The organism is Bacillus cereus group sp. N14 (assembly GCF_016483555.1).
Taxonomy (GTDB): domain Bacteria; phylum Bacillota; class Bacilli; order Bacillales; family Bacillaceae_G; genus Bacillus_A; species Bacillus_A wiedmannii.
In genome coordinates, this window is record NZ_JAEHBQ010000015.1 from 1 (window position 1) to 57,671 (window position 57,671).

The following is a 57,671-nucleotide window of genomic DNA, read 5'->3' on the forward strand; positions in this document are numbered from 1 at the left end:
GCAGAGGAAGTAGCGAGAGAAAATGTATTCTATATTGCTAATAATTTTACGGAGTTTTTAAATAAGTTACATGATTAGAAGAAGTTAAATCGTAAAAAGGAAATAGTAAAGAAGATAGTGGGATGAAAAATACATATAAGCAGTGGGCGATAAAAAGCATTAAAGGATAAAATAGATGAGAAATGGTTGTTGGCAGGGAAAATGTGTATTTTATATAGAGTAAAAGGCGGAGTATAATGAAAATATGGAAAATTATTAGTAATTCACAGTATGATCAATTAGAGTGTGAGAATGAAGAAGGACAAGAAATTTTTAATAACTATTTTCAAGGTCAATCAGTAATTAATACGTGGAATCCATTGCAAATGAAACTTTTAAATGAGGGGGAACCATCAGATTTATTAAGTGAAATACCACTTGTTTTTACAAAAAAAGCGATAGAAGTAGTATTTGATTTAATTAAAAGGAAAGTTGAAATTCTTCCACTTGTTCATGAACGATATGAATGTTATGCAATACATGTATTAAATGTATTAGATTGTATTGATTATGAGAATGCGGACCCTGATGATTTCGGTGGATTTGATAAATTTGCTTTTATTACAGAGAAAATTAGGGGGGAGCATATTTTTTGTGCATTGAATACAAAGCATAAATATGGGGATTTTCCAATTGTATCTGTACAAACATTCGTATCAGATGAATTTAAAGATTGTGTTGTGGAAAGTGAACTAAAGGGGTTTAATTTTCAGTTAGTATGGGAATCCGATGAGAAAAATCATGAACAAAAAATAGAAACTAACCCAGTGATACGTCCAACCTCAATAGAAGATTTTAAATCACATATTCAGCAGCATTATGGACTGATTACGAATCATATAGAAGCAAATACAAAAAGGATTACCGATGTAGAATTATATGATGTTGGACCAAATAAAATAGTTGATTACCATACAGTAGTAACATATCGGAATAGCTATTTCCGTATGCCAGCTCCATCAAGTGTAGATAGTGGTTATTCAGAATTTGTCATGCATCTACCGAAGGATTGGGATGTTTCATTAACCGCTTTGGCGAGTTCGAAATACAGTTGGCCTTTGCGTCTTTTACAAGAATTTGGAGAAACGACAAGGGAATATGGATTAGAGCAATGGCTTATATTTCCGAATCAATTAGATGAAGGTAAGGAAGATTGCAATGCGTCAATTCATCCATATAGTAAAGAGACGGAATTTTCTGGTGTTATGATTGTGCCACCAATTCCACAGTGTTCAGGGGCATTAAAAATGGAATTTCGTGAAGATGGTAAAGGAATAGAGGGTGACTGGCCGGTTTATTTTCATACCCTATTACCGTTATATAAAGAAGAAATCCAATGTTATTTCGAAGCAGGATTAGATACGTTATTACAAAAATTACTAAAAAATGGTGTTGAAGCAGCATTTGACTTTAATCGAGAGAATACGTGTAAATAAGGCAGGATCAATTGAAGAGATTTGTAGTGAAAAAGTAATAAGAATCGCTATATAACTTTATTATTAGTATGAAGGTGGGATATGAAATCCAATTATTTTTCATTTATTAATAATTCAGTAGGAAATGAAATCTTATTAGGTGTTAGTGGGAAGGGTAAAACATGGAAATAAAAAAAGCGTTAGATCGGTATTTTAAAGCACTTATGAATGTATGGGAGAAAAAATATGGAACGTATCCTAAAGTACCGTGGGATGCAGAAGTGGATCCTTTATTATATTTAAGTAATCCAGATGAAGAAGGATATGTATATTGGAAACCTCTTGAGAAAAATAAGATAGATAATTTTATAGAAATTGAGAAAGAACTGAGTGTAAATATTCACGATGCGATAAAAGAATACTTTAATTCTTATTGGTTCTTAGACATACAAGGCTTTTACGGTACAAAATTAGTTGTCCTTGAACCTGTGGAACCGAATAAATTTATAGTAGAATTTATTCAAATAATGAAACGGTATGAGGAGAGTGAAGGGAGAGAATTTAGGTATATACAGATAGGATTTGTCTCTCCGGAAGATAGGGCTATCATTTTTGACAATGAAACAGGAGAAGTATTAATAGAAAACTTTGAAACAGAAGAAAAAGAGTTTCTTTCTAATTCCCTAGTTGAGTTGATAAGTAATTTAAAAATGGAGCAGAGATAATAATATGATATGCAGGAGGATAAAATGATCTCACCACAAGATTTTTTAGTGAATTGGAATGAAGAAATATACGGTTTAATTCATTATAATGAAAAAATCATTCACTCGTTTTCATTCTCGAAAGAAACGAAAGACTTCTTAATTAAAGCAGGTTTTCCCGAATCTGCTCCTCCATTTCTTACATTTGAATCTGCGGATAACGGTGGCGGGATAAGGTTGAGCGAGATACAAAATGAATTAGGTACGATGTATGATAAGTTTATATACTTTGGATTTACTGGTAGTGGAAATCCAATCTGTATTGATGAATCTAAATCACAACTCGTATATATAGATTATGACAATGAAAATAAAGTCGTTCTTATAAATAGTACGATAGAGAAGTTTGCAGAATCTTTACTTGTCTATGTGGAATTTATAAAAGAAGTAAAGGCTGCCAATGGAATAAAGGCTTATATTGAAAAAAATATACCTAAAGGTTTGGTGGAGTGGATTTCTAATGCACTTCGAAAAATTGATGCAGTTGCTTTAACGGAAGGATGTTTTTGGAAAGAAGAAATAGGGAGTTTTAGTGAATAAGTGTAGATAATAATAGATGGTATTTTTATAGTTGTAAAAAGTTATTCTAAAAGGGGTATGTTGGGTGAATCATAGACGCAAGAAAAAGAAGCCGAAACAAATAAGAAAAGAAGCTGTTCGGATAAAACCGATAGTAGAAGAAGAAAAACCACTAAAGAAGAGTAGCAACAAGTTGGTCGATATTCTCCTAGGTATTCTTCTTTTTCCAATTCTTATATGGGCTGTCTTGGAAGGTTGTACAACACAATTAAGCAAAGGGAAGACTTTCCTTATTATCGTTTTCTTTCTCTTAATTGCAGTAGGGTTATCTATGATAGGAAACAAATAAGGGGGAGTTTAGATGTTTAAGAAGAAGGAGAAAAAAAACATTTACGTTAGACTTGTAAACACACAAGGGGAAATCATTCGAGAGTTTGATTGTACAGAAAAAGACTTGCGGAAAGTAAAAGAAAATGGTGCTGAAATTCGTGTGGTTGGAGATAACTCATATGAGATGGTAGCAACCGATGAACAACTAGAAAAATTAGCAAGAGCTGAAGCAGAAATCGAAGCGGAAATTAAGGCATGGGAAGACGCTTTAAATGAGAGTTTGGATGAACGCGAAGAAAGAGAAGCGAGACAGAAGGAATTGAAAGAAAAGAATAAATGGAGTACAAAGAAGAAAGTGACCGTATTTGGGCTGATATTCTTTGTATTTATTGGATTACCTATTATCGAAGGGTATCAAAATAGTAAATTAGTTGAAGAAGGTACATCATTACATGCAGAAATAGTAGGTAGGCATGTAGAGGAGGAATTCATATTTACACACCCAACATTAGTAGTTGAGGTAGACGGTAAAAAGCATAATGTATGGGTAAGTGAAGAGACATATAACGGAGCAGAGTGGTTAGGTAGACTAAAAGTCATCAAAACAAAAGATGGTAAAGTGGAGAAAGATCCTAGATATGAAGGCGAAGACTTAATCACGAGTTATTAAGGGACTATATACGATTCCTATAGGAGTAGAAGGAAATGGTTCACTCAGTAAATTTTGAAGGTGGAGATGAATTACTTTTAAATGGAGAATTAAAGGAGAGTTGGCCAACGTTTTATGTGTTTTTGAAAGAGTATTTCAAGTGTTAAGTGTTGATGGAAGTTAACAATAGGTAGGGATACCTTAGTAATAAGTGTGAGAGGAATGACGGGTAAATGAGAGTGAACGATTCAGTTTTTGGAGAGATTGAATATACTTATGCTTGGGCTAAGTGTATGCCTATAACTTTTATAGGTAATGTAACTGAGATTGATTTGATGATAGATGGTGAAGAAGATGGGATGTTTGATGAAGGGCAGTATGTAGCGTATCAATCATTAATAAAAAATTGGGAAGAGGTACAAATAAGTTTATTACAGTCTATATTAGACTATTACAAACAAAGGCGATGTGAATTAGGATATGGTATTGGAGTGCGAGAAAATTATCCATTAGTTGAAACAACTGATCAAATACTAGAGATGATCAGTTTAGATGGTATTGTTGTTCCGTATGCAGATATTACGGAAGGACGAGAGGTTGGAATTACATTTAATTGTATGTGGGATATAGAAAATGGTGTAGGAGTTCGTTTATTAAATGAAAAGATAATGGAAGTAGGTTATCAGGATATTATTTTTTAATATAAGTTAAAAGTAAATGCGGGGATTATATAACCTAAATGAAAAAGGTGTCAATCTTTCTCGAATTGACACCCAGATATGAATTTGTTTAACATCTTACATACTTACGTTTGAAACCAAGTCTTCCTCTATCAAGTTCTTTCTGAATACTCTCTGTAGCATGTAGCAAACTGCTTTTTTTATTATCACGTTTGACTTCAACTATACCAACTTCTTTTGCAGTTTGGACTGCTTTTTCATGTAGTGGTACATATGAAATTGCCACTGTGTTTAGGAAATTATTCATAGCAGATTTTGTTCGTTCTGGAGAATGATGAATTGTATCTTTCACCATTTCAAGCATATCGGAAATTTTACTTTCGGAAAACTCATTGTCTTTGCGATTTCCTAAAAGCCAACAGTAGCAACTCCAGCCTGCAGACATTTTAAGCTCGTCCCCACTTGCAATCCATTGATCAGCAACGTCTTGTGCAATATTTGACTCCGATAAAGTTACTGCTACAACATAATCAGATAGCATATAAAAATATGCGCCATCCATCCAACGATTAAAATCCGATTCACTCATAGCTTTTGGGTCGGCAATAATGCCTGCAAAGTACATAGCATCGTAGTTGCCTGTGGCATAAAGTTCTTCAGCTAATTCTTGATTTAATTTTATTTTTTTAGCGATTGGTTTCATGGCACCTGTAGCTACGCCAAAAACTGGCTCGTGGGCGCCGTTAGATATGTATATTTTTTTCGTTCGTTCCTTACTTAGAGCTTCAAGTTCTTGCATAACTGTTTTAAAATCCATAGCTGTGCACTTCCTTCCTTCATGTAAGAGCCTTTTTCAGTCTTTCATATTTCTTATGTTAATACTAATTGTATTCAAGAGGTATGTCCACTTTCTAAAGGTATCGAAACCAGTTAGTAATTGTGAAGGTTTTAATTTTGTAACCGCAACAAGCTATCTATAATGGTAAGAAGGTCGCTGTAAGGTAAGGAAGAATGAAAGTATGTATAGTTTTTTCAATAAATATTTGGTATGATGGTGAATGGGAAAAATATACAAGTTGTTAGTGGCTCATAAAAGGGGGATTGAATTGAAAAGAACGCTTGAATTCGTACTAGGTTTAATTGGTGGCATTATAGGAATTATTATTTCCATACTATTAATAGTTGTAGCGTTTAATATTATGGAAGGTTTTGATTATGAACTTTTAGCTTATTATTCTATTATTTTAACGGTTCAAATAGGGTTGCTTATTTTATCATGTTTAGTAAACAAGGTTAATAATAAAGTTTATGGAGTTTGTATGATTGTGATTCCTATAGTTATGTTATTTATGTCATTATTCTTTTTACTTATTCCAACAATATTACAAATTATGTCTGGTTCATTTGCATTTAGAACACTAAAGTTAGAATCGAATGTAGGATAAATATAATTGTTTACGTCTGAATATTCGGTTTCTTTAATGTTTTCGTTTGCAGTTCAAATTAACATAAGGTACAAAGTGGTGCGCTTTAGGAGGAGAAATAGATGATTATTTGGTCTGGTTGGGGTTTTTTAGTCGCAATTATTGTAATTATTAATACTCTTTTGGGTAAGGTTATCTTTGGATCTATAACGGGGGACGCTACATATTTTCAAGACCATAGTTGGCCAATGGCGGTAATGTTTATTATATCAGGGGTTATGTCTTGGTATTTAGGAAAATATATTAATAAGCCAAATGGGAAAGTTTATATAGATGCCGAAACTGGTGAAAAAGTTATGTTTAACAAAAAGCACTCACTATTTTTTATAAAAATGGAATATTGGGGACCGATTTTAGGAGTTATTGCGATTGTAACTTTAATTACAAGATAAAAAAAGAGGATGGATATAGTAAGAGTAACTTATTCAAGTAAAAGGAGAAATCAGTCATGAATGCAAAGAAATTACTAGGGGTAGCAGTTCCGGTCATGTTGTTATTTGGTTGTGGAGTGTCTGAGAAAACGAACACTTCTAAACAGGAGAAAACGGAAGAGTCTAAAGTAAAAGAATCGAAGTCTAATAGTAAGAAAGAAAAGGTTTCAAAGGAAGACTATCCTAATAAAGTGTATAAATTAGGGGTAGAGTTTGATAAGTTGTTTGCGGAGCATAACAATATTACAAGAGAGGTTTTTGACGGTAAGAAAAAGAAATCAGATGTAGTAGATAGTGTGAAAGAATTAAATAAAATGTTAGATAAATTCGAGTCGATAGATCCCCCTGCAGAGTATGTAAATCAACAAAAGGATTTTGAAAAAGCAATTGGTTATTTTAGAGAGTCTTTTTCTTTAATAAATGAAGTATTCACCCGAAAAGAAAAAAGAGAAAAAGGCGATAAAACTGATAAAGAGTTAATCGAGAAATCCGAAAAGTTAGTGAAAGAAGGAGATATCTACTGGCTTAAGGCATTCAAAGATCTTGAAGGGGATATTAAAATCGGTGATGGTACAGTATCTGTGAAAGATTTGAAAGAGTTAGATAAGAAAGCTGGAATTAATACGGATAATGTTATGAAGAATGTGAAAGATGGTACGGAATTAATCGGTAATTGGGGATTCAAAGGAACAGACGGTTTCATTATGTCACTCATTCTAAAAGGTGATAAGACATTTGAAACGTATGGTAAAGGTGAGTATCCAAATAAAAAGAATTATATTGAAGGAACTTGGGAATATGATAAGGAAGCTTTTACAATCTATTTACATCTCAATAAACGTTTAGTAGACGGTGTAGAAGATACAATTCAAAAAAAGAAAATAGCATATAAAGTTCAAGATTATGATGGAGAAAACTTGCGATTATTTAATGAGACTTCATTCAATACAATTCAGTATGTGAAGCAAAGATAAAGTTATGTAGGACTAGGTTTAAATGGCCTGGTCCTTAATTAAAGTGTGGGAATGCAACGAATATTTTATCGTTGGCTTTGCCTATTTTATATCATGTTATGTTTTAATAAATTGATAAACGGAATTTAAATGTAAGTATGGGGAGTTGCTTATAAATGATAAAGAAATTTACTAGAGTAGTACTAACTACGGTGATGCCAATTAGTCTTATCATGGGTTGTGGGAACGCTGAAAAAACTAAAGCACAAGAGACGAAAGCGGTACAATCTGAGAAAAAGGATTATATGGATTACTCATATGGTAGCAAAGGTATATTAGTAAGCAGTAAAGCGAAAGAACGTCAACAATACGAGGTTGGGTTTATAGATGACAACAAGTTAGTAGGGATTGATGAAAATATTGCGGACTGTATTATTTTAGATAATAAAGATGAAGCAGGTCTCGTTTGGAAACAAATAGAGCGTGGGTCTATTATAGAAGTGCAATATGGTAAGGATCGCAACGATATCGTAGGGGTGCAATTAGTAAGAGATCGTGATACATACGAAATTAGTGATAAGTTTGATCGAAATACGATAAATGAGATTGTCGAAAACGTTAAAGGGAATTCGTAATAGATGTATTTCGATAGTATAGGATTCCTTATCATGAAATTGTGAATCAACGGCATTTTTTATATGAAAATGCCGTTGATTTGTGTTAAAAAGTAAATGCTATCTTATAGTCTTGTAGAAAAACACGTATTAATCATAAGTGAATTATTCTTCGTTCAGCTGTGATGATCGCCGTAAGGTTATTATCCAAAATAAAAGAGCGCAAGCACTAACAGATACACCTAATATACATACTCCATCCCAACCATATTTTGCATACATATTTGTTGAAAGAATGGCACCTGTTGCACTACCGATGGAATAAAAAATCATGTAACTGGCAGTGAGTCGACTTCTTGCTTCGGGACGCACTGTGAACAGTATACTTTGATTGGTGACATGTACAGCTTGCACAGCTAAATCTAGAAGGATAATGCCGAAAACTAGTAACAATAGAGAGTGGTTAATAGATTTAATTAGGAGCCATGAAAGTACTAATAATAATAAGGCTATGCCAGTTGTTCTTTGGCCTAAACCATTATCAGCTAATTGTCCAGCTTTAGTAGCAGCTAATGCACCCGCCACTCCAGCAAGACCGAACGCACCAATAGCTGTATGTGAAAGATTATGTGGTGTAGCACTTAGGGGCAATACTAAAGAAGTCCATAAAATACTGAATGAAGTAAAAATAAGCAATGCTAATATTCCGCGAATGCGTAAAAGTCGTTCTTCTATAAATAATAAGAAAACAGAGTATATTAATTTTCGGTAAGATAGAGTTGTCACTTTTTTATGTTCAAGAGTAGGTAAATTTCGGTGTAACAAAAAAGTTACGCAGAGTAAAAGGATAGCAGAGGTGAGATAAACGGATCGCCATCCAGCTAAATCTGTTAATGTGCCTGCAAATGTACGAGCAAGGAGTATACCTATTACAACGCCACTTGTAACGAAACCTACTATGCGTCCACGTTCTGCTGGATTAGCTAAAATTGATGCATATGCGACAAGTGTTTGCGTAACAGTTGCAAGAATTCCTACTAAGGCCATACCTATAAAAAGTACGATGGTTGAGGGGGCGACTCCAATTATAATTAAAGCGATAACGGATAAAAGCATTTGGACAATTATTATTTTCTTTTGGTTTAATAATTCACCAAGTGGAACGAATAAAAGTAATCCAAGTGCATAACAAACTTGAGTAATAGTAATTACAATACCGATAGTTGAATGACTAATCTTAAATTCATTTGATAAAGAATCAAGAAGTGGATGAGCGAAATATATATTTGCCACAGCCATTCCGCAAGCTATTGCGAATAATAGAGTCATATAACGAGACATTGTTGCATGAACAGGTGAATGTATATGAGTGTGAGTATGTTTTCGAATGGTCATCATTTTTTCTTTACTATTCATAAAATCAGCTCCTTTTTGTATTGTTAAAAATAACGTACCGAACGGTATGTTATTTTATAAGTAAAATATAATCTTGAAGAAACATATATGTCAAGTTTATTTTGAATTTAATGTGATTTTTTGACACATCGTTTATAATTTAATACGATATATACTATACTGATTGGTACACAAATGGTGATGTGTAATCTTAATAACTAGATGTAGAAAGGAGAATGTTTTAAATGGCACGACTACGCGAATTTGATGAAGAAAAAGCTTTGGATGCTGCTATGCAACTTTTTTGGGAGAAGGGATACGCAGCTACCTCATTAAGCGATTTAACTGCTAAAATGGAAATACAAAAGCCGAGTTTATATTCAGCCTTTGGTGATAAAGAGGGGTTATTTGAAGCGGCATTAAGGAGATACACAAATTTACATGCGGCTAATATACGAACAAAACTTCAAAACGAACAATCTGTAAAAGAAGCAATTCGGACGTTTTTTGAAAATATAGTGGAAGAGGAATATAAAAAAGAGTTCAGTAAAGGTTGTTTTTGTATTAACACAATGGTTGAACTTGCTCCTCATAATGAAAAATTTGAAGTACTGACTAGAGAGCATCAAATGTATCTTGCAGTTATTTTTCAAGAATTAATTACGAAAGGAATTCGATCAGGAGAACTGCAAAATGATTTGAACGCTAAAGCAGTAGCGCAAACATTAGTCACGTCCTTAATTGGATTAACAGTGTTAATGAAATCACGTCCAGAACGTTCCGTTATAGATAATTCGATATCGATAATAGTATCGTTAGTAAAATGATCTTTGGGTGAGGTGTTAATCAGCAAATTAGATAATAAGAAAGTCGATTCCTTATTAACATAAGAAATCGACTTGTTATAATTACTTATTTTGTAAGTTGTCTTTCCAAAAATTATAGCTATTATCAATAACTTCTTTTAATTTGAAATAGTTTTCCCAAGTATCTTGCACATGGTAGAGAGTTTCTTCATCTATAAAAACGTCTGAGTAATCAATTATATACTTCCATTCCTCATCATTATTAAAGTAATACATGGCGAATTGGTTGCCCTCATCATTTAACATGTCGTCTGCCAAAACGCCATCCCAATTCATATAAATTTCTGTGCCAGTCATTTGTCTAAGTTTAAACTGGTTAATTTCGTCTTGAGACTCTTCTTCAAATTCTTCACTACATAAATGATGTTCAATTATCCATCCTAAAAACATACCAGTATGTACAAAAGCTTGATCGATTGGTAAGTCCTCAGGAAAATTACCTTCATAATGGTACTTCGCTTTATCATAAACCATCGTATGTAACAATCAGTTCATCCCCTTTAACGTATTATCTCATAAATTCGTACTATTTGTTTTAATATTTTAACTATTTTTCAAGTCATTAGATGATTCGAGTTTGAATATATCATTGAGATTGTGAAGGTTATTTACTTAAACTGACGGGCAATAATGATCAATTAAAAAGAAAGGTAAAGTTAGCGAAAAGAACAAGGGTTGAAGAACGTATGGATTCATTCATTGTAATCCATTATAAGGTTTTACGTGGCGTGTTATTTGAGAAGTAAGAATGATTTCATCAAAAAAATCCATTGGAGTTCCAATGGATTTATACATTACAATTTTATCGAGACCTCATTCAACATCATAACAAATTATAAATAAACAGTCTATATTTTGGGTTGGATTTTTTATATAGTTTGGTTGACAGCAAAACTATATAAAAGGGGTGTTATTCATTGGGAAACACTTGTCACCTTGATCAATCTGATTTACAGGAGTATATGCAAAAGGTATTTGGTACCAGTTATTTGGTTTCTAATGTAACGAAAATGCATGGCGGTGCACAAAAGGTAGTCTATAAGATTGACTGCAGCAATGGATTTTCCAGCGTTCTGTATGTGTGGGATCTTACCATGAATTATTTTCAAGAAGAAATAGCAAACGGAGATATACATGAACAATCCTATAGTAGTGATTTATTTGAATTAAATAACAAGTATTTAATTCAACAGGGAATTCAAACCCCCATTCTATATGATCTGAATAAGGAAAGAAACCGTTATTCTTATGATTATGCTCTCGTTGAATATGTAAATGGACAAAAGGCAGAAGTGTATTTTCAAAATTCCGATTCATATGTAAAAGATAAAGTGTTTCAGCGGTTAGGAGATATGCTGACAGGCATGCATGCCAATGAGAGAAATACTCATGGGAAAGTGAATCAAAGTGGAATCAACACGAAAAAATGTCATCACTTGCAAACGAAGCATGCAAAAAAAGATTTAGATTATGCATCCCAACATATTGACAGCATCAAGGCAAGTCATAGCAAGCTACTCGATACATTGTACGAGCTTGAATCAAAAATTGAGCCAAGAAATCGATATGGATTTATACATGGGGAACTAGGCCCTGATCATGTATTAATTAATGACAAACTAGAACCTTATTTGATTGATATCGAAGGAGCAAAGTTCTTTGATATTGAGCATGAGCACAGTTTTTTACAGTTTCGATTTGGGGATTATTATCGATATTTAAAGAATGATACTCTTGATCCCAACAGGATGTTATTTTATCGGTTACATCATCATATATCCTTAACTTCAGGCGGCTTGAGATTGCTTCACAGAGGGTTTCCGAATCAACAGTTTGCAAAAGATCTAACCGATTACCATTCTCATTGTACACTGCGTTTTATTGAAGGGTGATGTCTTTAAGTTAAATATTATCTTTCCTTATAACGACAAAACTACCATGATAGTAGTTATGAAAAATTATAAAGATTCTTCTTGTTGAAGAAAATCAGTAAAAGGTATCCTCATCTATTTTTGAGAGTAGTAGTGTGTATGAGGGGAAGTGCTTTTGACGGCAATTGCAATTGGTTATAAAATAATGTCTGTTAAGGAATTTTATAGAAACTATCATTCACCTGCTGGGGATAAAATGAAAGTATGTATAAAAGGGTGAATATACATAGGTGATGAAAGTTTTGTTAAAAGTACATAGTAGATTCATAGTTTTTCACTAATGAGAATATAAAGGGAGGTTGAGATACTGCACGAACAGTGTAGATATCGATTACAGCAATGAATACAATCATAAAAAAAAGAGTAATGGCACTATCAACAAGTTTAGTAATGTTAGGGAGTGCACCTTTAGCAATATCAGCAGAAGGGAGTAAAAACCTTCAAACGGATTAGCTTCGTATCGCACAAGGGGAACGTGGAACGAGCGGATTAAGTTATTCTAATTTCAATCTAGAAACTCCAGATCACATGCAAATTAATGAAGTGGAAGTATCAGAGAATGAGAAAATTCTCTTAGAAGAATATAAACATAAACATGATGAAACAGAAGAGTTACATAAAATGAAAGAAGCGAAAACAGGTCAAGTAGCGGAAGATGAAGTTATTTCAAACATTGAAAGGGCTTTTGAACATGTAGACGGTCGAAATGATGGTTCTACTCGCGAAATGAAGCCGGTTGAAAAGCCAAGAGCTATTCAATATAGTGCGTCGATGACTATAAAGAAATATGGAACACTTTACAAATCAACATTTAATCACATACAAACAGCATGTTCAACGATTATGCAGCTTACAGGTAGTTACTGGTGTTGGAAATAATGAGTTTAATTCTAAAGGTACAACAGCTGCCTTTTTAGTGAAGATGTTAGACTCTATGCAGAAATAAATGAATGGTATGTAGAAGGTTGTATTGATGCAAGAAAAAATAATAAAGACTTTAAAGGAGCTATCCAAAATGAAAATTTGGAACAGCTCCTTTTTTATTTTAGCCCCTATGAAGCCCCTTCCAAGCCCCTCATAAGCACCTACCAAGTAATAAATCACTAAGAAAAAACAAAACAAAAACAACTACAAGAACAAAAAAGCGCGAAAAAATAAAACCGGCGTTGTAGTAGTTAAAAAAATTTGGAATTCAAATGCAAAAACAAAGCGCTCATTCCTATATGTATATTGAAGGGTTGAATGCTGTCTTTTTATGAATAAAAGGAGGGGGTAAACATATGGCGGTGTACCGTAATGTGCAGGTGAACTTTTGGCAAGATGAATTCATATTAGATTTAACGCCAGAGGAGCGTTATTTTTACATATACTTGTTAACTGGTACGAAAACGAAGCAATGTGGAATTTACGTATTACCGAAGCGTGTGGCAGAACTGGAAACAGGCTACAGTATGGAAACTGTTGAGAAGTTGTTAAATAGATTTGTTGCATATGGAAAGATTTTATACGATGCGGAAACGAAAGAGTTATACATACTAAATTGGCTACACTATAACCCTATTTTAAATACGAATGTAGAAAAGTGTGTGTTACGGGAATTAAAGACTGTGAAAAATAAAGAGTTCATACATACGTTTTTACGTAAATGTCTTGAAGAAGAATGGAAGATTCCATTGTTGTTGCAGCATTTTGATATGCCGGCAGAAGAGGACAATAGTAGTTTACAAGAAGTTACTGAGGAGAAGGAAGAAGAGATAGAAGGGGATACTTCGCATAGTGAAGTTTATAAGTTTTACGAACAACATATAAGTAGTCTATCTCCGTATATCGTGAAAGAATTGAAAGAGTGGATACAAAAAATTTCAGGAAAGACAGTAATAGAGGCGCTTAAAATTGCATTTGAACATAATAAGCGAACGCTCGCTTATGTGAAGGGGATTTTGAGGAATTGGTGTAAGAGAGGGCGAGTAGACTTCATTGAAAGAAAGGAAGGCGTACATAAGAGAGAGGTATGTAGTTTGTATGATCCATAGTATGAGAAAGTATAGGTTTTTCAACTTTTCTAAAAGGTTCTTCTTTAAATAAAAGCGAATTGTTTGAGAAAGGAGGGGTTATATGGAAGTCGTTATAAAGAAGAAACGAACTAGAGGTAAGAGAATTTTTATTTGGTCTAGTAGTATCGTTCTTTTGTTATTTATTTGTACAGTGATTTTTTTGAACATATATACGCTAAGTTCTGTGCCAAAGATAGATGGGACGATAAAGCTAGAGGATTTACAACATGCTGTTCAGGTAAAACGGGATAGTAAAGGGGTACCGCATATTAAAGCGGAAAATGCACATGATTTATATTTTTCGCAAGGGTATGTACAAGCGCAAGATCGTTTGTTTCAAATGGATTTAAGTAGAAGGCAAGCTTCTGGGATGTTGAGTGAAGTTGTAGGGGAAGCAGCTGTTGATCGAGATAAGTTGTTTCGAACGCTCGGTTTACGGCGAGCAGCCGAAGCGTCTGTTAGTCAATATGACGGGGAAGCGAAATATGCCCTGCAGTCATTTGCTGATGGGGTGAACGCTTTTATACGCGAGGCGAAAGAGGAAAAGAAATTGCCGGTTGAGTTTACTATATTAGGATATGAGCCTACTGAATGGTCCATTGTTGATACGTTAACGATTGGAAAGTATATGGCGTTTGACTTAGGCGGACATTGGCACGGACAGGCATTTCGATATTGGGCGCTGAAAAATTTACCGAAAGAGCAAGCAAATGAGCTATTTCCTACATATCCGGAAGATGCACCTAGATTGCTAGCTGAACTGAAGAATACAAATGTGGACGTAGCACAAAGTTTTGCAAAAACAATTATTCCGCCAGAGTTTAATGGTAGCAATAACTGGGTCATAAGCGGTGAGAAGAGTGCGTCTGGTAAGCCGATTTTAGCGGATGATCCTCATTTATCTCTTGCGACGCCTTCTATTTGGTATCAATCGAAACTTGAAATGAAAGATTTACATGTGAGTGGTGTTATTTTCGCAGGAGTACCAGGTGTTATATTAGGTCACAATGACAAAATAGCATGGGGCGTTACGAATACTGGTCCTGATGTGCAAGATTTATATATTGAGAAGCGAAATCCTAATAATGAAAATGAATTTTTATATAACGATAAATGGGAAAAAGCTAAAGTTGTTGATGAATCTATTAAAGTAAAAGGCGGGAAAACAATTCCGTATAATGTGACGGTTACGAGGCATGGTCCAGTCATTTCAGAGTTTGCGGATAAAGGAAAAGAGAAAACGAAAACAGTATTCGCTTTGAAATGGACTGCTTTGGAGCCTTCTGCTGAATTAAAGGCTGTATTAAATATGAATAAAGCGAAAGATTGGAATGAGTTTGAAACGGCACTTCAAGATTTTCATACACCAACTCAAAACTTTGTATTTGCATCAAATGACGGCACAATTGCGTATAAAGCAAATGGAAATATACCAGTGCGTAAAAAAGGTGATGGGAGTTTGCCAGTGCCAGGGTGGACAGATGAATATGAATGGGAAGGGTATATCCCATATGATCAACTGCCAAAAGTAATAAATCCAAAACAAGGGTTTATTTCAACTGCGAATAATAAAATTGTGGATGATAATTATCCGTACCATATTAGTAATACGTGGGCGCAGCCATATAGACAAATGCGTATTCAAGAATTTTTACAAGAGAAAGAAAAGTATACGGTGAAAGATTTAGAAGAGTTACAGATGGATCAAAAAAATTTATACGGGAAAGAATTTGCCCCTATATTTTTAAAAGAGTTAAATAAAGCATCGTTAAATGAAGTAGAGAAAGAAGGCGTAAAACAATTAACAAAGTGGAATTTTTACGATAGTAAAGATGAAGCAGCACCATTAATATTCCATTTGTTAATGAAAGAGATTTCAAATACGTTATTTTCAAAAGAAATACCGAAAGATGTGATTGAGTTATTTGAAGGGAAGTCACAAGTTGTTGATGAATTGATTCGAAAAGAAGTAGCGGGAGAAAATAGCGCTTGGTTTACGAAGTACGGAGGCTTCACGAAAGTTGTGCATACATCGTACGAAAATGTAATGAATAAACTACAGAAGGAATATGGCCCTGATGTTGCGGAGTGGAAGTGGGGCGATTACCATCAACTGGCGTTCACACATCCAATTTCAAAATCATCTAGTATGTTAGCGTTACTTGCATTTAATCGTGAAAAACCAGTTCCAATTGGCGGAAGCCAAGTTACCGTTCAAGCAGCGAGTTACGGAGATAACGGTATTGTCAATCATGGAGCTTCTTGGCGATTCGTGATTGATACGAAAGATATGTCAAACGGTTATCATATCGTAGGGCCAGGACAATCAGGACATTTTAGAAGCGATTGGTATCATGATCAAATAGATGATTGGGTAAACGGAACGTATCATACGACTACATTGAATACGGATGAAATAGAAGGGAAAGTGTTAACTTTACAACCGAAATAATGTTCGAAGAGGCTCTTACTATAGGTAAGGGTCTCTTTTTTGTCGTGTGACAAAATTTGACAAAAGATTCTGTAGAACTTTGTTATAATTTTTTTGGAATATTTTGTTTAAGGTTTTACAGCAATAGTGATACATGTATTCTAAATTAAAGGGTTTTATAGGGGGATAAATACAAGAATGAACGACATGGAGAAATATCGAGAGAAAATTAAAGTGATTTCTTTTGATAGAGAAAAAAATCAAATGGTTGAAGTGGAAGAGAGTAAAATAACTTTTGATGATGTTGGCGGAATGGAAGATATTAAAAAGAAAATCAATATGGACTTTATTATGCCGATTAACAATCCAGAGTATTTTCAAGCTTTCGGTAAGAAAGTAGGAGGCAGTTTATTATTTTATGGGCCGCCTGGATGTGGTAAGACATTTTTAGCGAGAGCAGTTGCAGGTGAGATAAACGCTAATTTTATTCATTTAGAGTTGCAAGCAATACTCTCGATGTGGTCAGGAGAAGCAGAGAAAAATTTACATGAAGTGTTCGAAGAGGCAAGAAAAACAAAGCCTTGTATTTTATTTATAGATGAATTAGACGCATATGGCGGGAATAGACAGAAGATGGGGGCTCATCATCAAAGAACGCTAGTTAATCAATTGCTAGTGGAGATGGACGGAAGCAATTCTTTTAATGAGGGTGTGTATATAATTGGGGCAACAAATACACCATGGTATATTGATCCAGCGTTACGACGACCAGGCCGTTTTAATTCACTTGTTTTTGTGGCACCACCAAATAACGAGGAAAGATTGACAATACTAGAGTTGAAAACAAAGGATAAACCGAGAATGGAATTGCAGTTAGATTTTGTCTCGAAGTATGCAGAGCATTTTTCAGGGGCCGATTTAACGTATTTAGTGGAAGATGCTATTAATGAAGCTATTCAGCGTTCATTTGAAACAGGACAGTTACAACCATTATCCAATGAAGATTTATTAACAGCAATGAAAAAAAGGCAACCGACAACTTTAGACTGGTTCTCAACCGCAAAAAATTATGCAACGTTTAGTGATGTAAATAAAGATTTTGACAAAGTATTAGAGTATATGGAAGAACACCAATTGAAATAAATGATATTAGATTGGAGGGAAAGGAATAGATGGAAGAGCAACTTAGGAGAATCTCGCACTTATTGAAACTTGGTGATGTTGAGCTTGCAAAAGAAGAAGCGGAATGGATGATTAAAGAAGATCCAGAAGATGCTACTGGTTATATTTGTTTAAGTCATGTGTACTACTTTGGTTTTCGTCAAATTGATGAAGCGAGTAAATATTTAGAAGAAGCACTAAAAATAGATCACTTAGATGAAAATGTTTTGTTAACAGCGTTAGATATTTTTTATGCGCAAGAAAATTTTGAGAGATTAAAAGAGATAGCAGAAATAGGGATAAAAAATTATCCGGAAGAAGGCGTATATTACTTTTATGTGGGCGAGGCAAAAATACATACCGAATCGCTAAATAAAGGTATTACTTACTATAACAAAGCGATAGAATTAGAACCTGAAAATGATATGTATGTAGGAAGATATGCTTTTATTCTTTTGAGTTATTATCCGAAACGAATAGAAGAGGGTATAAAGGCGGAAAAACGTGCTTTAGAGCTGAATCCGGAAAATGTAACAAATCTAGTCTCTTTTGCAAATGTAGCAAGAGAAAAAGGGAATTTTAAAAAAGCAAGAATGCTAGCTGAAACTGCAATACGATTAGAGCCGAATCATGAAGGTGCCTACAAAATTTATAGAGATACAATCGGAACGAAAAATAAGTATTGTGCTTTTATGGCAAGTTTTACGTATACATTTTGGAATGCTTTTTCTAAGTTTTGTAAAATATTTTCGTTTGCAAGTAAGAGGAATCTTAAATTGCATTATATTTTAGTTATTTTAAGCCTTTTAGGTTGGATAATCCTCCCTGTATATTTAACAGGTTGGTATGCCGGTTCCGTGTATATAGTTATTTTTATGATGTATAGCATTTCATCTATTATAAAAGGACGGATTCATAAAGAAGTAGGATTAGGAACCCCCTTTGATGCTGAATACAATGTGAAAAGAAATAAAATCATTCGAAATCGTGAAATTTCCAATATGGAGAGTACAGTTAAAAAAGAAGAGGCTACTACTATTCCGACTGCGAAACTATCAAAAGAGGAACTGGAAGCACAATTAGAAGGGTTTTGGAGTAAAGGAACTGTGTATGAGGGGCAGCAAGAGGTTGCTGCAGCAGTGAAAGAACCAGCTTTATCATCAGCTGAACATAAAAAGATTCAATCCTATTCAGATATTGAATCACCAAAATATAATAAATGGTATATTTGTTTAATTGTCGTTTTATCGATCTCCTTTATATTTAAAGTTGGAAAATTGTATAACTTAAATAATACAAATGCGGTGAATACGACGCCACAAATGAGTCAAGAAACGAAGGATATTATTGTAGAGCAACAAGATAAAGCGCTCAAAGATAAAAAAGAATCATTCGATAAGTTAGAAGTAGTAACTGTATTATACGTATTAAGAAAAGGTGATTGGAATGGAAGTACAATCGAGGGAGCTATAGAGAAAAGTTATGTACCGGTTATGTTAGAAAAAGTAGGACAACCAGCCGGGGAGAAGTTAAAAAAAGCAACTCCTATGAAAATATATAAAGAGGATACAAGAACGTATGTATTACTTCAAAATGGAGATAGCTCTTTTATAATTGAAATAACAACAAGAAAGTTAACTCATATTTACGGTGAGAGCTGGAATAATGCGCAAGAAGAGATGCAAAAATATGAAGAGCTACTAGGGAAAATAGAGTCACAAGGCGTTGAAGCAGGGGGGATTTAGCATGAGTATTAAAGTAGTAAGGGCAACGGGAATGATAGGAGGAGCAGCAAGAGTTGCTGTAAAGGTAGATAATGAAGTAGTAATGAAACTTGAAAATAATGAAGAATATACGCTTCCTTTTGAGGGAGATGAAGTAAATATAAAAGTAAAACAATTCTTTTTTGGGAGTAAAGAAAAGAAAGTAAAGGATGGCGATATAGTAGAAATTAAGATAAATAGTATCGCCATTTTATTCATGATTGTGTCAATAATGGCTGTTGTATTTGGTTCTTCAATGGGTATAAATATAGTTGTTTTTGGTGTTATAGGAGCGTTAGTTACGTTAGTATATGGATTTAACAATTGGTTTAGTTTGGAAGTGAAATAAGTATTGTATTTGTTTTTATATTAATTCATTTCATTTACTATATATGAAGTGTAATTATTTCTAATAGGGAATGGGGAGGATCATTATGAAGAAAATGATTGTAGCATCTAGTTTGGCGTTAATAGTAGGTTTGACAACGGGTTGTAGTAGTGAGAAAACGAATGTTACGAAACCAGTCGCTGTACAAAAAGAAAATGAATTAGTAGCGAAAGATATTTTTAAAAAAGCAGGTGATAATTTTAAACTAGAGGATTTTCTCACTTTAACGTCTCTTATGTCAATGAAGGGGAACAGCCAATCAGAAGAGATTAAAATGAACATTCAAATGGAGCCGAAACGAAAGAATTCTAGAGCTGAAATGAAAATAAGTGGAACAGATATTGTAACGTACGAAGTAGATGGAAAGGTCGCTGTTCAAGTGAAAGACCCTGGTACAGGAGAGTTAGTTACAATACCTAATGATCAATTTAATGTTGATGACGTAATGGTAAGTAAAAATTTACTTAATGAGTTAGATTTACCGGAAGATTTAGCTAAAAAAATGAAAGCAAAGAAGGATGGAGATACATATAAGCTTACACTTGACTTAAAGGGGAAAGAAGCAGTAGATACATTACAGAAAATTAATGGAGATATGAAAAAATTAACGGACGGATTTAATATGGATGCGTTCACTGTTGAATATATCATAACAAAAGATTATAAATTTGAAGAGATGCGTACAATTATAAATGTAAGTGAACGTAATACAGATAAGAAATCTAGTGCGGATAAAGAAAAATTGGATACAGTTGTGAGTATAAAAATTGATTCATTTGAAAAATTTGATCCAATTAAGTTGCCTGAAGGAAGTCAATAAATTCAATCATATAAAGATAAAAAAGGAGCGGAAATACGCTCTTTTTTTATTTACCTTACTATTTTTAGGAGGTTAGTATGAATAAGATATGGATAAAGGGTGAATAGCATTTTTATTGATGAAATTTCATTAAATATTCTTGTGGAATATATGTGAAACATTGTATAGAATAAGCAAGAATGCCAAAAATTATAGGGGGAAAGTTGTGAAGAAAAATAAGAGTTTAATAAGTTTTTTAGGAGTGTTTATTATGCTGTTTTCTTTTTGTTTTCAAGGAAATGTACAGGCAGATGTAAATACTGTTCAATCTGGAAAAATCAAATCAGGAAATGTAACGGTATGGGAAGTTGGAAATGTGGCGAAAGTTTTAGCAGATGTAGAGCGTTTAAATTTAAATACAGTAAATGTACCAATTCAAGTAGATATTCCGAACGTGACTTCTACGAACATGGTAATTAATCAAGCGCAAAAGCAACAGGCTATTCTTTTAATTCGAGAATTATTAAAGCGTAATATTCAAGTTATCGTGGAACCGTTCCCATATATTCAGCAAGGAAGTGTTGGGGAAACGGAATGGAATCCGAGTAATATTAATGATTTCTTCTGGAATTGGAAAACGGTTATTCTACAAGATATTTTTCATTCGATTACAAGTAAATACAATGTGTACGGGCTCAAGATTGCCTCTAATTTCGTGAATATGGAATATGCAGAAGGATATTGGAGCGATACGATTGATTTCGTTCGTCAGCAGTATAAAGGAAATATTTTGTATCAAATGAATTGGTGGTTAACAGCAAGCTTTGATCCTTCGTATGAAGCGAAGTTTAAAGAGAAAATCAATCGTCCTTATTTAAAAAAGGTGGATATTGTAAGTATTGATAGTTGGTTTGAAGTTTCAGGAAAAAGAAATCCAACATATGAAGAAGTAAAGAAAAGTTTATTTGCGACGACAGTGTATAATCGTGGGCAAAATGTTGTGCAGCAATTGGAACAATTACATAAAGCAACAGGAAAGCCCGTTTATTTTGGTGGATTTAACGTTCCGGCGCGTGAGCTTGGATTACAAAATCCGTGGAATCCAGATGTTTCTAATGTGTTTTCAAAGGACGTACAATTAAACGGATGGCGCGCTTACCGAGAAGTATTAGAAACGAAACCGTATTTTAAAGGTTTTTCCATTTGGTTTATTGGCTCTCATAATAGTACGCATGCGTATCAAATACATAGTAAAGAAGCAGAGGCAGTTATTAACGGCTGGTACCGAAAATAATTTTTATTAAATAGGTAAGTTTTGAATTTTACCACATATATTTCTAGTGAAAGGCCTTTCACCATCTTATCACCTAGGGGGCAATCAGAATGAAATTTTTGTCTTACCTTACAGTAATTTTGGTGATTCTTGGCGGTTTGAATTGGTTATTTGTAGCGTTAGATTACAACGTAGTTGAGAAATGGTTTGGTTCTATGCCGGCGCTTGTGGACACTATTTATTGGCTCATTGGTCTTTCTGCTATTTATCAAATTTTTGATCGGTTCTTCACGGACAATTAGCAATTATACTTTATTACTAGAGTGTTAAGTACGATTATGTACTTAACACTTTTTTGTATGTTTATAAAAAGTAGTTTGCACATGCAAGCGATTCCATTGCGTCTTACGCCGTAATAATAGAAAACAAATTGACCACTTATTATATTTCAGGTTATAATTCAGAAAGTTTAAAAATTAATAAAAATAAGAAATAGGGAGGTTATCAGGGTGATGGAGAGAGTATATAATTTTTCAGCTGGACCATCAATACTCCCTTTGCCAGTTTTAGAGAAAGTGCAAAAGGAGCTTGTAAATTATAACGGGACAGGCATGTCTATTATGGAAATGAGTCATCGATCTTCTTATTTTCAAAGTATTATAGATGAAGCGAGTAGCCTAATTCGTGAATTAATGAACATTCCTGATGAGTATGAAGTACTGTTTTTACAAGGCGGTGCGTCATTACAATTCTCTATGATACCGCTGAATTTAATGAATACTTATAAAAAAGCAGGGTACGTATTAACTGGCTCATGGTCTAAAAAGGCGATGCAAGAAGCTGAAAAAATAGGGGAAGTACAAGTGCTTGCTTCTTCTGAAAAAGAGAAGTTTACGACAATTCCTAAACTGGATGGTTTACCAAATGATGAAAAACTAAATTATGTACATATTACAACGAACAATACAATTGAGGGTACGAAATATGTGGACATTCCACGTTTAGATAGAGTACCGCTCGTTGCGGATATGTCCTCAAACATTTTATCAGAACAATATGATGTTTCGAAGTTTGGTCTTATATATGCGGGAGCGCAAAAGAATTTAGGGCCAGCGGGCTTAACGATTACGATTATAAAAAGAGATTTAATTGGAGGAGCAGATCGCTCTTGTCCTACAATGTTAAACTATGAAACTTACAGCAAAAATAACTCCTTATATAATACACCGCCATCCTTTAGTATTTACGTAACGAAACTTGTACTTGAGTGGCTAAAAGAGCAGGGCGGGGTATCTGCGATTGAAGAACAGAATAGAATGAAATCTTCACTTCTTTACAATTTCTTAGATGAATCAAAATTGTTTACTTCACCAGTTGATCCTACGTATCGATCACTTATGAATATTCCGTTTACAACACCGTCAGAAGAGCTGAACAATGAGTTTTTACAAAAGGCGAAAGAACGCGGCCTTGTTACGCTAAAAGGACATCGCTCAGTCGGTGGTATGCGCGCTAGTATTTACAATGCGATGCCAGTACACGGTGTACAGCAATTAGTAAATTATATGAAGGAATTTGAGCTTGAGAATAGATAGGGAGATGGGGATATGTTTCGTGTTCAAACGTTAAATCAAATTGCGGAAAAAGGTTTGCAAGTACTTGATGGAGATCATTATGAAGTAGGGGATAGAATGGACCACCCAGATGGTATTTTACTTCGCAGCTATTCTTTACACCAAGAAGAATTTTCAAAAGACTTAAAGGCGATTGCAAGAGCTGGTGCTGGTGTAAATAATATTCCTGTCGAGCGATGTACAGAAAAAGGGATTGTCGTATTTAATACGCCAGGAGCTAATGCCAATGCAGTAAAGGAACTCATTATCGCCAGCCTTATTATGTCTTCACGTAACATTATTAATGGAGTAAGCTGGACGAAAAATTTAGAGGGTGAAGAAGTACCGCAGCTTGTTGAATCAGGAAAAAAACAATTCGTTGGATCAGAAATTGCAGGGAAACGTCTAGGCGTTATCGGCCTTGGCGCAATCGGTGCTTTAGTTGCGAACGATGCGTTAGCTTTAGGGATGGACGTTGTCGGATATGATCCTTACATTTCAGTTGAAACAGCATGGCGCCTTTCTACACATGTACAAAGAGCATTTAGTTTAGATGAAATTTTCGCAACATGTGATTATATTACACTTCATATTCCTCTTACGAATCAAACGAAGGGGATTATTGGTGAACATGCTGTAGAGAAGATGAAAAAAGGAATGCGTTTATTCAATTTCTCTAGAGGAGAACTTGTAGATGAAAAGGTTCTTCAAACAGCGTTAGAAGAAGAGGTTATTGCGCATTACGTAACGGACTTCCCGAATGAAAATGTGATAAAGATGAAAAATGTAACTGCGACTCCTCACCTTGGTGCATCTACATCTGAATCAGAAGAAAATTGTGCGGTCATGGCAGCACGTCAAATACGAGAATATTTGGAGACAGGAAATATTCGTAATTCAGTAAACTATCCAAACGTAGAACTGCCGTATATTGGAAAGAAACGAATTACAATCATGCATCAAAACGTTCCGAACATGGTAGGACAAATTACAGGATGTTTAGCAGAACATCATATTAATATTGCGGATATGATTAATCGTAGTAAACATTCTTGGGCGTATACAATGATTGATATTGATAACGGAATTGATGATATAATAAAAGAGAACATTGTGGAAAATATAAGCAAAATTACAGGTGTTGTAGCCGTTCGAATGATTGTGTAAAGGAGAGAGGAAAACTTGGCAAAAATCCGACCGTTTCGGGCCATTCGTCCAGTAGAAGAAAAAGCAGCGGAAGTTGCAGCTTTACCGTATGACGTATTAAATAGTGAAGAAGCAAGAGAAGTTGTAAAAGGAAATCCGTATTCTTTCTTACACGTTGATAAAGCAGAAATTGATTTAGACCCAGCACTTTCACCGTACGATGATCGCGTATATGAAAAAGCGGGTGAAAATTTAAATCAATTAATACGAGAAGAAGTGTTCATACAAGATGAAGAGCCAGCACTATACATTTATGAACTGACGATGCAAGGAAGAACGCAGTCAGGTCTTGTCGTTTGTACATCTATCGATGAGTATGAAGATGATATAATTAAAAAACATGAAAGAACGCGTCATGAAAAAGAACTAGATCGCATTCGTCACGTAGATGTGTGTGATGCAAATACAGGTCCTATCTTTTTAACGTATCGTACGAAAGAAGATGTGAAACGTATCATTGCAAGCTGGAAAGAAGAGCATGCGCCAATCTATACATTTACAGCAGAAGACGGCGTTAGGCATGTTGCTTGGAAAATAGTTGATGAGGATGTAATTGCTACTCTAGTAAACGCATTTGAAGATATTCCTAGTCTTTATATTGCAGATGGACATCACCGCTCAGCATCAGCGGCAAAAGTAGGACTCATGCGAAGAGAACAATATCCGAATTATACTGGAGAAGAAGAGTTTAATTTCTTCTTATCTGTCTTATTCCCTCACGATGAATTATCCATTTGGGACTATAACCGAGTTGTAAAAGACTTAAACGGCTTATCAGAAGAACAGTTTTTAAAGCAAATCACGCAATACTTTTATGTAGAAGAAGCAGCTGTTTCTCCGTATAAACCAAATGAGCCAAAAACTTTTGGAATGTATGTAAATGAGAAGTGGTATAAGCTTACAGTGAAAGAGGAAACGTTTGATGCGAACGATCTTGTGAAAGGATTAGATGTATCTATCCTGCAAGATCATTTATTAAGCCAAGTACTTGAAATACACGATCCGCGATCTGATTCACGCATCGATTTTGTCGGAGGAATCCGCGGATTAGAAGAACTAGAACACCTTGTAAATAGCGGTGAATATAAAGCAGCGTTTTCATTATATCCGACATCAATGGAAGCTTTATTATCAATCGCAGACGCTGGAGAAATTATGCCGCCGAAGTCAACGTGGTTTGAACCGAAACTGCGTAGTGGGTTGTTTGTACATTCTTTAAAGTAAATATAGACTTCTTTAGATTGAAAAACCGAAATGATTATAGTTTCGGTTTTTCTTATTTTGGCTCAGTTAACGTTACATGTTGATTTTCATGTTAAGATTGAAATATGTAACGACAGGTCGCTACAAAAAACGGAGGAAATACGATGAAAATGCAACTGCAAGAAAGTTTTTATGTTGAGTTAAAAAATGCAATTCGTTGTCATTATAACGAAATTATAACTAGGTGCGGTGTTGACACAATATATGGGTACTCCATATTAACAGACGATTGTGTCAGTAGCATTGGACCAGTGGCTAATAAAGAAAGACTAATCAAAGTTAATAAGTCGGACCCTTTATACAATTATTATAGATACGGAGCTGTTGAGTGGAGCGAATGGGACGATTTTGAAATGTTTGATGAAGTGCACAAAATTATCAAGAAATATCATGATATCGTCGAAGATGACTTTAACATACGAGTAAATACACTGTTGAAAGAAACGTTAAATGTGTTAATGGAACTTGAATCAGAAGGCTTGTTTGGAGACAGAGATGATAATCGATTTATTGTCATTTGTGTAACTGATTCATCGAACGAAATCATGATTGAATCAGCTCGATTGCTTAATACATTAAAGACATACGAAGAATATGCTTCAGAATTTGCATAAGAATGAATATAAGTAAAACTGCGCTCTATAAGAGGCGATTTTCATTTAATCAAAAGTCACAAATTAATAGTAACAATTCGTTGTGACGTAACCATTGAACAATTTGAGCCCGATGAAAAACATCGCACAAAAATTATTGCAATGTTTACATGTAGGAATCAACTTGAAAAAGAAGTATTGAAGGGGAGTTTTTCGGGGATTATTCTTTAATTGATAGGAAAAGTAATGAGTAAGTGGGGCCCTCAGGCTTTTCCTTTTAATTCCCCCTATAACGAAAAATTTATGTATTATACTCTTTTCTTAACTATTAGAAAATAGTTGAATAAGCTCGTCAATAAAAAGGACATTTCTAGTATTGCAAGAAATGTCCTTTCCACTACATTATAGGATATTTTGCTAAAATTCAAATTCTAAAATTAGTTTACTAGTTTGACCTGTAAACTGATAATGATAGGAACCTCGCAGATTTTCTAAGTTACCGGTAGCTTTAATAATTGTTCCTGGGGAATCTAAATTTCCTTTATCAAATATTCCTTGCTCTATAGCTGTAAATGTTCCTTGTTGCCCCTTGTAAATTCCTTCAAAGTGTAAAAATCCAGAAATTTTAGCAGTAGCCAAGTGACCATCATTTATATTTGAGTCTAAATAATATAATAAGTATTCAACAAAAGCTTTTCCTTTTAATTCACCATCAATATCATATTCAACATGAGCGATATTAATAGGGAAATCTTTTCTAGTATCATCAATTAGTTTTTCATCCCATTTACTTACTGTAAATGTTACTTCCATACACGTAATCTCCCTCCAATTAGATACTTATTTAAAGTTTTCCTTTATTCCACGCCACTCTCTAAAATAGAGAAAGACCCATTTTCACAATCAATTTCTGCCATTGCACCGTAAGGTAAAATAAACTTCGGCTCGGTATGACCAAAATTTAAATTATAAAGAATCGGCAAATCTTCTAAGTTATGTTCTTTCATAACTTGCAATATTTCATGTTTATATTCTTCATAATACATTTCGTCTTTTGGTTTACCAAAGATGATACCCTTTGCTTTTTGAAGAATGCCTTGCGCTGCATAATTTCGTAACCAATACTTTATATAGCTTGGTTCTGGATGATCTTCAGAAGTTTCAAAGAAGAGAATGCTATCCTCCCAATGTTTTTTCTCAGGCCAAATCTCCGTTCCTTTTGCAAATTCCAATACTTCTATACATCCACCAATTAAACGCCCTTGTACAGTGGTAGAGCCCTGAAGTAGTTCATATCCATTATTTTGTTGCATCGTACGCCTTGTATCTTTATTTACCTCTATCCATTCTAAACGCTCACTTGTCCATTTAGGAGCTGGTTGAATCTCGCCAATTGTCTCATTTGAAAAGAGAGTTCGATTTACCATTTCAATTGTATATGGATCCATCTCTACATTTTCAGCAAAATCAGTTAAAATGGCTGGACCGTATAAAGAGGAAAGCCCTGCTTTATGGCAAAATAAATGTGAAATGGTAACGTCAGAGTATCCCATAAAAATTTTCGGGTTTTCACGTATCACATTAAAATCTATATAGGGAAGTAAGCGAATGCTATCTTCACCGCCAATATTTGCAATAATTGCTTTCACGCGCGTATCTTTAAATGCTGTCATTAAATCTTCCGCACGGGCCTGTGGGTTGTTATAAAGGTATTCGCTGCCTTTTAAGCTATTTGGCATTGGAATAACCGTAAGACCGAAAACTTCTTCTAATCTTTTTACTCCTTGCTCATATCGCCATCTTATTTCAGAATCACCTGCACCGCCCCATGAAGGACTTACTGTCGCCACGATATCTCCTGGCTGTAATCTGTTTGGTTTTTTTAACATGTTAACTCCGCTGCTACTAACAATATAGACAAATGTATATTCTTAGAGTATTCCTGCTTCTACGTGCCCTGCCTCGCTAATCACTTGCTACTACAGTTTGCTGTGACACTCCACAGGCGTAAATTCCGATGTAGCCCACCGTACATATATACAATCTATTTACGTTAGTATTGTATATTTTTTTGCTTGTAAAAGGTTGATAGATGCATTTAAATCTCTGTCTATTACATTTCCACAATCACATGTATATACTCGGTCAGACAGCTTTAAATCCGACTTTTTTTGACCGCAACATGAACATGTTTTAGAAGATGGATAGAATCTGTCCACTTGCCGTAGTTCAATTCCATATTCCCTACATTTCGTTGATAACAATGTTTTAAAAGCATAAAAACATTGTTGTGCTACAGCTTTAGATAGATGTTTGTTCTTCATCATACCTTTCACATTCAAATCTTCTACTGTAATAAACGTTGGCTTGGTTTTCACCACATCATTTACAATAGACTTTACATACGCTAATCGAATATTTGCTAGCCTAGCATGTAGTTTTTGCACCCTAAGAATGTTTTTATCTATATTCGCTCTCTTATTAACAGCAGGTTGTTCACCTCTCTTTCTTATATTTTCAAATTTGCGTGATAAAGAGCGTTGTTCACGTTTTAACCGTTTTTCTATCTTTTTTACTTGTACTGTTTTATTTATATTTTTGTGAGTTTTTCCATCGCTACGTACAGCAAAGTCTTTAATTCCCAAATCAATTCCTAGACCTACTGCATTTAGAGTTACATTTGATTTTACTTCTTTCACTTCACAGAGTATAGACACATAGTATCTTCCTGCTCTTTGATATACTGTACCACTTTTTACAGTTGTATTTTTTGAAATATATCCATACTCTTTTAACCTTATCCAACCAATTGTAGGAACTTTTACTCTATGTCTTTCTACTGTCCAATCTGTTTTGTTGTTTTTCGGAAAGTAGCACTTCACATCTTGCTTCTTCTTTTTTTTATATCGTGGAAACTTAGATAAACCTTTAAAAAATCGCTTAAAAGCTTTATCTCCATTCATAATCGCTTGTTTTACCGCTTTGCTCGACACTTCTTTAATCCACTGGTCACACTCTTTTGTATGAATGTTGTTTAGCCATTTGGAAAAGTCATAGCCACTAAGAAATTTCCCCTCCGACTCATATACCTCTTTATTTTTAGAGATATACAGGTTATATACATATCGACACACTCCAATAGTTTGACGGATTTTACTAATTTGTTCAGTTGTCGGTTTGATTTCTATTAAATATGCTCTTTTCATAAGTCTTCATCCTCCGACATTTTCTTTTTGTATTTTCTCAACCCATATATTCTACAGCTAAATACATGAATGATAAATATTAAATCCTGAACAAGTTCTTCTTGAGGAGATAGTTTTTCATTGTTAACAATCATAATTTCCACTCCCATTTTACGAAGAAACTTTTCAAACCAATCATATCCAAAACGTACAAATCTATCTTTGTGTGCAATGATGATCGTCGAAATATTTCTTTCCATACAACTGTCAATCAGGTTATTCCACTGTTTTCTTTTGTAGTTTAATCCGCTACCAATATCTTTGATAACTTTATCTACAATCATCCCTCGTGCATTTGCGAAACTCAACCTGATTTTCTAAATCATCTTTCTGACCTGGATTTGATACTCTTGTGTAAATAAACTACTTTGCCTACTTTTGTCTATGTTTTTGTTTACTGTTTCTTTCTCTTACATAATGTAATGGACTACAATTATACAAACTGTAGCATTGATAAATATGATGAATCACATTTATTTTCTTCATCATCAATCCGTTTACCTGCTGTGATGCAAGAATTTAACATTTGTGTTGAATATATTTAAAAACCATCTTTCTTATGCAACATTGCATAAGAAAGATGGTTGCTATTTTCTATAACCTGTAACTATAATGATTACAGGTTGGTCGTATCCAATCGAAAATAAAATCATCATGAATGGAGAGGTTACATATGGGTATGAAAAAAATAATTTTAGCAGGTGCTTTAGGGATCGCAGCATTATCAGGAACAAATTTACCAGGATTAGAAGTAACAAAAGCGAGTGCGGCTTCTATTGAATCGAATTTCTCAACATTAGAAGGACGAGTAGTAGAAGTAGATAACGGTGTAATTGTTGTAAAATCTAAGCAATATGAGGAGCCTGTAAGTGTGTATATAGATACCCTTTCAAATGTGAAAGTAGGGGATGAAGTTAAAGCTACTGGATCTATGATGCGTAATTTTGCAGAATATATGGTTGCAACTGCAGTTGAAAATACAACAAACAAGTTGGGCATGCATATGAAAGAAGACGGTTCTCCTGATTATGTAATTGGTGAAGTATCAAAAATAGGAACGATGGAAGATGAGGGAGACGGTGCTACTACATATGTCGTAGTTGAGTATCCATCACTAAACGGGAAAAAAGATATTATTGATGTTTTCTTAACGAAGGGACAAGTATTTCATACAGGTGAGAAAGTAAAAATTGATATGAAGTATGTAGGATGGGGCGGAAGTTCTATTAACTGGAACACAACGGACAACATTGAAAAGGTTCATGAGGTAAAGAGCAACGCTGAAAATAATGATGATGTTTGGATTTGGTCTTAATTAGACTTCTGTAAATAACAAATGTATCATGCAGTATCCATCAAATGATCATGTGTATGATTATTTGATGGGTACTTTTTTGTTTTGTATTTTATTGAGAATAAGGGATTTCCGATTAGAATATGATGTTTAGATCGGAGCGAATTTAAAAAATACAATAATGAAAGAGGTGTTTATATATGGAGCGAGATGAGAATTATTTACGAGCTAAAAAAAGAGTGGAGAATTTACAAGCGTTTTATATTCATTTAACGGTGTATATACTAGTTAACTTAATGCTTTTTTTTATAAATATAAGCTCTGATTCAAGTAAATTATGGTTTTTATATCCACTTGCAGGTTGGGGGATCGGTATCGTTATACACGGTTTGACAACTTTTCCAGTCGGGATATTCGGAAAAGAGTGGGAAGAACGAAAGATTAAAGAATATATGGAGAAAGATAAGTAAATTTATTTCTGGAATGTATAAATATAAATCTCTGTGATCAAATGTTTGATGCGAAGTCTATTCTATAGCTTCGCCTATTTGCTTTGTGTTCGAAGTTTGTGCGAGTGAGTGTTCATATTCATTTTTAAGCGTCAATTGCATGTGAAATCAAAACTTTACTTGTAGTACATAATAAATACAGTTGTTTTACTTTTTAAATTACATGTGGGTATAGGATAAAGTTGTTTTATCATCCTATATTAAAATAAAAATAAACCACTGTTCGATTTGAATATTCCACGATATAATGGTGAGAGTTTATGACAGAATAAATATTTACATAAGAAGTGAGGTACTGTATGAAAAAAAGAACGACAGACATTATTTTTATTATTATTGGTGCATTTCTTTTTGCGTTAGGTGTCAATTTGTTTGTTATCCCGAACGAGTTTGGTGAGGGTGGAGTAACTGGTATCACGATTATTACGTATTATTTATTTGAATGGTCACCAGGCTTAGTTAACTTAATTTTAAATGCGATTTTGTTAATAGCTGGTTATAAATTTTTGAATAAGATTACAACAATTTATACGATTATTGCTGTAGTTACGAACTCGCTATTCCTTCATTTGACAGAAGGTTGGACGATTGCTTCGGATGAAATGCTTGTAAATGCCATTTTCGGAGGAATATTTATTGGGTGCGGGATTGGTCTTATTATTCGCGTTGGCGGAACAACAGCAGGTACTACCATCTTAGCAAGGATGACGCATAAATATTTAGGGTGGAGCATTAGCTATGGTTTACTGTTCTTCGATTTAATTGTTGCGTTTTCATCTTATTTCATCATTGGTGCAGAAAAACTGATGATAACAATTATTATGCTATATGTAGCAACGAAAGTGATGGAGTTTGTAATTGAAGGTTTAAATCCGAAGAAAGCCATTACAATCATTTCTGATAACCCGAATGAAATTGCCGGGAAGGTAACTACCTTAATGGGCAGAGGGGTTACTGTGTACTCAGGTCATGGCTATTACACGAAAACTCCGAAGGAAATTCTTTATGTTGTTATTAATAAGCAAGAAGTAGTGAAGCTAAAACGGATTGTTCAAACTACAGATCCGGCTGCGTTCATCGCTATCCACGATGTTCGTGACGTATTTGGAGAAGGATTTGTTGATATTTCTAAAGCATAGAAATTACTTTTCATTAAAATAATCTTAATACTAAAACGTAAGAATCTATTTTGAATAATCTTTTTTCAAAATAGATTCTTTTTATTTATCTTAAAATGTTGGTTTGTTTTTCTTTTTCTTGCAAAAAATCCAATTGTTTCTTAAGGTAAGGATGTAGAAGGATGAACAAGAGAGGGTTTAATGAAGATGATACATATTTTATTAGCTGATGATGATAAGCATATTAGAGAGTTGTTACATTACCATTTACAAAAAGAGGGGTTTAAAGTTTTTGAAGCAGAAGATGGAAAGGTAGCGCAAGTCGTATTAGAGAAAGAAAATATTCATCTTGCGATAGTAGACATTATGATGCCGTTTGTTGATGGCTATACGTTATGTGAAGAAATCCGGAAGTATCATGATATACCGGTTATTTTATTAACTGCGAAAGATCAGTTAGTTGATAAAGAAAAAGGATTCATTTCTGGTACGGACGATTATATTGTAAAACCATTTGAGCCAGCTGAAGTCATTTTCCGTATGAAAGCATTACTACGTCGTTATCAAATGCTGAGTGCTGATACTATTACGCTGCACGGTACGACAATTGATCGTAAAGGTGTTGAAGTGAAGTGTAACGGCCAGACGATTTTACTTCCGTTAAAGGAATTTGAATTATTATCACAACTTGCTAGTTATCCTGGGAGAACATTTTCAAGAGAAGAGTTAATTGAGTTAGTATGGGGAATGGATTTTGAAGGAGATGAACGAACAGTTGATGTTCATGTGAAGCGACTAAGAGATCGTTTCTCAAAACGAACGGATGATTTTCAAATTACAACGGTGCGCGGACTCGGTTATAAGTTGGAGCTGAAATAAGATGAAATCACTATATTCTAGATTTGTTTTTATGACAGTCGGTATTATGCTACTCAGTAGTATTATCGGCTTTTTATTAACGAACGTATATTATCAAGTGAAGTTAAAACCGTATAACAGTGAGAAGATTTTAACGTATGCGGAAGAAGTTAAGTCATTATATGAAAAGCAAAGTGAAGGAAATCAAGAGGCATATTTACATTCTATTGCGAAATTAGGATATGAAATTTATATTGTCGATGATCAAAAGAATGGAAAGCGTATCGGAAATGCGTTTCGTAAGACGTCTATTAGCGACGATACAGTTCATAAAGTATTACAAGGGGAAACGTTTAATGGTGTTTCCACATATCCAACGCGCTTATTTATTACAGGATTTTTCGATAATGAATTAATAAATAGTGTCGGTGTACCAGTGCAACACGGTGATAAGCAGTACGCTTTATTTATTCGTCCCGACATTCAGAACCAATTTGGCGAGATGCGAATTTTCTTAGCGGTATTACTTGGATTTATCGTACTATTAAGTATTATCTTTATTGCGATTGCAGCAGGTTACATCGTTCGTCCCATTCGTAAATTTACGAAGGCTACGCAAAAAATTGCGAGTGGTAAATATGAAATTGAATTAGATGTAAAACGAAAAGATGAAATTGGTACGTTATCTACAAGCTTCCAGAAGATGACGAAGAGTATAAAAGAATTAGATGAAATGAGACAAGAATTTGTTTCGAACGTCTCGCATGAATTTCAATCGCCACTTTCTTCTATACAAGGTTTTTCGAAAACATTGCAATCAGAAAAGATGAGTGAAGAAGAAAGAAATCATTACTTACGAATTATTGAGGGTGAAAGTAAGCGAATGTCTAGTTTATGTAAACAGTTACTTACGCTCGCTTCTTTAGATAAAGAAGAGAAAGTATTACAAATAAAAGAATTCAATTTGCAGAAGCAAATTAAAGACGTCATTTTTATGCTCGAATGGAAATGGCGGGAAAAAGATATCGCTGTGGAATTTGATGTGCCGGACATTACAATACAAGGTGATGAAAACTTACTTCATCAAGTATGGAGCAATATTTTTACGAATAGCATTAAGTTTTCAAATGATGCTGGAACGATTGAATTTGTTGTAGAAGAATTAGAATCAAGTGTGATGATTTCTATATCAGACAACGGAATCGGTATGGAAAGAGAAGAGATGGATCGTATATTTGATCGTTTTTACAAAGTAGATACGGCAAGGGCAAGAAACGTAGAAGGTAGCGGTTTAGGATTATCGATTGTGCAAAAGATTGTAGAACTGCATAACGGAAACGTTTCAGTGTATAGTACGAAAGGGGAAGGGACTACTGTTCAGGTGGAGCTTCCGAAATAGATGGAAGAGGCTGCTTCGGAACGGCCTCTTCTTTTTTGGTCTCTAGTATACGTGTAAAGTGAAATAATGTAAGTCATTTTCATTACATAATTGGACGAGTTTGTGGAGTGAGCTCAGGAGGAAGTTTATTTGAAAATGTAGAATCTCTACAGAGTTATAAGGATTTTATTGAGACTTTAACTATTTAGGGAGGAAATTACTTTGAAACGAATTGACTTGTTATTAAACGTACTAGATTCAACATTCGATAAAGAGAGTTGGTATGCACCGTTTAAACATGCTATAGAAGGACTTACAGCCGAACAGGCTATGTGGAAACCATCTGGTGAGGCAGCGAATACCATTTGGGAGAACGTTAATCATCTCATTTATTACAAAGAGAGGCTTGTTGCAAACTTAGAAGGCCGTGAATGGACAAATAATCTCGACGGTGGTGAAACCTTCTATCTAACCAATCAATCTAATAGTGATATGGAATGGAAGCAAGTCGTTGAACGTTCTGAAGATGCTCAACGTAATTTAAGACAGGTATTAAGTGCAATTTCCGAAAGAGAGCTTGAGCAAAATTCATTAGAGGGGAAATTACTAGACATCATGCTTCATGATGCTTACCATACAGGACAAATTATTCAATTAAGGAAAATGCAGGGGTCTTGGCCATCAAATCGTTAACTGAACGTTTTAGTTGGTGCTATTGTTATATTTTTAGTGAAGGATTTTTCATTCAAAATTAAATAATTATAATTATAACCCCGTCCCAAATTTAGAACGGGGTTAAATTTGTTCCTGCTATAAAGCCGTACCTTTCCCGCGCTCTACTTTAAACCGAACCCCAAAAGCATCCGCTGTAATTTCATCAGCTTTCGGCAATGCTCGTAATTTTGGATGAAGCAGCCATACGAGAGAAATGAATAAAATCCCGATGCTAGCGAGCGCAAAAATAAGTTGGCTACTAAATATATTTGCTGTATATCCGCCAATTAAAGAACCGAACGGCATAGCAATTGTGCCCATACTTCGCATGACTGAATTGATCCGTCCGATATATTGATTTGGGATTACAATTTGACTAATTGTCGCGAATAATATGTTGGTCGCACCAATTGGAATCCAAGCTAGGCCGAATAAGAGAATAGACAGCCATTGAAACGGTACGATCGTAGAGAGAAACCAAAAGATAGCGCCAGTCGCAAAGCCAATAATAGAGACGTGGCCAACATTGCGTTTACCAACCCATGAACTGAATAATGCTCCAATTAAACTGCCGGCTGATATAGCAGCTAGGAAGAAGCCATATGATTTCACGCCTCCTAAAGAATCAGCGAAAGAAGGGAGTATCGCCATCGTCATACCAATTGAAAAATTAGCGACAACTGAACCGATTAAGAATACGCCCATTAATGAACGGAAGACAATCGAAAAACCTTCTTTTAAATCAGTGAAATATTGTTTAGTTGATAGCGATGTATTGGTTTCTGCTTGCTTTGGCATTTTCAATGAAAAGAATAATAGGGCAGTAATCGCGAATGTTAAGGAATCGACCACATATAAAGTAATGGCACCAAGTAGTGCTACTAATATGCCAGAAAGAGTCGTACAAATTAAATCGATGCCTTGATACGCAAATGAAAAGAGTGAATTTCCTTTTAATAATTGTGTTTTATTCAGTAGAAGTGGTAAAGCTTTCGATTGTGCGGGATAGGCGAATTGTTCGATAAAGGCTACGATGGGCATGATGATAAGTAGTAGTTGAACTGTTAATAGATCGAAGTAGTGTGTAATAGGAATGATTAATATTAGGACGCATTGCAGAACTTGTGTGACGACTAGGGTGTTTTTGATTGACCATCTATCAACGAATGGCCCAGTAAGAAATTGAAGTGCAGAAGGTAATAACGTCAGAAAACCAGCTAATCCAGAATAGAAAGGACTGCCACTTAATTTATATACGAGCCACATCGCGGCTACATAATACAAGCTATCTCCTATGTTTGTAAAAATTCTCCCTAAAAACAGTAAGAGGAAATTCCGGTTTTTTAATATGTCCATTTAATCCACTCCTTTATAAAAAAATTATTCGGTAAAATAATTTTGACCGTTAGTGTAAAAAAAATCGTATTACGATTTTTCTTCTTTTTTCACAAATCGCTGCATCGCTCGCTCATCGATTTGCAGTGCAGTAGTAGAAATGTAATAAGATTTACTATTTGGATCTTTATCCGCATCTTTTGTGATCTCGTTTAATTCAGCCATCACTTCATAAAACTTTTTCACCCACACTTGAAATTGTTCTGGCGTGGCATCAAACTCCCAGCAGGATGAAACGTAATTCCACTCAGCAGGGTCTTCACTTACTTTTCGTAATGTAAAAGCTTCTTCTGGCGCAGCGAGAATATGGCTTTTCGTCATTTCCGTCATTTGTAAAAAGATTTGGCGACCTGATTCACTTAATATTTCTAAATGAGGTAATAGTTCAGCAGCAGGGGTAAAGCCTCTAGCGACAGATTGATAAAACTTTTGAACGATGCCATTCTTTTCTTCTGTATAAACAATTTCTATAAAACCATTCTTTTCTAATTCTTTTAAATGATAATGAATTTTCGCCCTTGGAATGCCGAATTTTTCAGATAGTAGTTGCCCGGTATAAGGACGTTCGCATAGACGCATCATCATTTCGACACGTAGTGGATCGCTTATTGCTTTTAGTTGGCTATAAGTAGTTAGTGTGAACATGGGCTTCAACATGATCAGCTCCTCAAATAAAATTACTCGGTCAATATTATTTGACTGAATTGTATCAAGGATTTGGATTGTTTTCAATACTTTCTGAAAATTTAATCTTCCCCTCTGTAATCTTCTGTTCATATTCCGTTCATATTTCTTTTTTATGATTAGTGCATAGAAAGAAAGAGGAAGGGGCGAGCATAATGTTTTTAGCTCTGCGTGAATTAAAACAATCAAAATTAAGATACGGATTAATCGGACTGATTATGGTGTTATTATCATTTTTAGTTCTTGTTATTTCAGGATTAGCAAATGGACTATCATATGATAATGCTTCATCGATTCAAAATATGGAGGCAAATAAGTTCGTTTTAGCAGATGATGCGGAAAATAAATTACTTCGTTCACAAATTAAGAAAGACGATGTAGATAACGTAGTAAATCAAGTAGGCGAGAAAGAGGCCGTTCCGTTTCGCGTGAAAGTTTCAACGTATGAAAAGAAAGATAGTTCGAAAAAAGTGGATGTTGCCATTTTCGCAAGTGAACGTGATTCATTTTTAGAACCGAACATTGTAAAAGGTGAGAAATTAAGTACAGCAAATAACGAAATGGTTGCTGATGAATCTATTAAAGAAAAAGGAATCGATATTGGAGATACAATTATTGATCCTGTTTCAAAGACAGAATTTACAATCGTTGGATTTACGAAAGACCAAATGTTTAGCCATACACCAGTCGTTTATGTAAATGAAGACGTATGGGGCTCTATTTCACAACCAAACCAAAAAGATTATAGTGCAATTGCGCTGAATACAGATAAAGAAATTAAAAATGCACATGTTATCGACAAAAAAGAAGTACTGCAAAGTATTCCAGGATTTAAAGAAGAGCAAGGAACATTAACGATGATCATTGCATTCTTACTTGTTATCGCTGCGTTACTAATCGGTGTATTCTTCTACGTCATTACATTGCAAAAAACACAGCAATTAGGCGTATTAAAAGCAATCGGTACGAAGAATTCTTATTTAGCAAATAGCTTAGTCGTACAGGCGTTATTCTTATCAGTCGTTGCAATGGTAATCAGTATTGTTCTTGTACAAGGACTAGAACAAATTTTACCAGCAGGTATGCCGTTCTTATTAACAACACCGATGATTGCACAATATGCAGCAATCTTTATCGTAATTAGTATTTTAGGAACACTTATTTCGTTATACCAAGTATTAAAAGTTGATGCATTAGAAGCAATTGGAGGCGGGATGTAATGACTTCATTATTGAAATTAGACAAAGTAAGTAAAGTGTACGGAGAAGGGAATACGGAAGTAACAGCCCTTCATCCGATTTCGCTTGATGTAAAAGCTGGAGAATTTATCGGAATCGTCGGTCCTTCTGGATCAGGGAAAAGTACGTTATTATCAATCGCGGGTGCTTTATTATCACCGTCAAAAGGGGATATTTACATTCGTGAGCAAAATATTACGAAGTTATCGGAAAAGGAAATGACAGACATTCGCTTAAAAAAAATCGGCTTCATTTTCCAGTTCGCAAATCTTGTTCCATATTTAAATGTGAAAGAACAATTGCTTTACATTGCAAAGCTTAAAAAAGAAAACAAACAAGACTCAGAAAAGCGTGCGGATCATTTATTAGCAGCATTTGGATTAGGAGAAAGAAAAAATCATTATCCAAATCAATTGTCTGGTGGAGAAAAGCAAAGGGTCGCAATCGCTCGTGCGTTCATGAACAATCCAGATTTAATATTAGCGGATGAACCAACGGCAAGCTTAGATTCAAAACGCGCACGTGAAGTTGTTGAAATGATGAAACGCGAAGTGAAAGAGAGTCAAAAAGCAGCAATTATGATTACACATGATGAAAGAATGCTTGATGTATGTGATCGTATATTGACGCTTCGAGATGGGAAGTTAATATAAAGAAAAAGGACAATCGCACATAAATGTGCGGTTGTCCTTTGTATAAAATATAGTTATAAGGGCCTTATTTTGAGAATAACGCTTTAATTTTATTTCGTGTTACTAATAAAACGCCGCCCAAGACAGATAACATACCTAAAGCCATATTATTTGATTGCTCACTACCAGCGTTAGGAAGTTCTCTAGCATTGTTGTTTGTGTTTGTAGTACCAGTCTTTGTTTCAGTTTGTTTCGCTTGAGATACTTCATTAATTTTGTTATCTACATTTTGCTTCGTAGTATGTACCTCAGCTAATTTGTCATCAATTTTTTTCTCAGTATGTTTAAAGTCGTTGATTTTAATATCTAAGTCTTGTTTTTTCTTTGTTAAATCGTCTGAAACAGTTTGTTTCGCTTGTTTCATTTCGTTAATTTTATTTAGTAAATCTTCTCTAGCTTTTTGTAATTCAGCTAGTTTGTTTTTTACATCTTGTTTAGCTAGTTCTAAGTTAGCGGAAAGACTATCTAAATTGCCTTTAATTTTCTTAAGTTCCTCTAACGTGTTTCCAGTATTCGGCTTGTTTTCTTTTAGCTCAGCAAGTTTGTCCTCAGCAGTTTGTTTTGCTTTCTTTAACTCAGCTAATTTTTCATCTACCTGTTTTTTAACTTCCTTAAGTTCATTAACCTTTTGATCGATATTTTCTTTATGTTGTTTAATTTCATTCACTTTTTCATCGACAGTTTGTTTATGTTCTTTAATCTCATTAACCTTATTATCGATATTTTGCTTATGTTCTTTCACTTCAGCAACTTTATCTTCTACTTGTTTTTTATGCTCTTTAATTTCAGCGATTTTATCTTCGGCGATTTGCTTGTCTTGCTGAAGTTTTGCATCTAACTCTTGTTTACGTTGTTTCATTTCGTTAATTTTTTCATCAGCAACTTGTTTACGCTCATGTAGTTCATTAACCTTCGTATCAACATTTTCCTTAACCTTGTTAAGTTCATTCAATGTTTGATCCACGTTTTCTTTGTGTTGCTGCAATTTCGCATCTAACTCTTGTCTATGTTGCTTAATTTCAGCTAATCGATCTCCCGTACTTTGCTGAGGAGTAGCATCAGTTACTTCCGCATGAGCAGAGTTTGCGCCAGCAATCATTGCTAAAGCTAGTGTAGACGCAGCGATTGTTTGTTTTGTTTTCATATTTTTATACCTCTTTTCTTTCATATGCATGAGCTGTTTTGTGTAAAATTGAGCATATAGAAGTAGATTATCTTATCATTATATACCATGTTAAGTGGTTAGAGGAAGGATTTGCATAATAATCTATGATTATGTAATTTTTAAATTCTTTTATTTTGGAGTAGGGGGCAAATCTTTAGCTAGATGAATAATTTCTTCTATAGTAGAGTTTACATCCTTACTATTACGAATGACAAACAAATAATTAGCCTCGTTTTCTATCGGATCCACCACATCTTCATGTTGCGATTCAGCCTGTTGTCGATCGAGTACTTCTTTAAAACTAGAATAACCACCTCTAAAAATATTGGTACTTCGCGTGCTTCGAGCTATTCTTTCGTAAAGTACTTCATCAGGAATGTCAAAATGAACGAGTATGCGTACATATTTATTTTGTGGAAATAATTCGTTTAGTAAATATAATCTTCCGTTTTTACTGCGATTGGAGTTGCAAATAATAAGGTGTAGATTTGTATATTCTTTTGCATAATCAACAATGAATTTCGAAAGACCGTGCTTAAATGTATTTGGGCCTTCGTCCGGCTGTAATTTTTCATAATGCGTGTTAATGAATTCAGCTTGGTTATCTTGATCCATAACGAAAGAGTGGGGTAACTTTTTTTCTAGTTCTTTAGCAAATGTAGTTTTTCCGCTGTGTGTTTTTCCTACGGTAATGATCACTAATCTTTTCATATTGGCCTCCATATGTATTGTTATAATTTGGGTATTCGGTGTGAATCGACAATTTTCCTGTTAGAGAATATTCAAATTGTTGGCGTGCTAGCAGGCTAAAAACTTGACAAAAAAACTTATTTATGCTATAATTTACCAATATAAAAATAAAGTGTATAATAGGGTTCTCCTGGCCAGGGGAACCCTATTTTTGTTGTGAAAATGAAGGAGTGTATGTGTGTGAAAAAAGGTGAAGCGAGTGTAACGTCGCTAGTATCAGCTTTCGGAAGGGCGTATCATAGTGAATTTGATCGTCCTAAAATCTTTGATGATTATGTAGCTAAAGATTTCATTCCACAAAAAGAACGTAACGATATTGAAACGAATATGGTTCAAGGAATACAGTTTTTCAATACAGACATTGCACAGAAGTTTCAAGACAATCCACAAGAAATATTAAAATGGATTACACAAGTTCAATTATCACCAACACCTTTGGCACGCGCGGCATATTGTGAAAGAGTATTACTACATGAGATTACATTAGGAGCAAAACAATACGTCATACTCGGTGCGGGCTTAGACACATTTAGTTTTAGACACCGAGAATTAGAAAATAAAATAGAAATATTTGAAGTGGATCATCCTTCTACGCAAGCGTTTAAAATACAAAGAGTGAAAGAAGCAGAGTATGAAATGCCAAGCAATCTTCATTTTGTTTCGATGGATTTCACTAAAGATTTCTCGAAGCAAACATTAGTAAATGAAGGATTTGAAAATAAAAAGACTTTCTTTAGCCTATTAGGTGTTACGTACTATTTAACGAAAGAGGAGCTTTCTAGTTTAATAGAATACTTATTCGAGATGGTTCCAGAGGGAAGCTCTATCTTATTCGATTATCCGGATGAAAACTTATTTACGGAAAAAGGATTGTCCAATCGAGTTGAAAATATGGTAAAAATGGCTGCAGTAGGCGGAGAACCGATGAAATCATGTTTTTCTTATACCGAAATGGAAGCACTATTAGATAAGGCGGGCTTACTCATTTATGAGCATTTATCGCCAGAAGACATAAATAAATTATATTTTGAAGGACGAAATGATTATTTAGAAGCTTTTGAGACGGTGCATTATGTGCATGCGGTGAAGAAGTAGGAATTAGTAGGCATGGGGAGAAATCTCTGTGTCTTTTTTTTGTGGAAAACAAGAGGATGGGATTTATTGAGAAAGATAATGATAGATATATTGCTACATGAGTTACTACATCTAGATGAACATAAGGAAGAATTTTTTTAGAGGATTTATCAAAAAAACAGAATGTTCAACAAATATTCGTAATTATGTTATATAATGACTTTAATAAACCATATTTTAGAAATTAACCCCGATTGTGTAGAAAGTATATTTTGTTTTGGTAAGCTAAAATGTTTAGCTAAAAGAACTTGTAGTGGGGCTTGCTACAAGTTCTTTTATTTGTAAAATTTTCATTAACTAAATTATGGAAAAATGAGGGCGCAAGTTTGATCAGAAATTTAAAGAAAGCAGCACTTAATTCGTTAGATGGGAAATGGGGAGTAAGTATAGGGGTATCGGCGTTATACTATTTTGTACCAACTTTAAGTGCATCAGCGATCGCTAGTTTTATATATTTAATATTTGGCCTGTTTATTGGGGTAATTGGTTTGGATGTTTTCTTGATTTATTCAATTGGTGGGCAACCACAAGTAGATCCAACAGCAATAGTTTTACTTATTCTAAGTTATGTTTTTATAGGACTGATTTGTTTCTTAATTTACAGTGTCATACAAGGTATCTTTAATTATGGGTATTCTGTTTTCACCTTACGCTTAGGTAAAAATGAAGATGCTAAGGTGGACGATGTATTTGTGGGGTTTAGGAAGAACAATTTGTTTAAATCAATGAAATTAGGAGTGTTGCAGGCTATTTTTCTATTTTTATGGAGCCTGTTATTAATTGTTCCAGGTATTATTAAATATTTTTCTTATTCAATGGCATATTATATTTTAATAGAGAATCCGGATTATACAGCAAGTGAAGCACTAAGGGAGAGTAAAAGAATAATGAAAGGGCAAAAGTTCAAGTTATTTGTTCTTTGGTTATCTTTTATTAGTTGGTTTTTATTAACAGCATTTATAGGTATGTTTACATTTAATCTGTCATTCATATTTATTTCTCCTTATTACAACACAACTGTCTCGTATTTTTACTTAGACTTAATTAAGAAACAGGATGCTAGAGAAGCGAAGGTAAGTATATAAAGAATATAATTAGTAAGAAAATATTTTTAATGCATATTTTCTCGATTGTGGTCAGGCAATTAAGCATATCCCTTTTTAATATGATATTGAAAGAAATAAAGTAGCTGCAATTGGATATGTTTTACTTATAATAATTTGGGTAAGGATATTATAACATTGGAGGGATTTAAAATGGGGAAGAGTGAGATATTTCAGGATTTTAATTTTAAATTAGTAGTAATTGAAGCTTTATTAGATAAAGAGCCATTATTTTTAAAAGAATTAAAAGACTTAATAGAAAAGTATACGAATAATTTCGAATGGTATTCAGGAGCTGGGCCAATTGTTCAAATTAGAGATTTTTTAGAAGAGTTAATTTTGGAAACAAGTGATTTGGAAAAGATTGAATCCCTTTGCTTTGATGGAGGAAATGAAATTTATCATATCTTAAAGCCAGATTGGGATGGTGAAGACAGTTTGTTTGATGTAATATCTGTTGAAGGATTTCAAAATTTAAACAATCTAAAAACAGTGAAATATATTTCAATGTGTTACCCAAAAGTATTAGAACCATTTAAACAAGCTGGAATTGAAATTGAGGATTAATGAGGGAAAAGTTATAAAATAATGGAAGTGATTCTTATTAAGAAAGAGTCACTTTTTCTTATGCAACGAACAAAGCAGAATGGAGGATATTATGATAATAATTGATAAAGATGGTGAAGGCTACTGGAGTAAAACTGTTGATTTGGGCATTTTAGGTAAATTCAATAGCATTTTTATAGATTTAGATGGATGTGATATAACAGGGGCGAAGGATAATATGACTCAAGAAGAAAAGGTAGAAAAAGCTAAAAAATATTATGGTAATAGATTCAAAGAGTTAGAAACCAATGTTGGATTTATAAATGAGCAATTTCTAATGTGGATTATAATGCATTTATGTGATATAGAATATCCATTTTGGGAATTTGGTGATGAAGATGAAAGTAGTGAAGATTATCCAGATTATATAGTAAAAGAAGAAATAAAAAAATTCGAAGATGAAAATGGACAATTGCAATATGATCCGTATAGTCCAAGTCCGATTTATAGAGAAATTCAGAAATATAATGCATATAATAATGAAGATAATTTATTAAGCTATGAAATCATAACGAAATATTTACCGGTTCTTGATTTCAAAAAACTTGTAGATACAATTAGACCTAATAGTATAGATACATTTGAAGATAACATAAACTTTCAAGTGAGTAGTGAGGTTTGTGGTGGAATGTTATTTTGTGCTACTTACGGAACAATTTATGCTAATAATGACCTAGAAGTTACGCATAATTGTTAATACAAAGATTACTGATAGGTATATGGCTACACATCTATTAACTGAAAAATATTAATTGCAATCAAGCGTAAAAAAACCTCGATTCTAATAAAAAAAATAGCGCTCTTTTACTATTCAAGTATGATTACATCTGAAGTTAATGAAGATTTCTTCTGCAAAAGTAGTAGATTTTTTATTTGAATTTACTACCTCAGTTTGATTTATCATATTTCAATCTCAATAGAATAGTAAATAGGTATAAAAGATATGGAGATACATACTTTAGGTTTTAAATTACAGTAACTTTTGTGAAATCAAAATGGGAAATAGAAGATGTTGAAATTACATGTATGTACACTCCATATGTGTATATTTGCTGCTCAATAAACTACCATCTCACGTAAATTCATACCACATTTTCACTTTTATTTACAAAAAATACTATTAAATATTTTCGGATAATTGTTATAATATAATTAAATTGATATAAAAGTTTTTTTCCAGAGTATGTATTTGAAGAATTCTCATGCAAAAAGAGCAAGTTCTCAAGTAGAGAGCTTGCTCTTTTTTGAAGAGAAATAGGATTAGAAGTACATAAGGGGATAGCAGAATTTTATAAAAGGACTTTCTGTATGTATCCTCAACGATGTTTAGATGTAAAGGGTTTTTAAATTTATAAAAAGATTAAGAGGCGATAGAAAATGAAAAGATATATTAGTATAAAGGGAATCGGTACATATCTTCCAAAACGAAAGGTAGATTCTTTTGAAATAGATCGTATGCTACATGTGCCAGAAGGCTGGACATTAAAAAAAGCTGGAGTAAAAACAAGATATTTTGTTGATGGGGAAACGTCTTCTTATATGGGGGCTGAAGCTGCAAAAAAAGCTGTAGAAGATGCGAAGTTAACTTGGGATGATATCGATTGTATTATTTGCGGAAGCGGAACGATTCAACAGGCGATCCCTTCTACTGCATCACTTATTCAAGAACAGCTCGGGCTACAGCATTCTGGTATTCCATGTTTTGATATCAATTCAACATGTCTAAGTTTCATAACAGCACTTGATACAATTTCTTACGCAATGGAATGCGGGAGATACAACAATGTTGTTATCATTTCTTCTGAAATTTCTTCTGTTGGATTAAATTGGGGACAAAATGAAAGCAGTATTTTATTCGGTGACGGTGCGGCAGCTGTAGTAATAACAAAAGGCGATCATACATCTTCTATTATTGCTTCCCATATGGAAACATATAGCTCTGGTGCGCATTTATCAGAAATTCGTGGCGGTGGAACGATGATTCATCCTCGCGAGTATAGTGAGGAACGAAAAGAAGACTTCTTGTTCGATATGAATGGAAGAGCCATTTTTAAACTATCTTCTAAGTATTTGTTGAAGTTTATTGACAAGCTACTTATGGATACTGGTTATACTCTAGCCGATATTGATTTAATTGTTCCTCACCAAGCAAGTGGACCAGCTATGAGACTCATTCGTAAAAAATTAGGGGTTGATGAAGAGCGCTTTATGACCATTTTTGAAGACTACGGTAATATGATTTCCGCATCTATTCCAGTCGCTCTTTTCGAGGCGATTAAGCAAAAGAAAGTGCAACGTGGAAATAAAATACTATTATTAGGTACTTCTGCAGGACTTTCAATCGGGGGCATCCTTCTTGAATACTAAGAAAACAGTATTAATTACAGGGGCACGTGCACCAGCAACTCTGCATGTATGCAGACTGTTTCATAACGCTGGACATACCGTTATTATTGCAGATAGTATTCCTTATCCATTAAGTAAAGTCTCATCCAGTACGGATTACTTTTATGAAATTCCTTCTCCAAAGTGGAAAACAAATGAAAGTATCCGTGCGCTACTATCCATTATTCAACGTCATAATGTGGATTTGCTTATTCCTACTTGTGAAGAAATATTTTATATATCTAAATATAGAGAAGAGTTAAGCGCGTTTTGTCATATATTAGTAGATGATTTTCAAAAACTTTCATTACTGCATAATAAGTGGGAATTTATTCAGTTCGTAGCGAATTTAGGGTGGCAAGTACCTGCAACATATAGAATAGATGATGAAGAAGCGATACGTTCAATGATGCACAAAACACCAGCTCATACTCCTTTTGTACGAAAGCCAATTTTCTCCCGTTTTTCTGATAAAGTGGAATTTATTACAAAAGAGGATGCTCTAAAAGAAAGCATGATAGATAAGTCGAATTATATTATGCAAGAGTTTATACGAGGGACGCAGCATTGTTCCTACAGCATTGCACAATCTGGGGAAGTGTTAGCTCACTCTACGTATAAAACGGAATTCACGGCAGGCTTAGGTGCTACCATTGCGTTTCAGCATATGAATCATCCTAAAATTGACCAGTTTGTGAGACATATTGTAAAAGAGCTAAACTTCTCAGGACAAATTGCTTTTGATTTTATCGTTACAGAGGATGGAGATGCGATTCCGATTGAATGTAATCCACGTACTACAAGTGGATTACATTTATTCGATGAGGAAATATTGCCGGCTTTTTTTAATGAAACAGTAAACAATACATTCATTCCAAGACAAAATTCGGAGTGTGCAATTCGGTTAGCGATGCTTCTATATGGATTTCCTTATTTAAAAAGTAAACAAAAACGTAAGCGATGGTTAAAAGTTCTAAGTTCTTATCCAGATATCGTTTATCGTCACAATGATTGGAAACCATTTTTTTATCAGTTCTTTAGCATGTATAAATTATGGCGTGAAAGTTATAAACATGAACGGACTATTTTAGAACAAACAACATATGACATATCGTGGGATGGTGAAGATGTATGAAAATGCTAGTAACTGGAGGAACGGGATTTCTAGGACAAAAACTCGCCTTTCGCCTGAAGAATATGGGCTATGAAGTAACGGCAACGGGGAGAAATAAAACAATCGGTAAGGTATTAGAACAAAATGGAATCGAGTTTGTTCATTGTCCTCTTGAAGACAGGGATCGTGTGCTACAAGTTTGTAAAGATAAAGATTATATCTTTCATAGCGGCGCACTTTCTTCTCCTTGGGGCAAATATGAAGATTTTTATAATGCGAATGTGTTAGGAACGAAACATATTATCGAGGGAAGTCAAAAGTACGGTGTAAAACGCCTTATCCACGTATCAACACCAAGTATTTATTTCTATTATGATGAGCGACAAAATGTAGTAGAAAACGCGAAACTCCCTGATACATTTGTAAATCATTATGCAACAACGAAGCACATGGCTGAACAAGCTATTGATCAAGCTTTCACACATGGCTTACCAGTTATCACAATACGCCCGCGCGCTTTATTCGGACCAGGAGATAACGCGATTCTTCCGCGTCTTATTAAAGTATGTGAAAAGGGTGCCTTACCGAGAATTGGTACAGAAAATGTTCTTGTTGATATTACGTATGTTGAGAATGTTGTAGATGCTTTACTTCTTTGTATGCATTCCCCAAAACATACATTAGGACAAAAGTACAATATAACAAATGACGAACGTGTAAATTTATATGAGGTCATAGAAAATGTAATGAAGCGTCTGGATAAGGAAGTAAGATATAAAAAAATTTCCTACAAAACTGCTTTTTCACTAGCGGCTATACTAGAAGGAATCTCAAAAACTATTTTATTTGGAAAAGAACCTATTCTCACAAAATATACTGTTAGTGTCCTGTCAAAAAGCCAGACATTAAATATTGATAAAGCTAAAGAAGAACTAGGATATACTCCAAAGATCAGTATAGAAGAAGGAATTACAAAATTTGTAGACTGGTGGAAAATACAATGAAAATCAAATCTTTAAAGCTATATGATACAGGATATTGCACACATCCAGAAAAAATTGCATATTCCAAGGGCAGTTGGAAACAAATATGCTTTCCTGCTACAGTAGGGTTACTCGAGCATCCAGTATTAGGTTATATTTTATTTGATACTGGATACGCGGGGCATTTTAAAGAGGCGACAAAAAAATTTCCTTACTCTGTATATGCAAAACTTACGCCTGTTCATTTTACGGAAGAGCAATCTATTAAACAGCAACTTCTTCTTGATGGTATTCAGCCAGAAGAAATTAAATATATTATTCTTTCTCATTTTCATGGCGATCATACAGCTGGTTTACCTGACTTTCCAAAAGCGAAAATAGTAACCTTCGCAAAAGCTTATGAGGATATTAAAAAGAGAAGTAAATTTGGTGCTCTATTAAAAGGGTGTCTAAAAGATACACTGCCGATAGATTTAGAGAAAAGGATGTCATTCATTGATCAAAAGCCATCCTTTAACTTACCTTCTACATATGGAAAGTTTGAAGAGGGGTATGATGTATTTGATGATGGCTCATTATTTGCTGTTGACTTAACAGGACATGCAACAGGACAATTCGGTATATTCGTCCATTTACAGAGTGAAAAAATTGTCTTTCTTTGTGCAGACGCAGTGTGGCTAAGTAAAACGTATCAAAATCTTGTATTTCCTAGTAAGATTGCCAACCTTTTAACTAGCGATCCAAAATCTTACCGAAAGAATATTGAAAAGTTACACCATTTATCACAAACATTACCTGAGATTGAAATTGTACCAACGCATTGTGAACATACATGGGATAAAATTAAAGCAGGGGTGTACTATGAATAAACTACGAATTCTCAAGCAATATTTGAAAACTAAATATGGCTTGCGTTTTTCAAATCGCAAACAATTGGAACAGTTTCATAAACAACAAATAGAAAAACAACTTTTGTTCACGATAGAGGCGTCTCCTTTTTATCGCCAGTTATATACACCGTTTTTAAATGAAATTCAAAAGGGGAATTTGGCTGCACTCCCTATTATTGATAAAGAAGTAATGATGGAACATTTTGATACATTAAATACAGTCCATATTTCAAAGGAAGAAGCGTTTCACGTAGCATTTGAAGCAGAAAAGACCCGGAATTTCTCACCAACCATTCGTAATATAACTGTCGGTTTATCATCAGGCACTAGTGGAAATCGTGGGGTTTTTCTCGTTTCCGAGGAAGAACAAACGTTGTGGGCTGGCTCGATTATAGGAAAGGTGCTTCCTTCTAGCATTCTACATAAACACACGATTGCTTTTTTCTTACGTGCAAATAGCAATTTATACGAAGCGACAAAAAATAAGCGAATCTCATTTCATTTTTTGGATTTACTAGATTCGTTTCAGCAGCATATCACGCGATTAAATGAAATACAGCCATCTATTTTAATTGCACCGCCGTCTATGTTACGGAAAATCGCTTATTGGCAGCAAGAAGGACTGATTACGATTTGTCCTAAGAAAATTATCTCTGTAGCAGAAGTGCTTGAAGATATTGATAGAGACTTTATTTGTGCAACTTTTAAGCAAACAGTACACCAAGTTTACCAATGTACAGAAGGTTTTCTTGCTACCACCTGCAAGCAGGGGACGTTACACATTAATGAAGATCTCGTTCATATTGAAAAAGAATACTTAGATCAAGAGAAAGGGATATTCGTTCCCATTATTACTGATTTCATGAGGAAAACACAGCCGATTATACGCTATCGTCTCAATGACATATTAATTGAGAAAAAAACGCCGTGCAGCTGTGGCTCACCATTCTTAGCGTTAGAACGAATTGATGGTCGATGTGACGATATATTTATTGGAATAAGTGAATTGGATAATAAAGAAATATCTATTTTTCCAGATTTCATTAGAAGAGCAATTTTGTTTGCATCTAGTGACATTCAAGAATTTAAAGTAATACAGCATAGCGTAGACAAAATTGAAATTAAACTTAAAGCACTACCTGAAAATCTGGAATTATGTCAATCAAATGTAATGAAAGAGTTACATACACTATGGTCTACTAAAAAGTGTGCGATACCACAGTTCTTCTTTTCACATTACGATATTCAAGTATATGATAAAAAATTAAAAAGAATAGAGAGTCTTGTAAGGCGTGGTGAGCATAAATGATTCAGTTACATGATGTTCATTCTTTGCATAGTATTGATTGGGAATCCAAAAAAGATGGGGCATATGTGCGAGATAGTTTCCTGCCTCTTTTTCAAAAGGGCGTTACAGCATGTATTGAAAATGTTAACACGGAGCTCTTTCTATTAGAAATCGATGATCTCATCTTGCCAGTTACTCTTAATAACGCAGAGTTCGAAAATTCATATGTATGTTCTCCTTATACACATTACGTATCTTATGCGTTAGAAGAGCTATGGGAGTTGAAAAAACCATGGCTAGAGAAGCTATTAACCTATCCGATTCATCTTATGGGAAGTTGGCTACGACGAACGAATATTAATAAAGTAATTGTCGTAAATAATTGGATGCTTTCAACAAACCTTTATCACTCTATCAACGAACGACAAATCGAACAAATTACGAATCTATTTGTTGAGAAATTTCCGGAGCATACAATTTTATTTCGCTCTTTAAATAACGCATTATATCCTGTAACGACAGAAGCACTATCTACAGTAGGTTACAAGAAAATTATGTCTCGTTCTATATACTTATTTGATCCGAAACACTATAAAAAAATGAATCGAAAAAAACGAAAAGACTTATTAAACGATAAAAGCTTATTAGAGAAAAGCAATTATGAAATCATTACGAATGAAGAATTAACAAAGGAGGATATTTTACAAATTTCCCATTTATACAACCAACTATATATCGAAAAATATTCTGCCCATAACCCAATGTTTACACCCGCTTATTTATGGAATGCTCTTCAGCATCGTTTATTTGAGATAAAGGCCATAAAAAAAGGGGATACAATTGATGGTGTCATTGCTTATTTCATTAGGGATGGAGTTATGACAACGCCGATCCTTGGCTATAATACAAACTCTGACCAGCAACAAGGTTTATACCGTATACTTTCCTTCCTTATTACAATGGATTCTATCGAAAAGAATTTAATTTGCCATTGTAGTGCTGGGGCTGGAGAGTTCAAACGAAATCGTGGTGCAACACAGCAGATCGAATACAGTTATGTATATAACGATCATCTACCACCTAGCCAACAAAAGGTATGGAAAGTATTAATGTGGATATTAAATACATATATAGAACCGATGGCAAAAAAACATCGCTTTTAAACAAAAAAACTTTTATGATTGCTTGTTACTAGGAACTCTTTATTTAAGTGTAGCTGCAATACCCACGTTATGGAATTTATATAGTATATTTTTAATGATTTATTTTATATTTATCGTTTGGATGAAAGAGAGAAGTGCTTGAAGAGTAGTTCTCTTTTTTATTAAGTTTTTGAAACAGCGCATTATGTATACATACAGTAAAGAAGTAGAAGATTAGTAGGCATGGGGAGAAATCTTTATGTCCTTTTTTATGAGGATTTTTAATTTTAAAAATATATTGTAAAAAATAATTTACAATTTGTAAAAAATAAATTACAATTATCTCAAGAGGTGTTACTATTGTTGCATAATAAAATTGTAGTTTGTCGAGCAGAAAAAGGTTGGACCCAAGAAGAACTGGCAACAAGAGTGGGAGTTAGTCGTCAAACTATCGCTACTCTTGAAAAGAATAAATATAATCCTTCTCTAATTCTTGCCTTTAAAATCGCAAATGTATTTGAAAAGCCGTTAACCGACGTATTTGATTATCTAGAGGAGTGATACATATGTTGTTGTTAAAAATTTTATTATTTGGTTTAATAGTGATAAGTAAGATGTATGTAATAAAATTTCAATCAAGTGATGAAGCAAATGACGAAAGAGGAAGAGAAATTCTATATAAAACAAATAATGTTTTGTACAATATTCTATATTTAGGTATCCTTGCCATTATTGTTTTACAATTAATTGATATTATTCCTTTGAAATTTCTACCTGATTTGTTATTATATTTTGCACTTTCATTAAGTGTGTTAGGCAGTATTTTTATATTTATCAACAGAAACAGTAAAAATTACTAATACGAGTTAAGTGTTTAATCTTGTTCTGTTAGTTGATTGAACAAAATGTTTTTTTTAGTAAGCTACATAAAATAATCAATCTTTTTCATGAAAATTTAAGGAAGCCAAAAGAACCCCACACATTTTAATCAAAATGTGTGGGGTTCTTCTTTTTATAGAATAAATATTTGCAGCAATACTTTGGTCAAATTCTAATTAAAACTAAAATCCACCTTTTCTATTATAAATTTTTGTAGTTTGGAATATATCTATTTGATTAACCGAACTAGTATTTTAGGAGCATTAACTGAAACCATAAATATAACTGCATGTCTATCTTTTTAATGAATTTCATTTCCCTCGCATAAAGGACAATAGTAGGTATTTGATTTTTATTACAATTTTGTAAGGTTAAGTAATAAAAATCGATAGAATGGGATATTAGAATGGAGTACTCTAATTGATGGATAGAATATTCTGAAAAAGGGGTAGAGCAAATGAAGAATAGACAAAAAGCATCGATAATATGCAAAAGTATTTTATGTTTCATCATTTGTATATTTATTACGAATGAAGCATGGTTTACAAATGTGGTGAGGGCAGAATCGGGCACGTTGACTGATAGGAGTATAGAGGATTTCAAAAAAAAGCTGGATGAACAGGTACCAAAATGGCAGGGGAATTATGAGGTACCAGGGGTTGCAATAGGGATTGTACATGAGGGGCGCATTGCTTATACACTAAACTACGGTTATGTAGATAAAAAGACAAAAAAAAGCGGTGAATGATGATACATTATTTCAAGCTGGTTCCATATCTAAAAGCCTTACAGCGTGGGGAATCCTACATCTTGTAGATGAAGGGCATTTATCACTAGATGATCCCGTTGGAAAATATCTGACCAAATGGAAATTACCCAATGCAGAGTTTAATAATAATGAAGTCACAATAAGAAGATTGCTAAGCCATACAGCAGGGCTGTCTGCACATAAAGGATACCTCGGGGTTACACCAGGGAAACATCTTGACTCTATTGAGGAGTCTCTGTCTGGAAAAGGATGGCTTAATGAAACAGTGGAGGTTACCAATAAACCAGGTTCAGAAACAATTTACTCTGGTGGCGGATATACAATTTTACAACTTGTAATTGAAGAGGTTACCGGAATACCGTTTGATCGTTATATGGAAGAACAAATTATGAAACCTTTAGGAATGAAATCTAGTTCATTCTTACAAGGTCCTGAAAACCATAACCTTTCGAAAGCTTATGGATATTTTGGAGAGGAGCTCCCTAGTTACCAATTTACTGAACAGGCTGCTGCAGGTCTTAAGACAAATGTTACTGATATGATGACACTGATACTTGCAAGCATGGATGCACATAATAAAGGGAATGGTGTCATCAAAAGTGAACGTGTTACGGAAATGCAAAAGCCAGTATTAGGGGAGAATGGTTTAGGTATATTTGAAAAAAAACTATCTAATCAATGGAAATTAATTTATCATTCTGGTGACAATCGAGGGTGGCATTCTTTTTATGGTTTCATTCCTAATACAAAGGATGGATTGGTAATCCTCACGAATAGTGAAGGTGGTATAGACTTACGACAGGATATTTACCACGCATGGATTCAATATGAAACTGGAAAATCACCTGAAAGTTACTTCTCTCTAGCTGAGCAGAGAAAAAACAACTCTATTACATCAATTGTTATTGGAGCCACACTTGGTTTATATTTGCTGCTATTTGTAATTAGATTGTACAAAGGTAGAAGAACTTTCATTTTTAAGCAAGAGAAGAGATCCTACATCGGATTAGTAGTTAGGACATTTTTACTTATTATTACTGCTATCCTCGTTTTTTGTGCTGCCTATTTGTGGAGAGTTTTCAGCTTGAATTCCGGTAATACAATAAATTTTATTCTAATAATGGTATGGATTATAACATTATTAATTAGTGGATTTTTCCCGAAAATTAGAAGTAATAAAAAACAACGGATGAAACGAAAAGATTTAACATCAAAATTTACATGTATGTAATGTTAAAAGCTAGAAAGCTAGATTGGTGTAAATCGCTAATTGTGGTTTGCAAAAAACGACAAAATCTCTTAAAAAACACTTAACTTTTAACGTCATCTATCTTTACAATCTCTCCCTATAATGTGAATTGGACAAGCACCTAAGAGAAAGCAGAACATGTCAGTTTGTACATTTTATTATTAGGGGGAGAATTTGTATGAAAAAGGCAGTTGCTTCATTAGCTGTTATGGCGGCGTTATTACCGACATTTTCAGCACATGCGGAAGGGAAAGAGCAAATCCGAAAATCAGCTACAACTTTTAACGTTATTAGTGATATTCAAGGGGACTTAGGGGATTTTGATCACGTATTAAAAGATATGAACAAAGTGACGCCACTTTCTAGAGCGCTTATTATGAATGGAGATATAACGCCAACTGGACAGCAGTCGCAATATGATGATGTGAAGCGTGTGTTAAACAAAAATAAGCATCCAGAGAATGTATGGTCAACTGTTGGGAATCATGAGTTTTATGCTGGTAAATGGACAGCTGATGGGAAACTCTCTCAAAGTACATGGCCAAATGGTGTAACGGAAGAAACGCTATTCAACCGCTACTTTCAATTTAGCGGGCAAGAAAAGGTATATCATAAAAAAGAATTAGGCGGTTATCCGCTTTTATTTTTAGGAACTGAAAAATATATGAAATACCACGATTCAAAAATGTGGGATGAAGTATTTATGAGTGATGAGCAATTAGGATGGTTAAAACAAAATTTAGAAGAGTACAGTCAAAAAGATAAAAATAAGCCAATCTTCATTTTCTCTCATCACGTTTTACCTGATACAGTATCTGGATCAAGACAATCACCGTACTTACAAGATTATTTAAACGTCGATAAGTTGTACGATATATTAAAAGACTATCCGCAAGTTGTTTTCTTCACGAGTCATACGCATTGGGATTTAAACTTACCAGACTGGGCTGGTAAAAAGAAAATTGCAGGCGGAGATGAAAAAGGATTTACAGTTGTAAATACGGGTGGGATTGAAACAGGCTGGATGTCGGCTGGACCAAATGGCGGAGAGAAGACTGCTCCTGATGGCTATTCATTTAAACAAGGGTTACAAGTGAAAGCATATGGTAGCGATGTGATGGTGACAGCTTATGATTACAAACGTGATAAGGAGATAAAAAAATTATTAATTAGTAATGCAAAAGTTGCACAAATGGCACCAAATGTAACCGCTGATGATAGTAAAAATGTAATCGTCGGTGCAACGGAGTATATGGAGTACTCTGTAGAAGGAACGAACGAGTGGTTGACGTATAATCCAGCGAACCCTCAAAAATTTGATGGGACCAAGACTGTATACGTACGTCATAAAGGCGAAATGAACTTAGAACCAGGATTAACGCAGCTTCTTCGATTTTCGGCAAACAAGTGATTAGTAAGGGCCTACTTTTGAATGAGTGGGCTCTTTTTGTTTTGTCACTTTTTGTCGGCAAGTCGATATCTCATGTCGAATCGTCGATATATTGAAAAAATCGTTGATATATTTCAAGTTATGAACGATATATTTGAAAAATCGTCGATATAAATTTCATGTACCGTAATTAGGTTAAAATCATTAATGTAATTTCATGTACCGTATTAAAGTTAAAATTATTAATACAATTCCATTCACAAAAACTGAATTCCAACACATTTTTCACCCAGAAAGATGACTTCATCATTTTTACATGTAATAATAGTATCGTTACATACATTGTGAAAGAAGTACAAAAGGAGCGTTATTAATGAATTTAGCTAAATTCCCGAGAAAAAAATATACAGAGTCATATACACCAATTGAAAAATTAAACAATTTTTCTGAAGCACTTGGTGGGCCGACTATTTATTTTAAACGAGATGATTTACTTGGTTTAACAGCTGGTGGTAATAAGACGAGAAAGTTAGAGTTTCTAGTTGCGGATGCACAGGCAAAAGGTGCAGATACGTTAATTACAGCTGGTGGTATTCAGTCAAATCATTGCCGTCTAACACTTGCAGCTGCGGTAAAAGAAAAAATGAAATGTATTCTTGTATTAGAAGAAGGGCTTGAGCCAGAAGAGAAGCCAGACTTTAACGGAAACTATTTCTTATATCATTTACTAGGTGCTGAAAATGTAATTGTTGTACCAAACGGAGCAGATCTTATGGAAGAGATGCATAAAGTAGCGAAAGAAGTAAGTGAAAAAGGTAATACACCATATGTAATACCAGTTGGTGGATCAAATCCTACTGGTGCAATGGGATACGTTGCTTGTGCGCAAGAAATTATGGCACAATCATTTGACCAAGGAATTGATTTCAGTACAGTTGTTTGTGTAAGTGGTAGTGCTGGTATGCACGCTGGTTTAATTACTGGTTTTGCTGGAACACAAAGTCACATTCCTGTAATCGGAATCAACGTAAGTAGAGGAAAAGCAGAACAAGAAGAGAAAGTAGCAAAACTTGTAGAGGAAACGG

At 34.2% G+C, this 57,671-nt stretch carries 56 protein-coding genes and 6 pseudogenes (1 of these 62 running past the window's edge); 51 read left to right on the forward strand and 11 right to left on the reverse strand.

Going from position 1 to position 57,671, the window contains the following annotated elements:
- The 8 genes and pseudogenes from JDS82_RS19740 to JDS82_RS19775 all read left to right on the forward strand — a co-directional run.
- Positions 1-78 (forward strand): annotated as a pseudogene (locus tag JDS82_RS19740) (SMI1/KNR4 family protein); the annotation flags it as partial.
- 158 nt (positions 79-236) lie between these two features.
- Positions 237-1,475 (forward strand): suppressor of fused domain protein, encoded by a 1,239-nt coding sequence (locus JDS82_RS19745; protein ID WP_199713781.1) that lies wholly within the window; start codon positions 237-239, stop codon positions 1,473-1,475.
- A gap of 161 nt (positions 1,476-1,636) precedes the next feature.
- The gene (locus JDS82_RS19750) at positions 1,637-2,179 is read left to right on the forward strand and encodes a SecY-interacting protein Syd (RefSeq protein ID WP_061672535.1); all 543 of its coding nucleotides are present in this window, start codon (positions 1,637-1,639) and stop codon (positions 2,177-2,179) included.
- A gap of 24 nt (positions 2,180-2,203) precedes the next feature.
- On the forward strand, positions 2,204-2,758 hold the full coding sequence (locus tag JDS82_RS19755; protein WP_199713782.1) for an SUKH-4 family immunity protein: 555 nt from the start codon (positions 2,204-2,206) through the stop codon (positions 2,756-2,758).
- A gap of 64 nt (positions 2,759-2,822) precedes the next feature.
- On the forward strand, positions 2,823-3,086 hold the full coding sequence (locus tag JDS82_RS19760; RefSeq protein WP_001016550.1) for a hypothetical protein: 264 nt from the start codon (positions 2,823-2,825) through the stop codon (positions 3,084-3,086).
- A 12-nt stretch (positions 3,087-3,098) separates the two neighbouring features.
- On the forward strand, positions 3,099-3,737 hold the full coding sequence (locus JDS82_RS19765) for a hypothetical protein (protein ID WP_000473561.1): 639 nt from the start codon (positions 3,099-3,101) through the stop codon (positions 3,735-3,737).
- 32 nt (positions 3,738-3,769) lie between these two features.
- Positions 3,770-3,883: pseudogene (locus JDS82_RS30205) on the forward strand (SMI1/KNR4 family protein); the annotation flags it as partial.
- Positions 3,884-3,949: 66 nt separating this feature from the next.
- On the forward strand, positions 3,950-4,417 hold the full coding sequence (locus JDS82_RS19775) for a DUF6985 domain-containing protein (protein ID WP_064057455.1): 468 nt from the start codon (positions 3,950-3,952) through the stop codon (positions 4,415-4,417).
- Between the two features lie 88 nt (positions 4,418-4,505).
- On the opposite strand, the gene JDS82_RS19780 is transcribed toward JDS82_RS19775, so the two are convergent.
- The gene (locus tag JDS82_RS19780) at positions 4,506-5,213 is read right to left on the reverse strand and encodes a DNA alkylation repair protein (protein ID WP_199713783.1); all 708 of its coding nucleotides are present in this window, start codon (positions 5,211-5,213) and stop codon (positions 4,506-4,508) included.
- Positions 5,214-5,502: 289 nt separating this feature from the next.
- On the opposite strand from JDS82_RS19780, the gene JDS82_RS19785 reads away from it, so the two are divergent.
- From JDS82_RS19785 to JDS82_RS19800, 4 genes are all read left to right on the forward strand, one after another.
- Complete coding sequence (locus tag JDS82_RS19785) at positions 5,503-5,841, forward strand: DUF4064 domain-containing protein (protein ID WP_063261426.1); 339 nt, start codon at positions 5,503-5,505, stop codon at positions 5,839-5,841.
- 101 nt (positions 5,842-5,942) lie between these two features.
- Positions 5,943-6,272, forward strand: a complete 330-nt coding sequence (locus tag JDS82_RS19790; protein WP_000587857.1) for a hypothetical protein — start codon at positions 5,943-5,945, stop codon at positions 6,270-6,272.
- Between the two features lie 56 nt (positions 6,273-6,328).
- Positions 6,329-7,285: a DUF3994 domain-containing protein gene (locus tag JDS82_RS19795; RefSeq protein ID WP_199713784.1), complete on the forward strand. Its 957-nt coding sequence runs from the start codon at positions 6,329-6,331 to the stop codon at positions 7,283-7,285.
- Positions 7,286-7,440: 155 nt separating this feature from the next.
- Positions 7,441-7,899 (forward strand): hypothetical protein, encoded by a 459-nt coding sequence (locus JDS82_RS19800; RefSeq protein WP_199713785.1) that lies wholly within the window; start codon positions 7,441-7,443, stop codon positions 7,897-7,899.
- A 144-nt stretch (positions 7,900-8,043) separates the two neighbouring features.
- Here the strand turns inward: JDS82_RS19800 and JDS82_RS19805 are convergent, their stop codons facing one another.
- Positions 8,044-9,294, reverse strand: a complete 1,251-nt coding sequence (locus tag JDS82_RS19805) for an MFS transporter (RefSeq protein ID WP_199713786.1) — start codon at positions 9,292-9,294, stop codon at positions 8,044-8,046.
- 224 nt (positions 9,295-9,518) lie between these two features.
- Here JDS82_RS19805 and JDS82_RS19810 point away from each other — a divergent pair, with 224 nt between their 5' ends.
- The gene (locus JDS82_RS19810; protein WP_199713787.1) at positions 9,519-10,100 is read left to right on the forward strand and encodes a TetR/AcrR family transcriptional regulator; all 582 of its coding nucleotides are present in this window, start codon (positions 9,519-9,521) and stop codon (positions 10,098-10,100) included.
- Between the two features lie 81 nt (positions 10,101-10,181).
- Here the strand turns inward: JDS82_RS19810 and JDS82_RS19815 are convergent, their stop codons facing one another.
- Positions 10,182-10,625 (reverse strand): DUF7832 domain-containing protein, encoded by a 444-nt coding sequence (locus tag JDS82_RS19815; RefSeq protein WP_000903405.1) that lies wholly within the window; start codon positions 10,623-10,625, stop codon positions 10,182-10,184.
- Between the two features lie 476 nt (positions 10,626-11,101).
- Between JDS82_RS19815 and JDS82_RS19820 the strand changes: the two genes are divergently transcribed.
- From JDS82_RS19820 to JDS82_RS19890, 15 genes and pseudogenes are all read left to right on the forward strand, one after another.
- Positions 11,102-12,031: a phosphotransferase gene (locus JDS82_RS19820; protein ID WP_098057557.1), complete on the forward strand. Its 930-nt coding sequence runs from the start codon at positions 11,102-11,104 to the stop codon at positions 12,029-12,031.
- Between the two features lie 498 nt (positions 12,032-12,529).
- A pseudogene (locus JDS82_RS19825) lies at positions 12,530-12,868 on the forward strand (S-layer homology domain-containing protein); the annotation flags it as partial.
- A 482-nt stretch (positions 12,869-13,350) separates the two neighbouring features.
- Positions 13,351-14,103, forward strand: coding sequence for a DnaD domain-containing protein (locus tag JDS82_RS19830; protein WP_199713788.1), 753 nt, complete (start codon positions 13,351-13,353; stop codon positions 14,101-14,103).
- An 82-nt stretch (positions 14,104-14,185) separates the two neighbouring features.
- Positions 14,186-16,576, forward strand: a complete 2,391-nt coding sequence (locus JDS82_RS19835; protein WP_199713789.1) for a penicillin acylase family protein — start codon at positions 14,186-14,188, stop codon at positions 16,574-16,576.
- A 177-nt stretch (positions 16,577-16,753) separates the two neighbouring features.
- Positions 16,754-17,698: an ATP-binding protein gene (locus JDS82_RS19840; RefSeq protein WP_199713790.1), complete on the forward strand. Its 945-nt coding sequence runs from the start codon at positions 16,754-16,756 to the stop codon at positions 17,696-17,698.
- A 29-nt stretch (positions 17,699-17,727) separates the two neighbouring features.
- The gene (locus JDS82_RS19845; protein ID WP_199713791.1) at positions 17,728-19,461 is read left to right on the forward strand and encodes a tetratricopeptide repeat protein; all 1,734 of its coding nucleotides are present in this window, start codon (positions 17,728-17,730) and stop codon (positions 19,459-19,461) included.
- Between the two features lies 1 nt (position 19,462).
- Complete coding sequence (locus JDS82_RS19850; protein ID WP_199713792.1) at positions 19,463-19,828, forward strand: hypothetical protein; 366 nt, start codon at positions 19,463-19,465, stop codon at positions 19,826-19,828.
- Between the two features lie 85 nt (positions 19,829-19,913).
- Positions 19,914-20,687: a DUF6612 family protein gene (locus tag JDS82_RS19855; protein WP_199713793.1), complete on the forward strand. Its 774-nt coding sequence runs from the start codon at positions 19,914-19,916 to the stop codon at positions 20,685-20,687.
- Positions 20,688-20,892: 205 nt separating this feature from the next.
- On the forward strand, positions 20,893-21,960 hold the full coding sequence (locus JDS82_RS19860) for a glycoside hydrolase family 113 (protein ID WP_199713794.1): 1,068 nt from the start codon (positions 20,893-20,895) through the stop codon (positions 21,958-21,960).
- Between the two features lie 89 nt (positions 21,961-22,049).
- On the forward strand, positions 22,050-22,241 hold the full coding sequence (locus tag JDS82_RS19865) for a DUF378 domain-containing protein (protein ID WP_000670803.1): 192 nt from the start codon (positions 22,050-22,052) through the stop codon (positions 22,239-22,241).
- 210 nt (positions 22,242-22,451) lie between these two features.
- Positions 22,452-23,534 carry a 3-phosphoserine/phosphohydroxythreonine transaminase gene (gene serC, locus JDS82_RS19870; protein ID WP_199713795.1) on the forward strand — a complete coding sequence of 361 codons (1,083 nt, stop codon included), beginning with the start codon at positions 22,452-22,454 and terminating at the stop codon, positions 23,532-23,534.
- A gap of 12 nt (positions 23,535-23,546) precedes the next feature.
- Entirely contained in the window at positions 23,547-24,719 is a 1,173-nt protein-coding gene (locus JDS82_RS19875) for a 3-phosphoglycerate dehydrogenase family protein (RefSeq protein WP_199713796.1), read from the forward strand.
- A 15-nt stretch (positions 24,720-24,734) separates the two neighbouring features.
- Complete coding sequence (locus tag JDS82_RS19880) at positions 24,735-25,982, forward strand: DUF1015 domain-containing protein (RefSeq protein ID WP_199713797.1); 1,248 nt, start codon at positions 24,735-24,737, stop codon at positions 25,980-25,982.
- A gap of 143 nt (positions 25,983-26,125) precedes the next feature.
- Positions 26,126-26,635, forward strand: a complete 510-nt coding sequence (locus tag JDS82_RS19885; protein WP_199713798.1) for a DUF4303 domain-containing protein — start codon at positions 26,126-26,128, stop codon at positions 26,633-26,635.
- A gap of 72 nt (positions 26,636-26,707) precedes the next feature.
- Positions 26,708-26,845, forward strand: a pseudogene (locus JDS82_RS19890) (enoyl-CoA hydratase); the annotation flags it as partial.
- A 186-nt stretch (positions 26,846-27,031) separates the two neighbouring features.
- On the opposite strand, the gene JDS82_RS19895 reads toward JDS82_RS19890, so the two are convergent.
- From JDS82_RS19895 to JDS82_RS19910, 4 genes and pseudogenes are all read right to left on the reverse strand, one after another.
- Positions 27,032-27,427 carry a DUF3224 domain-containing protein gene (locus JDS82_RS19895; RefSeq protein WP_000454078.1) on the reverse strand — a complete coding sequence of 132 codons (396 nt, stop codon included), beginning with the start codon at positions 27,425-27,427 and terminating at the stop codon, positions 27,032-27,034.
- A gap of 44 nt (positions 27,428-27,471) precedes the next feature.
- Positions 27,472-28,503, reverse strand: a complete 1,032-nt coding sequence (locus JDS82_RS19900; protein ID WP_199713799.1) for a S66 family peptidase — start codon at positions 28,501-28,503, stop codon at positions 27,472-27,474.
- 159 nt (positions 28,504-28,662) lie between these two features.
- Positions 28,663-29,820: an RNA-guided endonuclease InsQ/TnpB family protein gene (locus JDS82_RS19905; protein WP_199713800.1), complete on the reverse strand. Its 1,158-nt coding sequence runs from the start codon at positions 29,818-29,820 to the stop codon at positions 28,663-28,665.
- A pseudogene (locus tag JDS82_RS19910) lies at positions 29,817-30,219 on the reverse strand (IS607 family transposase); the annotation flags it as partial. The pseudogene JDS82_RS19910 and the gene JDS82_RS19905, both read right to left, overlap by 4 nt.
- Positions 30,220-30,532: 313 nt before the next feature.
- Between JDS82_RS19910 and JDS82_RS19915 the strand changes: the two are divergent.
- The 6 genes from JDS82_RS19915 to JDS82_RS19940 all read left to right on the forward strand — a co-directional run bounded on the left by JDS82_RS19915 (position 30,533) and on the right by JDS82_RS19940 (position 35,709).
- Positions 30,533-31,174 (forward strand): ATP F0F1 synthase subunit alpha, encoded by a 642-nt coding sequence (locus JDS82_RS19915; protein WP_098077709.1) that lies wholly within the window; start codon positions 30,533-30,535, stop codon positions 31,172-31,174.
- 179 nt (positions 31,175-31,353) lie between these two features.
- Positions 31,354-31,623, forward strand: coding sequence for a 2TM domain-containing protein (locus JDS82_RS19920; protein ID WP_199713801.1), 270 nt, complete (start codon positions 31,354-31,356; stop codon positions 31,621-31,623).
- 338 nt (positions 31,624-31,961) lie between these two features.
- Positions 31,962-32,801, forward strand: a complete 840-nt coding sequence (locus JDS82_RS19925) for a YitT family protein (protein WP_000747488.1) — start codon at positions 31,962-31,964, stop codon at positions 32,799-32,801.
- Positions 32,802-32,981: 180 nt separating this feature from the next.
- The gene (locus JDS82_RS19930) at positions 32,982-33,659 is read left to right on the forward strand and encodes a response regulator transcription factor (protein ID WP_098139089.1); all 678 of its coding nucleotides are present in this window, start codon (positions 32,982-32,984) and stop codon (positions 33,657-33,659) included.
- Position 33,660: 1 nt separating this feature from the next.
- The gene (locus JDS82_RS19935) at positions 33,661-35,037 is read left to right on the forward strand and encodes a sensor histidine kinase (RefSeq protein WP_199713802.1); all 1,377 of its coding nucleotides are present in this window, start codon (positions 33,661-33,663) and stop codon (positions 35,035-35,037) included.
- A gap of 201 nt (positions 35,038-35,238) precedes the next feature.
- Positions 35,239-35,709 (forward strand): DinB family protein, encoded by a 471-nt coding sequence (locus JDS82_RS19940; protein ID WP_199713803.1) that lies wholly within the window; start codon positions 35,239-35,241, stop codon positions 35,707-35,709.
- 117 nt (positions 35,710-35,826) lie between these two features.
- On the opposite strand, the gene JDS82_RS19945 is transcribed toward JDS82_RS19940, so the two are convergent.
- Positions 35,827-37,086: an MFS transporter gene (locus JDS82_RS19945; protein ID WP_199713804.1), complete on the reverse strand. Its 1,260-nt coding sequence runs from the start codon at positions 37,084-37,086 to the stop codon at positions 35,827-35,829.
- Between the two features lie 69 nt (positions 37,087-37,155).
- The gene (locus JDS82_RS19950; protein ID WP_199713805.1) at positions 37,156-37,782 is read right to left on the reverse strand and encodes an ArsR/SmtB family transcription factor; all 627 of its coding nucleotides are present in this window, start codon (positions 37,780-37,782) and stop codon (positions 37,156-37,158) included.
- A 182-nt stretch (positions 37,783-37,964) separates the two neighbouring features.
- Here JDS82_RS19950 and JDS82_RS19955 point away from each other — a divergent pair, with 182 nt between their 5' ends.
- Positions 37,965-39,029 (forward strand): ABC transporter permease, encoded by a 1,065-nt coding sequence (locus tag JDS82_RS19955; RefSeq protein ID WP_199713806.1) that lies wholly within the window; start codon positions 37,965-37,967, stop codon positions 39,027-39,029.
- Positions 39,029-39,700 carry an ABC transporter ATP-binding protein gene (locus tag JDS82_RS19960; protein ID WP_199713807.1) on the forward strand — a complete coding sequence of 224 codons (672 nt, stop codon included), beginning with the start codon at positions 39,029-39,031 and terminating at the stop codon, positions 39,698-39,700. Before JDS82_RS19955 ends, JDS82_RS19960 begins: the two co-directional genes overlap by 1 nt.
- 64 nt (positions 39,701-39,764) lie before the next feature.
- Here JDS82_RS19960 and JDS82_RS19965 read toward each other — a convergent pair whose 3' ends face one another.
- Positions 39,765-40,883 carry an LPXTG cell wall anchor domain-containing protein gene (locus JDS82_RS19965; RefSeq protein ID WP_048566079.1) on the reverse strand — a complete coding sequence of 373 codons (1,119 nt, stop codon included), beginning with the start codon at positions 40,881-40,883 and terminating at the stop codon, positions 39,765-39,767.
- 150 nt (positions 40,884-41,033) lie between these two features.
- Positions 41,034-41,627 carry an ATP-binding protein gene (locus JDS82_RS19970; RefSeq protein ID WP_170771119.1) on the reverse strand — a complete coding sequence of 198 codons (594 nt, stop codon included), beginning with the start codon at positions 41,625-41,627 and terminating at the stop codon, positions 41,034-41,036.
- Between the two features lie 201 nt (positions 41,628-41,828).
- Between JDS82_RS19970 and JDS82_RS19975 the strand changes: the two genes are divergently transcribed.
- From JDS82_RS19975 to cuyA, 15 genes and pseudogenes are all read left to right on the forward strand, one after another.
- Positions 41,829-42,749 carry a class I SAM-dependent methyltransferase gene (locus JDS82_RS19975; RefSeq protein WP_080349654.1) on the forward strand — a complete coding sequence of 307 codons (921 nt, stop codon included), beginning with the start codon at positions 41,829-41,831 and terminating at the stop codon, positions 42,747-42,749.
- Between the two features lie 365 nt (positions 42,750-43,114).
- Complete coding sequence (locus JDS82_RS19980) at positions 43,115-43,873, forward strand: DUF975 family protein (RefSeq protein ID WP_199713808.1); 759 nt, start codon at positions 43,115-43,117, stop codon at positions 43,871-43,873.
- A gap of 171 nt (positions 43,874-44,044) precedes the next feature.
- Positions 44,045-44,458, forward strand: a complete 414-nt coding sequence (locus tag JDS82_RS19985) for a DUF6892 domain-containing protein (RefSeq protein ID WP_199713809.1) — start codon at positions 44,045-44,047, stop codon at positions 44,456-44,458.
- Between the two features lie 91 nt (positions 44,459-44,549).
- Positions 44,550-45,194, forward strand: a complete 645-nt coding sequence (locus JDS82_RS19990; RefSeq protein WP_199713810.1) for a hypothetical protein — start codon at positions 44,550-44,552, stop codon at positions 45,192-45,194.
- 680 nt (positions 45,195-45,874) lie between these two features.
- Positions 45,875-46,864, forward strand: a complete 990-nt coding sequence (locus JDS82_RS19995; protein WP_088059083.1) for a beta-ketoacyl-ACP synthase III — start codon at positions 45,875-45,877, stop codon at positions 46,862-46,864.
- Complete coding sequence (locus JDS82_RS20000; RefSeq protein ID WP_199713811.1) at positions 46,854-48,017, forward strand: ATP-grasp domain-containing protein; 1,164 nt, start codon at positions 46,854-46,856, stop codon at positions 48,015-48,017. The genes JDS82_RS19995 and JDS82_RS20000 overlap by 11 nt, the downstream gene beginning before the upstream one ends.
- Complete coding sequence (locus JDS82_RS20005; RefSeq protein ID WP_061672052.1) at positions 48,014-49,000, forward strand: NAD-dependent epimerase/dehydratase family protein; 987 nt, start codon at positions 48,014-48,016, stop codon at positions 48,998-49,000. Before JDS82_RS20000 ends, JDS82_RS20005 begins: the two co-directional genes overlap by 4 nt.
- Entirely contained in the window at positions 48,997-49,848 is an 852-nt protein-coding gene (locus JDS82_RS20010) for an MBL fold metallo-hydrolase (protein ID WP_000695238.1), read from the forward strand. Before JDS82_RS20005 ends, JDS82_RS20010 begins: the two co-directional genes overlap by 4 nt.
- Positions 49,841-51,178: a F390 synthetase-related protein gene (locus tag JDS82_RS20015; RefSeq protein ID WP_001038115.1), complete on the forward strand. Its 1,338-nt coding sequence runs from the start codon at positions 49,841-49,843 to the stop codon at positions 51,176-51,178. The genes JDS82_RS20010 and JDS82_RS20015 overlap by 8 nt, the downstream gene beginning before the upstream one ends.
- The gene (locus JDS82_RS20020; protein WP_199713812.1) at positions 51,175-52,320 is read left to right on the forward strand and encodes a hypothetical protein; all 1,146 of its coding nucleotides are present in this window, start codon (positions 51,175-51,177) and stop codon (positions 52,318-52,320) included. Before JDS82_RS20015 ends, JDS82_RS20020 begins: the two co-directional genes overlap by 4 nt.
- 339 nt (positions 52,321-52,659) lie before the next feature.
- The gene (locus JDS82_RS20025; RefSeq protein WP_000903049.1) at positions 52,660-52,860 is read left to right on the forward strand and encodes a helix-turn-helix transcriptional regulator; all 201 of its coding nucleotides are present in this window, start codon (positions 52,660-52,662) and stop codon (positions 52,858-52,860) included.
- 5 nt (positions 52,861-52,865) lie between these two features.
- On the forward strand, positions 52,866-53,159 hold the full coding sequence (locus tag JDS82_RS20030; RefSeq protein ID WP_000925448.1) for a hypothetical protein: 294 nt from the start codon (positions 52,866-52,868) through the stop codon (positions 53,157-53,159).
- A 476-nt stretch (positions 53,160-53,635) separates the two neighbouring features.
- A pseudogene (locus JDS82_RS20035) lies at positions 53,636-55,178 on the forward strand (serine hydrolase domain-containing protein).
- Positions 55,179-55,374: 196 nt separating this feature from the next.
- Positions 55,375-56,607, forward strand: a complete 1,233-nt coding sequence (locus JDS82_RS20040) for a DUF4073 domain-containing protein (RefSeq protein WP_199713813.1) — start codon at positions 55,375-55,377, stop codon at positions 56,605-56,607.
- Positions 56,608-56,959: 352 nt separating this feature from the next.
- A protein-coding gene (cuyA, locus tag JDS82_RS20045; protein ID WP_001046584.1) for a D-cysteate sulfo-lyase crosses the window boundary here: on the forward strand, positions 56,960-57,671 show its 5' portion. 284 nt of this gene lie beyond the right edge of the window; the window shows 712 of its 996 coding nt (coding positions 1-712); it begins with the start codon at positions 56,960-56,962; its stop codon lies off the right edge, out of view.

Excerpts from the sequence above, each read along its gene's own strand:
- JDS82_RS19915 (WP_098077709.1), top strand. The coding sequence starts at position 30,533 with ATGGGTATGAAAAAAATAATTTTAGCAGGTGCTTTAGGGATCGCAGCA.
- JDS82_RS19750 (WP_061672535.1), top strand. The coding sequence starts at position 1,637 with ATGGAAATAAAAAAAGCGTTAGATCGGTATTTTAAAGCACTTATGAAT.
- serC (WP_199713795.1), top strand. The coding sequence starts at position 22,452 with ATGGAGAGAGTATATAATTTTTCAGCTGGACCATCAATACTCCCTTTG.
- JDS82_RS19795 (WP_199713784.1), top strand. The coding sequence starts at position 6,329 with ATGAATGCAAAGAAATTACTAGGGGTAGCAGTTCCGGTCATGTTGTTA.
- JDS82_RS19885 (WP_199713798.1), top strand. The coding sequence starts at position 26,126 with ATGAAAATGCAACTGCAAGAAAGTTTTTATGTTGAGTTAAAAAATGCA.
- JDS82_RS19985 (WP_199713809.1), top strand. The coding sequence starts at position 44,045 with ATGGGGAAGAGTGAGATATTTCAGGATTTTAATTTTAAATTAGTAGTA.
- JDS82_RS19805 (WP_199713786.1), bottom strand. The coding sequence starts at position 9,294 with ATGAATAGTAAAGAAAAAATGATGACCATTCGAAAACATACTCACACT.
- JDS82_RS20030 (WP_000925448.1), top strand. The coding sequence starts at position 52,866 with ATGTTGTTGTTAAAAATTTTATTATTTGGTTTAATAGTGATAAGTAAG.
- JDS82_RS20005 (WP_061672052.1), top strand. The coding sequence starts at position 48,014 with ATGAAAATGCTAGTAACTGGAGGAACGGGATTTCTAGGACAAAAACTC.
- JDS82_RS19780 (WP_199713783.1), bottom strand. The coding sequence starts at position 5,213 with ATGGATTTTAAAACAGTTATGCAAGAACTTGAAGCTCTAAGTAAGGAA.
- JDS82_RS19895 (WP_000454078.1), bottom strand. The coding sequence starts at position 27,427 with ATGGAAGTAACATTTACAGTAAGTAAATGGGATGAAAAACTAATTGAT.
- JDS82_RS19955 (WP_199713806.1), top strand. The coding sequence starts at position 37,965 with ATGTTTTTAGCTCTGCGTGAATTAAAACAATCAAAATTAAGATACGGA.
- JDS82_RS19790 (WP_000587857.1), top strand. The coding sequence starts at position 5,943 with ATGATTATTTGGTCTGGTTGGGGTTTTTTAGTCGCAATTATTGTAATT.
- JDS82_RS19905 (WP_199713800.1), bottom strand. The coding sequence starts at position 29,820 with ATGAAAAGAGCATATTTAATAGAAATCAAACCGACAACTGAACAAATT.
- JDS82_RS19755 (WP_199713782.1), top strand. The coding sequence starts at position 2,204 with ATGATCTCACCACAAGATTTTTTAGTGAATTGGAATGAAGAAATATAC.
- JDS82_RS19995 (WP_088059083.1), top strand. The coding sequence starts at position 45,875 with ATGAAAAGATATATTAGTATAAAGGGAATCGGTACATATCTTCCAAAA.
- JDS82_RS19745 (WP_199713781.1), top strand. The coding sequence starts at position 237 with ATGAAAATATGGAAAATTATTAGTAATTCACAGTATGATCAATTAGAG.
- JDS82_RS19935 (WP_199713802.1), top strand. The coding sequence starts at position 33,661 with ATGAAATCACTATATTCTAGATTTGTTTTTATGACAGTCGGTATTATG.
- JDS82_RS19865 (WP_000670803.1), top strand. The coding sequence starts at position 22,050 with ATGAAATTTTTGTCTTACCTTACAGTAATTTTGGTGATTCTTGGCGGT.
- JDS82_RS19850 (WP_199713792.1), top strand. The coding sequence starts at position 19,463 with ATGAGTATTAAAGTAGTAAGGGCAACGGGAATGATAGGAGGAGCAGCA.
- JDS82_RS20010 (WP_000695238.1), top strand. The coding sequence starts at position 48,997 with ATGAAAATCAAATCTTTAAAGCTATATGATACAGGATATTGCACACAT.
- JDS82_RS19960 (WP_199713807.1), top strand. The coding sequence starts at position 39,029 with ATGACTTCATTATTGAAATTAGACAAAGTAAGTAAAGTGTACGGAGAA.
- JDS82_RS20020 (WP_199713812.1), top strand. The coding sequence starts at position 51,175 with ATGATTCAGTTACATGATGTTCATTCTTTGCATAGTATTGATTGGGAA.
- JDS82_RS19900 (WP_199713799.1), bottom strand. The coding sequence starts at position 28,503 with ATGTTAAAAAAACCAAACAGATTACAGCCAGGAGATATCGTGGCGACA.
- JDS82_RS20040 (WP_199713813.1), top strand. The coding sequence starts at position 55,375 with ATGAAAAAGGCAGTTGCTTCATTAGCTGTTATGGCGGCGTTATTACCG.
- JDS82_RS19950 (WP_199713805.1), bottom strand. The coding sequence starts at position 37,782 with ATGTTGAAGCCCATGTTCACACTAACTACTTATAGCCAACTAAAAGCA.
- JDS82_RS19840 (WP_199713790.1), top strand. The coding sequence starts at position 16,754 with ATGAACGACATGGAGAAATATCGAGAGAAAATTAAAGTGATTTCTTTT.
- JDS82_RS19800 (WP_199713785.1), top strand. The coding sequence starts at position 7,441 with ATGATAAAGAAATTTACTAGAGTAGTACTAACTACGGTGATGCCAATT.
- JDS82_RS19845 (WP_199713791.1), top strand. The coding sequence starts at position 17,728 with ATGGAAGAGCAACTTAGGAGAATCTCGCACTTATTGAAACTTGGTGAT.
- JDS82_RS19875 (WP_199713796.1), top strand. The coding sequence starts at position 23,547 with ATGTTTCGTGTTCAAACGTTAAATCAAATTGCGGAAAAAGGTTTGCAA.
- JDS82_RS19835 (WP_199713789.1), top strand. The coding sequence starts at position 14,186 with ATGGAAGTCGTTATAAAGAAGAAACGAACTAGAGGTAAGAGAATTTTT.
- JDS82_RS19925 (WP_000747488.1), top strand. The coding sequence starts at position 31,962 with ATGAAAAAAAGAACGACAGACATTATTTTTATTATTATTGGTGCATTT.
- JDS82_RS19965 (WP_048566079.1), bottom strand. The coding sequence starts at position 40,883 with ATGAAAACAAAACAAACAATCGCTGCGTCTACACTAGCTTTAGCAATG.
- JDS82_RS19945 (WP_199713804.1), bottom strand. The coding sequence starts at position 37,086 with ATGGACATATTAAAAAACCGGAATTTCCTCTTACTGTTTTTAGGGAGA.
- JDS82_RS20015 (WP_001038115.1), top strand. The coding sequence starts at position 49,841 with ATGAATAAACTACGAATTCTCAAGCAATATTTGAAAACTAAATATGGC.
- JDS82_RS19810 (WP_199713787.1), top strand. The coding sequence starts at position 9,519 with ATGGCACGACTACGCGAATTTGATGAAGAAAAAGCTTTGGATGCTGCT.
- JDS82_RS19775 (WP_064057455.1), top strand. The coding sequence starts at position 3,950 with ATGAGAGTGAACGATTCAGTTTTTGGAGAGATTGAATATACTTATGCT.
- JDS82_RS19830 (WP_199713788.1), top strand. The coding sequence starts at position 13,351 with ATGGCGGTGTACCGTAATGTGCAGGTGAACTTTTGGCAAGATGAATTC.
- JDS82_RS19820 (WP_098057557.1), top strand. The coding sequence starts at position 11,102 with ATGCAAAAGGTATTTGGTACCAGTTATTTGGTTTCTAATGTAACGAAA.
- JDS82_RS19765 (WP_000473561.1), top strand. The coding sequence starts at position 3,099 with ATGTTTAAGAAGAAGGAGAAAAAAAACATTTACGTTAGACTTGTAAAC.
- JDS82_RS19855 (WP_199713793.1), top strand. The coding sequence starts at position 19,914 with ATGAAGAAAATGATTGTAGCATCTAGTTTGGCGTTAATAGTAGGTTTG.
- JDS82_RS19990 (WP_199713810.1), top strand. The coding sequence starts at position 44,550 with ATGATAATAATTGATAAAGATGGTGAAGGCTACTGGAGTAAAACTGTT.
- JDS82_RS19970 (WP_170771119.1), bottom strand. The coding sequence starts at position 41,627 with ATGGAGGCCAATATGAAAAGATTAGTGATCATTACCGTAGGAAAAACA.
- JDS82_RS19975 (WP_080349654.1), top strand. The coding sequence starts at position 41,829 with ATGTGTGTGAAAAAAGGTGAAGCGAGTGTAACGTCGCTAGTATCAGCT.
- JDS82_RS19930 (WP_098139089.1), top strand. The coding sequence starts at position 32,982 with ATGAAGATGATACATATTTTATTAGCTGATGATGATAAGCATATTAGA.
- JDS82_RS19920 (WP_199713801.1), top strand. The coding sequence starts at position 31,354 with ATGGAGCGAGATGAGAATTATTTACGAGCTAAAAAAAGAGTGGAGAAT.